This is a genomic window from Bacillus sp. BHET2 (genome assembly GCF_005938125.1).
Classification (GTDB): domain Bacteria; phylum Bacillota; class Bacilli; order Bacillales; family Bacillaceae_B; genus Rossellomorea.
This window is the reverse complement of the sequence record NZ_VCQN01000003.1, coordinates 1-57671: the sequence shown is the minus strand read 5'-3', so window position 1 is coordinate 57671 and position 57671 is coordinate 1. Positions and strand designations below refer to the sequence as shown.

The 57671-nt window shown below is 43.3% G+C and carries 53 protein-coding genes, 2 rRNA genes and 1 riboswitch (1 of these 56 running past the window's edge); of the genes, 6 read left to right on the top strand and 49 right to left on the bottom strand.

Annotation, left to right across the window (positions count from 1 at the left end; translation table 11 throughout):
* From rlmD to FGG79_RS12980, 3 genes are all read right to left on the bottom strand, one after another.
* Nucleotides 1-56, bottom strand: partial view of a 23S rRNA (uracil(1939)-C(5))-methyltransferase RlmD gene (rlmD, locus tag FGG79_RS12990; protein WP_138779000.1) — the 5' portion only. 1321 nt of this gene lie to the left of the window's left edge; only the first 56 of its 1377 coding nucleotides appear in the window; the start codon lies at nt 54-56; the stop codon falls past the left edge of the window.
* Between the two features lie 133 nt (nt 57-189).
* Nucleotides 190-558 (bottom strand): hypothetical protein, encoded by a 369-nt coding sequence (locus tag FGG79_RS12985; RefSeq protein ID WP_138778998.1) that lies wholly within the window; start codon nt 556-558, stop codon nt 190-192.
* Nucleotides 558-863 carry an antibiotic biosynthesis monooxygenase family protein gene (locus FGG79_RS12980; RefSeq protein ID WP_138778996.1) on the bottom strand — a complete coding sequence of 102 codons (306 nt, stop codon included), beginning with the start codon at nt 861-863 and terminating at the stop codon, nt 558-560. Before FGG79_RS12980 ends, FGG79_RS12985 begins: the two co-directional genes overlap by 1 nt.
* 197 nt (nt 864-1060) lie before the next feature.
* On the opposite strand from FGG79_RS12980, the gene FGG79_RS12975 reads away from it, so the two are divergent.
* The gene (locus FGG79_RS12975; protein WP_138778994.1) at nt 1061-1411 is read left to right on the top strand and encodes a hypothetical protein; all 351 of its coding nucleotides are present in this window, start codon (nt 1061-1063) and stop codon (nt 1409-1411) included.
* A gap of 279 nt (nt 1412-1690) precedes the next feature.
* Here FGG79_RS12975 and FGG79_RS12970 read toward each other — a convergent pair whose 3' ends face one another.
* Nucleotides 1691-2605 carry a diacylglycerol kinase gene (locus FGG79_RS12970; protein WP_138778992.1) on the bottom strand — a complete coding sequence of 305 codons (915 nt, stop codon included), beginning with the start codon at nt 2603-2605 and terminating at the stop codon, nt 1691-1693.
* 285 nt (nt 2606-2890) lie between these two features.
* On the opposite strand from FGG79_RS12970, the gene FGG79_RS12965 reads away from it, so the two are divergent.
* A complete protein-coding gene (locus FGG79_RS12965) occupies nt 2891-3346 on the top strand; it encodes a DUF2269 family protein (protein WP_138778990.1) in 456 nt (151 codons plus the stop codon).
* 190 nt (nt 3347-3536) lie between these two features.
* On the opposite strand, the gene FGG79_RS12960 is transcribed toward FGG79_RS12965, so the two are convergent.
* The 6 genes from FGG79_RS12960 to FGG79_RS12940 form a co-directional block, all read right to left on the bottom strand.
* On the bottom strand, nt 3537-4337 hold the full coding sequence (locus FGG79_RS12960; RefSeq protein ID WP_240794273.1) for an arylamine N-acetyltransferase: 801 nt from the start codon (nt 4335-4337) through the stop codon (nt 3537-3539).
* Nucleotides 4338-4351: 14 nt separating this feature from the next.
* On the bottom strand, nt 4352-5131 hold the full coding sequence (locus tag FGG79_RS12955; RefSeq protein ID WP_138778988.1) for a class I SAM-dependent methyltransferase: 780 nt from the start codon (nt 5129-5131) through the stop codon (nt 4352-4354).
* Between the two features lie 362 nt (nt 5132-5493).
* Nucleotides 5494-5874 carry a helix-turn-helix domain-containing protein gene (locus FGG79_RS12950; protein ID WP_138778986.1) on the bottom strand — a complete coding sequence of 127 codons (381 nt, stop codon included), beginning with the start codon at nt 5872-5874 and terminating at the stop codon, nt 5494-5496.
* 188 nt (nt 5875-6062) lie between these two features.
* Nucleotides 6063-6629 (bottom strand): thioredoxin family protein, encoded by a 567-nt coding sequence (locus FGG79_RS12945; protein WP_138778984.1) that lies wholly within the window; start codon nt 6627-6629, stop codon nt 6063-6065.
* Nucleotides 6630-7045: 416 nt separating this feature from the next.
* The gene (locus FGG79_RS21805) at nt 7046-7210 is read right to left on the bottom strand and encodes a hypothetical protein (protein ID WP_171050920.1); all 165 of its coding nucleotides are present in this window, start codon (nt 7208-7210) and stop codon (nt 7046-7048) included.
* Complete coding sequence (locus FGG79_RS12940; protein ID WP_138778982.1) at nt 7176-7604, bottom strand: DUF4257 domain-containing protein; 429 nt, start codon at nt 7602-7604, stop codon at nt 7176-7178. The genes FGG79_RS21805 and FGG79_RS12940 overlap by 35 nt, the downstream gene beginning before the upstream one ends.
* Nucleotides 7605-7705: 101 nt before the next feature.
* Between FGG79_RS12940 and FGG79_RS21800 the strand changes: the two genes are divergently transcribed.
* Nucleotides 7706-7861, top strand: a complete 156-nt coding sequence (locus FGG79_RS21800) for a hypothetical protein (RefSeq protein ID WP_171050919.1) — start codon at nt 7706-7708, stop codon at nt 7859-7861.
* A gap of 114 nt (nt 7862-7975) precedes the next feature.
* Here the strand turns inward: FGG79_RS21800 and FGG79_RS12935 are convergent, their stop codons facing one another.
* The 4 genes from FGG79_RS12935 to gatC all read right to left on the bottom strand — a co-directional run bounded on the left by FGG79_RS12935 (nt 7976) and on the right by gatC (nt 13120).
* Nucleotides 7976-9616 (bottom strand): M4 family metallopeptidase, encoded by a 1641-nt coding sequence (locus FGG79_RS12935; protein ID WP_138779765.1) that lies wholly within the window; start codon nt 9614-9616, stop codon nt 7976-7978.
* Nucleotides 9617-9913: 297 nt separating this feature from the next.
* Nucleotides 9914-11344, bottom strand: coding sequence for an Asp-tRNA(Asn)/Glu-tRNA(Gln) amidotransferase subunit GatB (gatB, locus tag FGG79_RS12930; RefSeq protein WP_138778980.1), 1431 nt, complete (start codon nt 11342-11344; stop codon nt 9914-9916).
* Nucleotides 11345-11356: 12 nt separating this feature from the next.
* Nucleotides 11357-12817 (bottom strand): Asp-tRNA(Asn)/Glu-tRNA(Gln) amidotransferase subunit GatA, encoded by a 1461-nt coding sequence (gene gatA, locus FGG79_RS12925; RefSeq protein WP_138778978.1) that lies wholly within the window; start codon nt 12815-12817, stop codon nt 11357-11359.
* 12 nt (nt 12818-12829) lie between these two features.
* Nucleotides 12830-13120: an Asp-tRNA(Asn)/Glu-tRNA(Gln) amidotransferase subunit GatC gene (gene gatC, locus FGG79_RS12920; RefSeq protein WP_138778976.1), complete on the bottom strand. Its 291-nt coding sequence runs from the start codon at nt 13118-13120 to the stop codon at nt 12830-12832.
* Between the two features lie 669 nt (nt 13121-13789).
* Here gatC and FGG79_RS12910 point away from each other — a divergent pair.
* Nucleotides 13790-14854 carry an AbrB family transcriptional regulator gene (locus tag FGG79_RS12910; protein WP_138778972.1) on the top strand — a complete coding sequence of 355 codons (1065 nt, stop codon included), beginning with the start codon at nt 13790-13792 and terminating at the stop codon, nt 14852-14854.
* Here the strand turns inward: FGG79_RS12910 and FGG79_RS12905 are convergent.
* From FGG79_RS12905 to FGG79_RS12820, 18 genes are all read right to left on the bottom strand, one after another.
* Nucleotides 14851-15294, bottom strand: coding sequence for a YueI family protein (locus FGG79_RS12905; protein ID WP_138778970.1), 444 nt, complete (start codon nt 15292-15294; stop codon nt 14851-14853). The two genes, FGG79_RS12910 and FGG79_RS12905, sit on opposite strands and share 4 nt — an antisense overlap.
* A 214-nt stretch (nt 15295-15508) precedes the next feature.
* Entirely contained in the window at nt 15509-16462 is a 954-nt protein-coding gene (gene argF, locus FGG79_RS12900) for an ornithine carbamoyltransferase (RefSeq protein WP_138778968.1), read from the bottom strand.
* Nucleotides 16459-19536, bottom strand: a complete 3078-nt coding sequence (locus FGG79_RS12895; RefSeq protein WP_138778965.1) for a carbamoyl phosphate synthase large subunit — start codon at nt 19534-19536, stop codon at nt 16459-16461. Before FGG79_RS12895 ends, argF begins: the two co-directional genes overlap by 4 nt.
* Nucleotides 19529-20593, bottom strand: coding sequence for a carbamoyl phosphate synthase small subunit (locus FGG79_RS12890; RefSeq protein ID WP_138778963.1), 1065 nt, complete (start codon nt 20591-20593; stop codon nt 19529-19531). Before FGG79_RS12890 ends, FGG79_RS12895 begins: the two co-directional genes overlap by 8 nt.
* 72 nt (nt 20594-20665) lie before the next feature.
* Nucleotides 20666-21826: an acetylornithine transaminase gene (locus FGG79_RS12885; protein WP_138778961.1), complete on the bottom strand. Its 1161-nt coding sequence runs from the start codon at nt 21824-21826 to the stop codon at nt 20666-20668.
* Nucleotides 21823-22632 carry an acetylglutamate kinase gene (argB, locus tag FGG79_RS12880; RefSeq protein ID WP_240794271.1) on the bottom strand — a complete coding sequence of 270 codons (810 nt, stop codon included), beginning with the start codon at nt 22630-22632 and terminating at the stop codon, nt 21823-21825. The genes FGG79_RS12885 and argB overlap by 4 nt, the downstream gene beginning before the upstream one ends.
* A complete protein-coding gene (gene argJ / locus FGG79_RS12875; protein ID WP_138778959.1) occupies nt 22595-23824 on the bottom strand; it encodes a bifunctional ornithine acetyltransferase/N-acetylglutamate synthase in 1230 nt (409 codons plus the stop codon). The genes argB and argJ overlap by 38 nt, the downstream gene beginning before the upstream one ends.
* A gap of 14 nt (nt 23825-23838) precedes the next feature.
* Nucleotides 23839-24873, bottom strand: a complete 1035-nt coding sequence (argC, locus tag FGG79_RS12870; RefSeq protein ID WP_138778957.1) for an N-acetyl-gamma-glutamyl-phosphate reductase — start codon at nt 24871-24873, stop codon at nt 23839-23841.
* Between the two features lie 221 nt (nt 24874-25094).
* Nucleotides 25095-26375: an isocitrate lyase gene (gene aceA / locus FGG79_RS12865; RefSeq protein ID WP_138778955.1), complete on the bottom strand. Its 1281-nt coding sequence runs from the start codon at nt 26373-26375 to the stop codon at nt 25095-25097.
* Between the two features lie 159 nt (nt 26376-26534).
* A complete protein-coding gene (gene aceB, locus FGG79_RS12860; RefSeq protein WP_138778953.1) occupies nt 26535-28124 on the bottom strand; it encodes a malate synthase A in 1590 nt (529 codons plus the stop codon).
* A gap of 279 nt (nt 28125-28403) precedes the next feature.
* A complete protein-coding gene (gene putP / locus FGG79_RS12855; protein ID WP_138778952.1) occupies nt 28404-29912 on the bottom strand; it encodes a sodium/proline symporter PutP in 1509 nt (502 codons plus the stop codon).
* An 849-nt stretch (nt 29913-30761) separates the two neighbouring features.
* Complete coding sequence (locus FGG79_RS12850) at nt 30762-31913, bottom strand: CamS family sex pheromone protein (RefSeq protein ID WP_138778950.1); 1152 nt, start codon at nt 31911-31913, stop codon at nt 30762-30764.
* Nucleotides 31914-31928: 15 nt separating this feature from the next.
* Nucleotides 31929-33935, bottom strand: a complete 2007-nt coding sequence (ligA, locus tag FGG79_RS12845) for an NAD-dependent DNA ligase LigA (protein ID WP_138778948.1) — start codon at nt 33933-33935, stop codon at nt 31929-31931.
* 73 nt (nt 33936-34008) lie between these two features.
* Nucleotides 34009-36234, bottom strand: a complete 2226-nt coding sequence (pcrA, locus tag FGG79_RS12840) for a DNA helicase PcrA (protein ID WP_138778946.1) — start codon at nt 36232-36234, stop codon at nt 34009-34011.
* A gap of 85 nt (nt 36235-36319) precedes the next feature.
* Nucleotides 36320-37006: a heptaprenylglyceryl phosphate synthase gene (gene pcrB / locus FGG79_RS12835; protein WP_138778944.1), complete on the bottom strand. Its 687-nt coding sequence runs from the start codon at nt 37004-37006 to the stop codon at nt 36320-36322.
* A 368-nt stretch (nt 37007-37374) separates the two neighbouring features.
* Nucleotides 37375-37674, bottom strand: a complete 300-nt coding sequence (locus FGG79_RS12830; RefSeq protein WP_138778942.1) for a YerC/YecD family TrpR-related protein — start codon at nt 37672-37674, stop codon at nt 37375-37377.
* A gap of 23 nt (nt 37675-37697) precedes the next feature.
* Complete coding sequence (locus FGG79_RS12825) at nt 37698-38732, bottom strand: DUF3048 domain-containing protein (protein WP_138778941.1); 1035 nt, start codon at nt 38730-38732, stop codon at nt 37698-37700.
* 40 nt (nt 38733-38772) lie between these two features.
* Nucleotides 38773-40512, bottom strand: coding sequence for an adenine deaminase C-terminal domain-containing protein (locus tag FGG79_RS12820; protein WP_138778938.1), 1740 nt, complete (start codon nt 40510-40512; stop codon nt 38773-38775).
* A gap of 124 nt (nt 40513-40636) precedes the next feature.
* On the opposite strand from FGG79_RS12820, the gene FGG79_RS22440 reads away from it, so the two are divergent.
* Together FGG79_RS22440 and FGG79_RS22350 are read left to right on the top strand one after the other, a co-directional pair.
* The gene (locus tag FGG79_RS22440; RefSeq protein ID WP_138778936.1) at nt 40637-41089 is read left to right on the top strand and encodes a YgaP family membrane protein; all 453 of its coding nucleotides are present in this window, start codon (nt 40637-40639) and stop codon (nt 41087-41089) included.
* A 157-nt stretch (nt 41090-41246) separates the two neighbouring features.
* The gene (locus FGG79_RS22350) at nt 41247-41360 is read left to right on the top strand and encodes an EYxxD motif small membrane protein (RefSeq protein WP_346764061.1); all 114 of its coding nucleotides are present in this window, start codon (nt 41247-41249) and stop codon (nt 41358-41360) included.
* Here FGG79_RS22350 and purD read toward each other — a convergent pair.
* The 17 genes from purD to FGG79_RS12730 all read right to left on the bottom strand — a co-directional run.
* Nucleotides 41338-42612: a phosphoribosylamine--glycine ligase gene (gene purD, locus FGG79_RS12810; protein WP_138778934.1), complete on the bottom strand. Its 1275-nt coding sequence runs from the start codon at nt 42610-42612 to the stop codon at nt 41338-41340. The genes FGG79_RS22350 and purD overlap by 23 nt on opposite strands.
* 220 nt (nt 42613-42832) lie before the next feature.
* A complete protein-coding gene (gene purH / locus FGG79_RS12805; protein WP_138778932.1) occupies nt 42833-44368 on the bottom strand; it encodes a bifunctional phosphoribosylaminoimidazolecarboxamide formyltransferase/IMP cyclohydrolase in 1536 nt (511 codons plus the stop codon).
* Nucleotides 44369-44846: 478 nt separating this feature from the next.
* Nucleotides 44847-45422, bottom strand: coding sequence for a phosphoribosylglycinamide formyltransferase (gene purN / locus FGG79_RS12800; protein ID WP_138778930.1), 576 nt, complete (start codon nt 45420-45422; stop codon nt 44847-44849).
* Between the two features lie 36 nt (nt 45423-45458).
* Nucleotides 45459-46487 (bottom strand): phosphoribosylformylglycinamidine cyclo-ligase, encoded by a 1029-nt coding sequence (purM, locus tag FGG79_RS12795; RefSeq protein WP_138778928.1) that lies wholly within the window; start codon nt 46485-46487, stop codon nt 45459-45461.
* An 11-nt stretch (nt 46488-46498) separates the two neighbouring features.
* On the bottom strand, nt 46499-47920 hold the full coding sequence (gene purF / locus FGG79_RS12790; protein WP_138778926.1) for an amidophosphoribosyltransferase: 1422 nt from the start codon (nt 47918-47920) through the stop codon (nt 46499-46501).
* Nucleotides 47896-50127 (bottom strand): phosphoribosylformylglycinamidine synthase subunit PurL, encoded by a 2232-nt coding sequence (gene purL, locus FGG79_RS12785; RefSeq protein WP_138778924.1) that lies wholly within the window; start codon nt 50125-50127, stop codon nt 47896-47898. The genes purF and purL overlap by 25 nt, the downstream gene beginning before the upstream one ends.
* Nucleotides 50111-50797 carry a phosphoribosylformylglycinamidine synthase subunit PurQ gene (purQ, locus tag FGG79_RS12780; RefSeq protein WP_138778922.1) on the bottom strand — a complete coding sequence of 229 codons (687 nt, stop codon included), beginning with the start codon at nt 50795-50797 and terminating at the stop codon, nt 50111-50113. Before purQ ends, purL begins: the two co-directional genes overlap by 17 nt.
* Complete coding sequence (gene purS, locus FGG79_RS12775; RefSeq protein ID WP_138778920.1) at nt 50794-51048, bottom strand: phosphoribosylformylglycinamidine synthase subunit PurS; 255 nt, start codon at nt 51046-51048, stop codon at nt 50794-50796. Before purS ends, purQ begins: the two co-directional genes overlap by 4 nt.
* Nucleotides 51036-51761, bottom strand: a complete 726-nt coding sequence (gene purC, locus FGG79_RS12770) for a phosphoribosylaminoimidazolesuccinocarboxamide synthase (RefSeq protein WP_138778918.1) — start codon at nt 51759-51761, stop codon at nt 51036-51038. The genes purS and purC overlap by 13 nt, the downstream gene beginning before the upstream one ends.
* A 107-nt stretch (nt 51762-51868) precedes the next feature.
* Nucleotides 51869-53167, bottom strand: a complete 1299-nt coding sequence (gene purB / locus FGG79_RS12765) for an adenylosuccinate lyase (protein WP_138778916.1) — start codon at nt 53165-53167, stop codon at nt 51869-51871.
* A complete protein-coding gene (purK, locus tag FGG79_RS12760) occupies nt 53164-54324 on the bottom strand; it encodes a 5-(carboxyamino)imidazole ribonucleotide synthase (RefSeq protein WP_171050960.1) in 1161 nt (386 codons plus the stop codon). The genes purB and purK overlap by 4 nt, the downstream gene beginning before the upstream one ends.
* On the bottom strand, nt 54311-54790 hold the full coding sequence (purE, locus tag FGG79_RS12755) for a 5-(carboxyamino)imidazole ribonucleotide mutase (protein WP_138778911.1): 480 nt from the start codon (nt 54788-54790) through the stop codon (nt 54311-54313). The genes purK and purE overlap by 14 nt, the downstream gene beginning before the upstream one ends.
* Nucleotides 54791-54949: 159 nt before the next feature.
* A riboswitch (purine riboswitch) is annotated at nt 54950-55051 on the bottom strand.
* A gap of 86 nt (nt 55052-55137) precedes the next feature.
* Nucleotides 55138-55338, bottom strand: coding sequence for an NETI motif-containing protein (locus FGG79_RS12750; RefSeq protein WP_138778909.1), 201 nt, complete (start codon nt 55336-55338; stop codon nt 55138-55140).
* Nucleotides 55335-55886: a DUF2179 domain-containing protein gene (locus FGG79_RS12745; protein ID WP_138778907.1), complete on the bottom strand. Its 552-nt coding sequence runs from the start codon at nt 55884-55886 to the stop codon at nt 55335-55337. Before FGG79_RS12745 ends, FGG79_RS12750 begins: the two co-directional genes overlap by 4 nt.
* Nucleotides 55887-56123: 237 nt before the next feature.
* Nucleotides 56124-56771 carry a peroxiredoxin-like family protein gene (locus FGG79_RS12740; RefSeq protein WP_171050958.1) on the bottom strand — a complete coding sequence of 216 codons (648 nt, stop codon included), beginning with the start codon at nt 56769-56771 and terminating at the stop codon, nt 56124-56126.
* Between the two features lie 582 nt (nt 56772-57353).
* Nucleotides 57354-57470 (bottom strand): 5S ribosomal RNA (gene rrf, locus FGG79_RS12735).
* Between the two features lie 85 nt (nt 57471-57555).
* Nucleotides 57556-57671, bottom strand: a 23S ribosomal RNA gene (locus FGG79_RS12730); the annotation flags it as partial.

Genomic DNA, 57671 nt, shown 5'->3' with positions numbered 1-57671 from the left:
TCGAATACCGCTTCATCTATATAATCATTTTTCTGAACTGGTGCTTTTTTACTCACGTATATCTTCCTTTACGAATTCCTTTTTAAGACTCTACTGATTGTACCATAAATGATAAGGGAGAATGAAATGGATGGAGGTCCGTCCCTTGTAAATAAAAAAGCATCGAACGTGGCTCGATGCTCTTCCGGTTTAGGAGGATATGTTTTCGCTATCTGTTCTTCGAATCGACTCGATGGCTTGATTCAGGTGAGATTTGAAGTCTTCAGTCTTATCAATCTCACTTTCTTCGAGTGATTCGATGATACAAATGAAATTATCAATAAGATGATCCGACTTCATCCCTCTACTGACGAGCACGCTGTTCAACCAGAGGGCATAATCAGAGAAAACCTTCGATTCACCTAGATCGGCAGCAGATTGCAGATAGTTAAAATGATGAATATTATCTTCATAGCATTTCTTTCGTCCGGCATCACCAAATTTTTCATTCAATTCGGGATATCGTTCATACAATTTTACAATGGCTGAATCGATGACACTTTTATACTTATGTTCCATCAGTAAGCCACCACCTTGAAGCGATCGATGGATGGGACGATGGATGCAAGCTCCTGATCCGGGTATTTCTTCTCTAATTCATGAATCCTCTTATAGTCTTCACTTTGCACCCACGTCATAAAGTACTCCTTCGCTTCCCATTCCATGTGAACTGTGATTTCTCCGGGTTTTTTCTCATTTTGCAAAAGAAGGAATCGTTGAAACCCTTCTGCCTCATCTACTAAACCTGACCGGGAATGATAGATTGAAATGACTTCATCCGCCTTTTCATCAGGCACTACAAATGTTGAATGTACGATATACATAAAATTCACCCTCCCAGTGACACTTGTCCGACATACTTTTTATTTACTTTACCACAGCTTTTGAAGCTAAAGGAACACAAAATTTAACAGATTTTTCACTTTTCTTGATCGCTTGTCAAAACTTACCGCGTTTTAGTCGATGAACAAAGGGTAAAATGGTATGTGCAATAATTCTAGAAAAGAGAAGGTAGATAAACATGAACCCAGACTTCTTAGTAAACCTTATCCTGGTAGGAAATGTGTTTCTTGGTGTGTTATTTGCTCTCAAGTCAAGAAGGTGGTGGCTACCCTACATTTTCATTGCTCTCACTTTTTTAACCTTGACCTTTGGATTTGGGATATCCCTCTTATTAAATAAAGAATCCATCCTTGCTTATCTATTTGTATTCGTGGTTGGGCAATTAATTTGGGTTTTTGCCTTTGTAATCGTTGCCCACCTATTGTCGTGGTTTGTCAGGAAGGTTCCTTTCCGTCATAAGCAACAGATTGGCTGGGGATTTTTGATTGGATTCCCCTTGACGTTTAGTGTGTTTCTGCTTGTTCACTGAGTATGATTATTTTTGTGGAATGATGCATAGATTAGATTTTGACTGATATAGTCTGAGAGTGACGCATAAACGGAGATTTTGACGCATATATCCGGGATGTGACGCATAAATTAATATTCTGACGCATATATCCTGAGAGTGACGCATAAACCATTATTCTGACGCATATAACCTGAATGTGACGCATAAACCATTATTCTGACGCATATATCTCTGACTAACCCCTATATAAAAGTCCAAAAAAGGAATGCCATCATCTAGACGGCATTCCTTTTTTCATTATTCAGCTTTATCTTCCGGACGAATCTTATCAAGTGGGACAAAGACTTGAAGATGACGGTAAAGATTTTCGAATTCAGCCGGAAGGACTCCTCCGAGCTCACCGTCTACATTTAGCTGTACCTTCTCTTTTGCTTTGATTTTGATTCGATTGGCTTGAGTATAGATGACGTTTGGATCATTTACGTGCTCGCCACGAACGGCCAATGAGGCAATGCGGATGAATTCAGCCAAATTCGTTTTCTTCAAAATCAATAGGGAAAATAATCCATCATTGATTGAGGCATCAGGAGCCAGTCTCTCAAAGCCTCCTACCGAGTTGGTTAGTCCAATGAGGAAGAGCATGGCTTCCCCTTCAAATAACTTTCCATCGTATTCGATCGATACATCGGTTGGTTTAATGGAAGGAAGCATCTCAATGCCTTTTAAATAATAGGCCAACTGTCCGATCATGGTCTTAAGCTTACTTGGTACCTCATAGGTTAATTCGGTGATTCTACCTCCACCGGCGATGTTAATGAAGTATCGTTCATTCATGCGTCCAATATCGACAGGCAGGGTTTCACCTTTTGTGATCACATTAATGGCCGAGCTGATATCCCTTGGAATGTGAAGAGCCCGGGCGAAGTCGTTCGTGGTCCCCATAGGAACAATGCCAAGTTTCGGTCTGTAGTCCTGCTCGGCTAATCCGTTGACTACTTCATTTAACGTGCCGTCGCCACCTGCAGCGACAACGATATCATACTTACGTTCAACTGCAATTCGTGCAGCCTCAGTCGCATCCCCTTCGCAAATCGTTGCGTGAACAGAGGTTTCATACCCTGCCTTTTCTAACTTGATTAATACTTCCGCAAGATGCTTTTTGAACAGCTCTCGTCCTGAAGTAGGATTGTATATAATTCGTGCTCGTTTCATACCCATCATCCTAACCTGTATTAATTCAAAAAACTCGTCCATATATATTCCATCTTTTAACATCATATACTAATTCATTTTATTCATGCAAAAATCGTTTGGCAGGCTGAGTATTCTAAAGCATCTACCGGTCAATATCATAACTCTTTTCGCTGGAAAAATCTAATGAAATATAAAAATTTGTCAGGTTAACATTCCGCCCTCCCCGCTCTTCGCCATAAAATAAACATAATTAGGCATAAACTTTCGTACTGTTTAAAGATTACTCTACGCGGAGGTGCTCAGATGGATGTATTACTTTTGGTTCATGTACTATCTGCCATCATCGGTATCGGCCCTACATTCTTCGCCCATGTTCTGACCCGCCCCAACATGAGCGTTGAACAATTGAAAGTCATCACGGGTTTATATAAGCGGCTAGAACTATTCCCAAAAATAGGGGGAAGCATAGCCGTTTTAACGGGATTCCTGCTTTTCTATTTAGGGGACTATGGCTCCATTACCCAAGTGTGGATTTTTGGATCGATCACTTTGTATGTTCTCATTCAGTTTATTTTCCTAGGCTTCATTACCCCTGTTTACAAGAATATCAGCGCTTGGATCGCCTTGCCTGAGAATGAATTTCTAACAGGGGCACCCCCTGAAGAAATCCAGCGTCACATGATCATCTTCAATCGCTATTTCTATTTGGTTTCATCACTTGGGGTACTTTTATTCATTTTTATGATAATGAAGCCTTAAATAGAGCAGGACCTTGGGATTAACGGTTGGCGAATAGATGGGAGTCCTGATATGACAATACTATTACGCCGTTATATCGGGACAGGGGACTTCGTGCCATTTGGGGATAAACGAGGAAGGATCTCTAGTATATTAGAAAATTAGCACAACAAAAAAACCATCCAGAATATCAAACCGATATTCTGGATGGTTATGGAAACAACTTAATATTTCGCTGCTGCAGGAATTGAATGGATTCTTCAAGGGATTTCATATCAAAGTGGTAGACTTCCCCAATAATATCTTTCCATTTTTCAAAGTCCTTCATTTGATATTCCCGGATATTCCGATACGTCATGACTTTCAATGTTTGGTTGCGAAGGAAGTAGCACTGGTTGCCCTGGAAGCGTACAGCAGTGATCCTCCTCATCGTGATGTTGTCATCGGAATCCTGATAGGACGCTTCGATATCATCCTCTAACTCTTCTTCCTCCAAAGGAACCCATTCGATTGTTTTTTTCACAAAGGATTTTCCATTCGAACGTCGGTCGACCTCAAATTCCCGGATATCTTTCTGGATAAAGGTGATTTCTTCCCCAAACCCGTGAAGAAGATGCTTCTTTCTAGCCTCAAGCTCAACTGGCTTCATAATTGGAGAGCCATATCCAACATCCACATACAGTTTACGTTTATCAATAGATATCATTAATCCAAGATGGCCAGGGTTCACTCTGACAAATTGGCAGTGGAAACCTAATTCTTTCAATAGTCTCCCAAAGTTAATATTTAATGTAAAGCAAGTCCCTCCCCACCCTTTCAAGTGGAGATTTTCTGCGAAGGTGTGTAACGATGGCACGAACGATTCGCCTTGAGAAAAATAATAAAATTTACTGAATGTCTCATAAGGAATCCTGATTAAGTGTTGCTGAATAAGTCTTTGCAAATAATTTAACGTAGGAGGCTCTATGTTCATATTTAAATAGTTTACATATCTCTTAACTGCTGCTTCCAATCCGATCACTCTTTCTACTTTTTCATCAGGCAGACTGTAAACTGGTGTTGAAGTGAAAACTGGTGGAGAGAATCGTGCCGTTTAGACAGGAAGGTATATAAGGATTGAAGTAATCCTTCTTTCTCTGTATCCTCTATGTGAGCGAGCCATGATAAGGCCCCCACCTGTTCACACCAAGTCTGCAAGCTAAAATCGACCGTATAATTAAATGAATAAAAATCTTTAATCATAAAGTCAGCTTTCTGCCATTCTAACAACCATTCCACCGGAAATCCATTGACTTGATTTTCTGAAGCAGAAGTTGATTCTGCTAGGGTAATCTCTATATTTTCATCTAAAAACGTCATCGTATCCTTGACTACTTCGTGATGCTGAAGGAAGCTAGAATCACTTACGATGAACGTGCCATTTTCCTTTAATATTCGCTTCATTTCACTTATCGCTTTCGGGCGGTCGAATAAATGCCAGCTTCTATGGATCATCGTCACGTCATAGTAATGATCTGGTAGATTCGTTGATTCCGCCGTCCCCGTCAGATACGGAATTTCCAGGTATTGCTTACTCTCCAATGCCTTGGCTGTCTTTCTCAGCTCAATGGAAGGCTCGACACCAATCACCTCAGCTCCACGTTTATGAAGCTTCCTCGTCATAGCACCAGTACCTGAACCGATTTCAGCCACTTTTCTTCCTTCCCACACAATTCCCCGCACCTTTAACGTGTCAAAAAACTGATGTGGAATATCATCACAAGACGCAGCATAACGGGAGGTCTTATTACGAAAATTCACTTCCATTCACTCTCTACCCCTATCATAATGGATTTTCACTCTACTGAACGTTACGATTTCTTGTCTTTTAAACCACAAACCTTCCCATACCTCAAGCCGCTCCTACCTACTACATTCGGTACCCAAAGGCGAATCTCCTTTAGAGGGACGGACCTCAATGTTTATTATATCGTCATAGTTCATTTTCTATTGAATTACAGGTTACTTTAAGAAATTATCCTAATTTGCTTGCTGATAAACCTTGGGGAATATTATATATCTATCATTTTATGAGGGAATTGGAGTAAGAATTGGAGGTCCGTCCCTCACAACAAGACAAAAAAAAAAAAAACGGTCATCAGAGATGACCGTTTGGGCGTGTGGTGTTCTTAGTTGTTTGCTCCAGTTGCGATTCGCTTTACGTTTTGTTCAGCGGTTTTTGCCAAGTCTGGAGTGAATCCGTTTTTCATTCGTTGATTTTCTTCATTAAAGTAGTCTTGAACTTCTTGATCAAATTCTATTTCAATGAGATCACGAATATCCGTGATTCTAAGGGCAATCATAATAGATACAAGATGGGCAACCGTCAACGATTTCTTCTTGAAATTCACGAGTTCATTAATCGTAGCCACTCTTAATCCAGTTAAGCGATGAAGATCGCCTTGTGTCAATCCTCGTTCACGCAAGATCTCTCCCAATTTAATGTGAATTTTATGGGGAAATTTATTTAGCGCCTCTATTACGATAATATTTGTCTTTTGGTGAATCATGATGCTTCAACTCCTCATCCTATACCATATTAACGTGATTTCACCCATTCGTGAACCGGCAAAAAATACCATCATGTAGGGTATTTTTTACCATTCTAATTTCAGCATGGGAATGAGGGCATCATAAAGAGAACAAAAGAAAAAGACTGGGGAATAATTCCCCCAATCCTCCCTTCACGTCTATCAATTTACATCAATATATTTTGAACCAAACTCGTTTTTAAGCTGTCATATACTTCTTGCCATACGACGACGTCTTTCGAATATTGAGAAGTTAAGCGTTGAACCATTTCTTTCTGCCTTTCCGGGAAGAGCTCATGATCCTTAGGGGGGAGCTTGGCACGCTCATCATCGACAATCTTCTTTACCATAGGTGCCCTCGGACCCCAAACCAGCTTTTCATTCCCTTCACGATCAATGAAAATAAAAATCGGAATAGCTCTCGACGTACCGTTTGTTAAATATTGATCCATCAACTCAAGGTTTTCGTCCCGCAATATCATGCGAACGTCCATCCCCGCGGCATCTGCCACTTTCAGCAGGATGGGAATATTCAGCATGGCGTCCCCACACCAATCTTCTGTAATGGCAATCACGCGTAAAGAATGTTCCCCAAGCTTATTCAATACTTCTACGTCTTCTTCAGGAATCATAAAGCCATTCCGGATCGTTTCAGTATTTTCTTTATGGACCTTCATATATTCTATGTATTCTTTAGATGTCATTCCTTTATCAAACCATTGTTCTAAATTCATTATTTCCTCCTCCAGTCATTCACACGGTCAGTGAACACTGCACACTTTACTCGGGAATTCTCTCTCTAGCATATTCATGTTTCCCTCATTCCACAAGTGAAATCTTCTTTCCAATCTATTCAAAAATTTCAATTGTACGATTATGCCTGTAGGAATATAATATAAGAAAAGCATCTTGATGAACAGGTTCTAATGAACTGTAACAGGCGATTCCCGTCCATTAAAAAAAGGAATAGCGCAGCGCTACTCCTCCACCATTTTTCCAGAGGGGGATGGAAACAGGCCAATAAAGAAAGAGATATATTTCTTATACATCTTTCTTTAACAGAAAAAAAGCTGACTCAATTGTCAGTTTCATCCTCGTATTTTTTGGTTATAGTAATTGAATATAGGACGACCCTTTTTATTGAACCACCTTATACATCCTGTGATTTCTCTATTATTTTTGCCACTTTATTATAGTAGTAGTTCAGCTCGACTAGGCTATCTGCCTCCTTCAGTCTCTTTAAGTAGTGATTCGCTTTTTCATAGTCTTCTGGTGGCAGTTCAACCTTGATTCTTTTGTTCTTCCACTTCGCCAACAGGTTTCACCTCATTATGGTTTGGTGATCCTCCCTTAGAGGTCGGTTCGAGCTGATAATGAGATAGCTCTTGAATATAGGATGCTTTGGTGCTTGCTAAATTTTGTTCGATTTTTCGAGTGATAACGGAACTTCCCCCGATTCCTGATAATAAACTAATATAGATCACATACCAGATGGGGACTGTATCAACAACCGGTAATACTGACAAATACCCTGCTAGAATGCCTATGATAATATCCTTTGTTGAACCAAAAAGATAGTGCTTCTCACCTCGATCATCGATAAATTTTCTCGGAAAAGTGAAATGACCATTTTTGAAAACCAGAATATGTCCTAAGCCTCCAATACCACCCATTAACATTGGCAACAAGATCACTTCGAATAAGGACATTCTATCCACCCTCTGGAATCATTTACTATTATTATATATTATTTACAGAAAATTCAGAATAGATAATTGGACACAATTTTGTCCACTAAAGGAGCCCCATTATGAGAAAAATTGTGATGAAAGTCTCGTCAGTCGACAAACTTCGATTCCAAAACTATATGATGCAGTTAAAAAAAGCTGAATCGAAAGTCGAAGCGGATACCTACTATCGTTTAGCCAAACAGATTCTGGAGAAGGCAAAAAGAAAGCAATTGTAAATATATTCAAGACTGAACACACATTCATCCACCGAGACCAAAAAATTCCACACAACGATAAAAAAAAACTGCAAAAAAGAAGAGCCGTTTCAGCCCTTCTCTTCCATTCCTTATTTAGTTGACTCCTACTGCATTATACGCAGCGTTTACACTTGCCACTTCAGAGCTTCCTGCACCATATAAATCTGATGCCGCCTGGACTGCCGCTGAACGAAGCTGACTATAGTTTGAAGAAGGTGTTAAGTATTGTGTCAGCGCACGGTAATAAATCTTCCCGGTCTTAGCATTTCCAATACCCGATACGTTCACTCCATAGTGTGTACCACCTTGACTTAAAAGGTACGCCGCCTTATTTCCGATTCCACTATTGATGTGAACCCCACCGTTGTCCTGTGTTCCTGTGTATCTGACAGAATAGTGATCGGGATCACCGTATTTTGCCGGATTGGACATGGAGCGAAGTGAATCTCCACTCTTATTCGGTGTGTAAATGTCTTCTCCTATTTCCCAATCTGGATTATTATTAGCATCAAACTCTACTAAAGTTCCAAAGATATCTGACATGGATTCATTGATGGCACCTGATTCATTTTGATAAATGAGGTCGGCTGTTGTATCCGTTACGGCGTGTGTCAACTCATGTGCTACAACGTCCAATCCACCTGAAAGGGAAGTGAATGTCGAGCCGTCCCCATCACCGTATACCATTTGCTGACCGTTCCAAAATGCATTATTATAGTTTTTGCCATAATGAACAGTCGATTTAAGTGCACCACCACTTCCATCATAGCTGTTTCGATTATGAGTATTCTTATAATAATCATACGTTTTTCCTGCATAGTAATGAGCATCTACAGCCGCCGCATCATAGCTTGCATTAAATACATTGTCAGTATCTGTCCACAGTGAGCCAGGCAGACGGGTACGATTCTTTCCATCATAAGTGAACACTCCTGCTCCCCTCGTAAGATCCTGAAGATAATAAGTAGAAGAAGAAAGATACGTATTCAATGTTTTCGTATCTCCCAGAACACCCTTACCTGAGCCAACGGCATTCGTTCCTCCTGTTGCCGTGCCACCACCGCCAGGTTTTCCACCTGCTTCATGAATTTCATTTACTTTTCCGAGTATGTCCCCTGTAACAGCATCCACGAAATAATTCCAGTTTCCTGGTTCTGGTGCAAGGAAATTATAGTTTACGAGATACGCATAATGGGATTTCCCATCTTTCACATAAATCACTGAATCTGATTTATGTGCATATTCATAATCCGGCTGACTTCCAATCTGACTGACTAGATCTGTCTCCCCTTTTGCAATGGCCGCTTTTTTCGATATTTTCTTCGATTGTTTCAAGGCTTTGTTGCTATCTAAGTTGGCTACAGGTGCACCGGACAACGCTGTCAGGACACCATCCTTATTCACGTGTGCTGTCAGAACCGCTCCGTAAACAGGTGTCCCCTTATAAACCTGCTGAATACGAAGGTATGTAAATCCTAAATCATCTTTCTGCTTTTCTTTTACTTGGAATGATAGTGTTGCGTCTCCTTTGAACTTGAATGCCTTTTGTTTTTCCATTAAATAATCAAATACGATTGTTTCCGGAGCCTTAGATGATGCCTTTGTTAATTGTCCAGAAATAAATTGCGGCGTCCCCATGTTCGAATTATAATTCACTTTTTCACTCACATTTGATGCTCCAAATGCTTCCGGAGCCAATACCGGACTCATCATTAATCCAGCTGTTAATCCCATTGCAACGACTTTTTTCTTCAATTACAACACCTCTTCGTTATAATTTTCAAATTATTCTAAACATTAAATATACTATAATGCAACTACCAATCATGGGGAACGAGCCTAAAGACCTATATTTCTCATTTTTCTACCTCGGGTTAAATGACCTATACAAAACGAATAAAATTCACTTTATTCAGGAAAACTTGAACTAAAAAGAGGGACGGACCTTGAAATAATTCAAGGTCCGTCCCTCTTTTTTTACAAAAACACCCCTGGAAACAAGTCGTTTCCAGGGGTTATGATGATCGTTTATTAGCGTTTTTTAATTTCTTGAAGCAGTAGTTTGTTTACCAGCGGCGGATTGGCCTGGCCTTTAGTGGCTTTCATGATTTGACCTACAAGGAAGCCTATGGCGCGGTCTTTTCCGTTCTTGAAGTCTTCGATGGATTGTGGATTCGCATCTAGCGTTTCTGTCACAATCTTCAACAAGGCACCTTCATCAGAGATTTGAACAAGACCCTTATCTTTCACGATTTGTTCTGGATCCCCACCGTTTTCCACTAATTCTTTGAACACTTTCTTCGCAATCTTGGAAGAAATCGTTCCTTTTTCGATTAACTGAATCATGCCTGCAAGTCCTTCGGGCGTCAACTTAACATCTTCAAGCTCTTTCTGCTGTGCATTTAAGTAAGCTGAAACCTCACCCATCAGCCAGTTAGACGCAAGCTTCACGTCTGCTCCTGCATCAACCGTTTCCTGGAAGAAATCAGACATTTCCTTCGTCAATGTCAGAACCATGGCATCATATGCAGGCAATCCTAACTCTTCTACATATCGTTTTTTACGCTCATCCGGAAGCTCAGGAATCTCAGCACGGATGCGGTCCATCCACTCTTGATCGATGTGAAGATGTAATAGATCTGGTTCAGGGAAGTAACGGTAATCATCCGATCCTTCTTTTATACGCATAAGGATCGTTTTACCTGTTGATTCATCGAAACGAAGCGTCTCCTGTTGAATCAACCCTCCGGATAATAGAACCTTCTCCTGGCGGACGATTTCATAATCCAATCCTTTTTTAACAAAGTTAAAGGAGTTCAGATTCTTAAGCTCAGCTTTCGTACCGAACTTCTCCTGGCCAATCGGACGAAGGGAAATATTGGCGTCACAACGAAGTGATCCTTCTTCCATCTTACAGTCGGAAACACCTGTGTATTGGATGATGGATTTCAGTTTCTCAAGGTACGCATACGCTTCTTCCGGTGTTCGGATATCCGGCTCAGATACGATTTCAATCAGTGGAGTTCCCTGACGGTTATAGTCGACAAGAGAATAGCCGTCGCCTGAGTGTGTAAGCTTCCCTGCATCTTCTTCAAGGTGAAGACGGGTGATCCCGATACGTTTCTTCTCACCATTTACTTCGATTTCAATCCAGCCATTTTCACCAATCGGCTTATCAAATTGAGAAATTTGGTATGCTTTCGGGTTATCCGGGTAGAAATAGTTTTTACGATCAAACTTCGTATCTGTTGCGATTTCACAATTCAATGCGATTGCTGCTTTCATTCCGAACTCAATGGCACGTTTGTTAACGACTGGAAGTACACCAGGATATCCGAGGTCGATCACGTTCGTATTTGTATTCGGCTCAGCTCCGAAATGGTTTGGTGCCGGAGAGAACATCTTACTGTCCGTTTTTAATTCTACGTGGACTTCTAGTCCGATTACTGGTTCAAAGTTCATTGATTTCACCCCTTACAGTTGTGGTCTTTTTGTATGGAAATCTGTAGCTTGCTCAAATGCATGGGCTACGCGATAAATTGTGCTTTCATCAAAATGCTTTCCGATGATTTGCAGTCCTAGTGGCAATCCAGTTGAAGAGAATCCACAAGGAACAGAAATTCCTGGTACCCCTGCAAGGTTTACTGGAATGGTTAAAATATCATTTGCGTACATCGTTAATGGATCGTCGATTTTTTCTCCAATTTTGAAGGCTGGGGTCGGTGTCGTTGGTCCGATGATAACGTCATATTTCGCAAATACATCTTCAAAGTCTTTCTTAATCAGTGTACGGGCTTGTTGTGCTTTCTTATAATAAGCTTCATAATAACCAGAACTTAAGGCAAACGTTCCGAGCATAATACGACGCTTCACTTCGTCACCAAAGCCTTCTGCACGTGTGTTCTTGTAGAGATCAAGAAGATTCTCTGCATTCTGTGTACGGTAACCGTAACGAACACCATCAAAACGGGCAAGATTGGCAGATGCTTCAGAAGATGATAATAAGTAGTACGTTGAAACGCCGAATTTAGAATGAGGCAGTGAGACCTCTTCCCATGTCGCGCCCATGCCTTCCAGCACTTTCAGTGAAGCAAGCACAGCTTGACGGGCTTCTTCCCCGACACCCTCACCCAAGTATTCTTTCGGCACAGCAATTTTCAAGCCTTTTACATCACCAGTCAGAGCCTCCGCGTAATTCGGAACCTCTACATTTGCTGAAGTAGAATCATTTGGATCAAGTCCAGCGATTGCTTGTAATAAGTAAGCATTGTCTTCAACGTTACGAGTGATCGGTCCGATTTGATCAAGTGATGAAGCAAATGCCACAAGACCGAAACGGGATACGCGTCCGTAAGTTGGTTTTAAACCGACTGTACCTGTGAATGCTGCCGGTTGACGGATCGATCCACCTGTATCAGAACCTAGTGAGAAAGGTACTTCTCCTGCTGCTACTGATGCTGCCGATCCACCTGAAGAGCCACCTGGAACTGTTTCAAGATTCCATGGGTTGCTTGTCTTCTGGAAACCTGAGTTTTCAGTAGATGAACCCATAGCAAACTCATCCATATTCAATTTACCGATCGTAATCGTATCGGCGCTATGTAATTTATTAATAACCGTCGCATTATAAATCGGATTGAAGTCTTCAAGGATTTTACTTGCACAAGTGGTACGAAGTCCTTTTGTGACGATATTATCCTTAATCCCGATCGGCATTCCGAATAACAGCCCTTTGCTTTCATCGGTACCAAGCTTTGAATCCATTTCTTTCGCTTTACTACGGGCATTTTCTTCATCCAGTGTTAAAAATGCTTTTACCTTACCTTCAACCGAATCAATGCGTTTGTATGATTCGTCTACTAGATCTGTAACAGATACTTCTTTCTTATGTAAAAGCTCATGAAGCTCTGATAATTTATGATCAAATAATGACATGAGGTCCCCTCCTTAGTCCAAGATCGATGGAACGCGAACTTGTCCATCTTGTTTGTCTGGTGCGTTCTTCAATACTTCTTCACGTGGTAATCCTTCAACGGATTTATCTTCACGCATAACGTTCTTCATATCCAATACATGACTTGTCGCTTCCACATTTGAAGTATCCAATTCATTCAGCTGCTCGGCAAATCCGATAATCGCATCAAGCTGAGTTGTGAACTTTTTCGCTTCATCCTCTGTGATGGCTAATCGTGCAAGGTGTGCTACATGCTTCACTTGCTCTTCAGAAATTCTAGACATCTTCTTCACCTCCGTATATGTTCGAACACTTACAATACTATTGATAATACCAAAATTCGCTTCATTAAAGCAACTATGATACGTGATAACAATGGTTGTTCACACTTCCATTTATTCTATCACGAAAAAGGTTGCCGGTGTTATTTTGTGAGGGACGGACCTTGGGTGGAGATGAGGATTAAGGAAAGTTGAACGGGAATGGTGAAGTTCTTGAAGCTTTAGACCTGGATCATCAGATTTTTAGTTGAAATTAGATGTTTCCGGACGAAATCCAGCCTTCCGGAGTAGTGTTCTGATTGATTTTGAGATGGTTGAGTGATTTTCAGTGCGAAAAGGGGAGTTTAGCGAAGGGGGGATGGGTTTATGCGTCGGTTTCGGGGGTGATTGCGTCATTTTTTGATTTTATGCGTCATTTCCACCCGTTATTGCGTCACTTTTTCCGTTTATGCGTCATTCTCACACGTTTATGCGTCATTCCCTTTAACAATCGAGAATAAAGGGGAAATGCACGAATCCAGATCCAACCAAGGGATGACAGCGATTGTCGCCGAAGGAAGTAATCTCGATCCGAAGCGCTACCTCAACATTCAATAGTAGCATTCCATTTGCTTCCTCTCTTCCAATTGATTACCTTTAAAGGGAGTACATATATTTGAGAGGATTTTCAATATGCATCGTTTTTTACTCACTTTTGTCGTCGGGGTTATAGGTGGCGGTGTGTTCACCTTCCTTCATCTGCCCCTTTCCTGGCTGCTCGGTTCTATGATTTCCGTCTTTCTTATGAATAAGTGGACGAGGCTCGAGTTAGCATGGCCGGTTTATTTCAGGGACCTCGGCTTAATCATCGTTGGCTATGCCATCGGTCAGTCGTTCAGTCAGAAAACCATGATAGAAATTTTCACTCAGCTGCCCTCAATGCTGACGATGTCGATCACAATCATCGTGTTCAGTATGGTTCTTGCTTATATCACGTCTAAGATGACGGGGGTCGGTCTATCCTCAACCATTACCGGAAGCATACCCGGAGGACTTTCACAGATGGTGGCTCTGGGGGAAGAGATGAAGAATATCGATTTGACAGTTGTGACGATCCTTCAAGTCATACGATTGCTTTCTGTCATCTTTGTTGTACCTTTCCTTGTCTTCAGTCCCTTATTGGCTGGAGGCGGATCCGGCGCAGGTGGTGTCACATCTTCTATACATACCCCATCATTTCAGTGGAGCTTTGTCCTATTTTTCATCATAGCTATCGGATCCGGCATCATGGCTAAGAAAATCCACCTGCCTACCCCGTCATTACTTGGACCGATTCTGGTCATTGGTGGGTTCATGGTGGCTGAATTCCCAATTCCCCATATGCCGGTCCTATTCATTATTCTGGCTCAATTATCCTTGGGCATCTACTTCAGCTTCATGATGAATTTCTCGTCATCCAAACACTTGACGAAATTTATACTGTGGTCTTTATTTACTTCCTTCTGCCTGTTGTTATGTTGCATAGGGCTTAGTTTTCTATTAAGTCGCTGGCATGACATCTCATTTCTTACTGCCTTTATAAGCCTGGCTCCTGGAGGAATGGCCGAAATGGCTTTGGTCGGACAAGCCGTCAACGCAGACCTTTCCATCATTACAGGGTATCATCTGTTCCGGATCTTATTTATTCTGTTTGTCATCCCAGCGATTTTGAAGGGGTTATTTAAACTCTCTTTCTTCCAAAAGGGAAAGCACAATTAGAAAAGCTTATTTTTAATCGACGAAAACAGGCTTTTCTTTTGCTTCGGTTTAAATTCAGAGGTTTTTTCACTTTTTTTCTTAACATAGATTTCTTCTTGATCTATGGCATGATCATATGCGAGAACGAGTCCGACCTCTGTCTCAGTGTCTTTATTCGTTACCATTGAAAATGAGACATGGAACGTATCGGCAAGCTTGATATATTTAGATAAAAAGGTGTAGCTCATATTCCCATTTAATAAAAGCTTTGCATTCGGGTGCTTCTTTAAGCTTTCCTGAACTTCCTTATACACGCCTTTTTCCCTTACCTGACTTTGAGTCAAGGCAATAACGATCCGCTCTCTCAGCGTTCCGAGAAACTTTCTTCTTTCATCAGGTTTTGTTTGTTTCTGCCCGTACATACCATTTTCCAAGTAATCATCAATTGTTGGTCTGTTCAAAAACACTGCACCTCCAAAACGTCTATTCACAGTTTCTCCTATACTATATGTTTACATGTGTTCATTTGGGTCTGTCTCATTTTCTCTTATAGGGTGGCCCTCAAGCAACTAAAAGGGTTCGCTCCGTATTTGAGCGAACCCTTCTGCTTTATAACAAATCAGCTTCCCAGATGGTTCAGAGAACCCATATGAAAGCGACCGCCTTCGTACACGTTTATAAAAATACCAATTGCAAAATCGCCTTTTGAACATGTAATCGGTTTTCTGCTTGCTGAAACACAGCTGAGCACGGACCGTCAATGACGGCTGCTGTCACTTCTTCTTCCCTGTGGGCCGGAAGACAGTGGAGAAATTTCACGTCAGGTGCTGCATGTTCAAGGAGCTGGTCATTCACTTGATATCCATTGAAATCTTCAAGCCGTTTCGCCGCTTCTTCCTCCTGCCCCATGCTTGCCCATACATCGGTATAGACAACGTCAGCACCACTTACCGCTTTAATAGGATTGTAAGTAATGCTAAAGCTACCGCCGCTTACCCCAGCAAGCTCCACGGTCTTTTCAACAAGTTCTTCTGCCGGCTCATAACCTTCTGGACACGCAACAACAACATCCATCCCAAGCTTTGCACAAAGGATCATGAAGGAGTGGGCGACATTGTTTCCGTCACCGATATAGACAACCTTCTCCCCTTTAAACTTTCCTTTCAGTTCAAGGATCGTCAGGACATCCGCCAATGCCTGGCAAGGGTGATACGTATCGCAGAGGCCATTGATTACGGGAACACTGGCGTATTGGGCCAACTGTGTCACCTTCTCAGTCTCGAAGGTGCGGATCATAATCCCATCCACGTAAGAAGAAAGGACCCGTGCCGTATCCGCTATCGATTCTCCTCTTCCCAGTTGAATATCACGGGAATTCAAATAAATGGCGTGTCCTCCCAACTGGAGCATACCCGCTTCAAAAGAGACCCTTGTTCTGGTCGACGACTTTTCAAAAATCATGGCAAGGGTCTTTCCCTCCAGCGCTTTTGAATAAGGGTATTTCTTCAAGTCCTGTGCCAGTGATAAGAGATCATGTATTTCCTCCGTCGTGTAATCTAACCACGTGACAAGATCTCTCCCCTTTAAAGAAACCTTTACCGGTGATGGTGCCGCATGTGAATTGGTCATACTCTGCTCACTCCCTGCATAGATTTTGTTGGGGCTAATGGAATCGGCTGGACATTCTTTGCATCCTTACTTCGAATAAACGCATATAGCGTTTCTGCTTCGGTCAATACCGTAACCCCTGCTTCTAATGCCGTCATTCTTCTTTTCTTCATTTCGTACGATTCTTCGTTGCTGAAATATACACTGGCATTGTTTGTTTCAATCCAATCATGAAACGATGATTCATTGGACGTTTGATATTGCTTTAATTCGTTCCACTCACTATCCACATAGAGAGTACCACCTCTTCCTACTCCCTCATGAACTTCTTCGAACACTTTAAACAAGGCTTCTTCGACGGATGCTCCGAGACATAATCCCTCTCCAGTGGATTTCATGTTGGCGCCGAGTATTTGATCGATTTCCGGCAGGGCATGGGAAGAAAACACAGGGTACTTCACACCGACCACGTCTATTTCTGATGGAGGGGTAAAGAAATCGATGGCTAGCTCCTCGTCACACATGAGATCGGTGGCCATGTCGATCAATGAGAAGGCAAGAATCTTGCTGATGACCGGAACCGTTCTACTTGCTCGCGGATTTACCTCCAATACAAATACATCTTGATCCTGTAACAAGAATTGGATGTTCATGATCCCTCTGTACTGAAGACCCGATACAATCTTCCGGGCATAGTCTTCGATTGTCTTCTTGATGACGTCCGGTAAGGATTCAGAAGGGAAAATGGACATACTGTCACCAGAATGGACTCCTGCTCGTTCAATATGCTCCATCACCCCCGGGACGTACACCTCAATTCCGTCTCCCACAAGATCGATTTCAACTTCCTTCCCTTCTTTAAATTCATCTATTAAGATGGGAAAGTACTCTTCATCCGCTCCCTGTATAAAGGCTTGCATCTCCTCTAACGTTTGTACTTTCACCATCCCTTTGCCACCAATGACATAGGATGGACGGCAGAGGAGAGGAAAGGCTAAGTGGCCTGCCACCTGCAACGCCTCTTCTTTACTGTGACAAATATCTCCTTTCACACGTGGGATCTTTACGTCATCCAGAAATTGATAAAAACGTTCCCGATCTTCTACTCGATCAATGATGTCTGAAGACGTCCCAAGTAATCGGACTCCCCTTTCTTCTAGAACACCAGCCAGATTCAATGCGGTTTGTCCACCAAATTGAACGAGGACCGATTCAATGTTCTCGTGCCCGATAATCGAAAGAACCGACTCTTCCGTAATCGGTTCAAAATACAACCGATCTGCCGTTTCATAATCTGTACTCACGGTTTCAGGGTTATTATTCACCATGATTGTCGTGTATCCGTGCTCCTTCAAGCGTTGAATCGCCTTGACGGCACTGTAGTCAAATTCGACGCCCTGTCCGATTCGAATCGGCCCCGCCCCAATGATTAGAACCTTCTTCTTACCCTGTAGCGGTTGAATTTCATTGTTTCCATAATAAGTGGAATACGCATAGTTGGTGATTGCTTCGAACTCGCCGGCACATGTGTCCACCATTTTATAGGCGGGTTGGATGCCATGATCCGCTCTCATCTTTTGTACGGTTTTTACTGAGTTCCCAGTGAATGCGGCGATGGTATGATCTTCAAATCGACATTCCTTCGCTTCTTTTAACACCAGAGGAGTGAGTGGTGATTCCATAAGCTTTTCTTCCATGGACACAACGTTCTGTAAGATCGATAAGAACAGCCGATCGATCCCTGTTTTTTCGTGAAGATCGTGAATTGAATGTCCCCGTCTTAACAACTCCACCAGTTCAAAGAAGCGGAGATCTGTCGGTGTAGCAATCCTTTTCCCCAGCTCTTCTGTAGCTCCCCCGGCCACCTCACTCTTAATTGTTTCCAGGGGCAGATCCAACGATTGAAGAGCTTTCTGGAATGCCGCCTCTAACGAGCGCTCAATCGCCATCACTTCCCCGGTCGCTTTCATCTTCGTTCCGAGCACCCGGTTCGCTTCAGGGAATTTATCAAACGGCCACCTCGGGAACTTGACGACGACATAATCAAGTGCCGGTTCAAAGCTTGCAAACGTAGTTCGGGTCAATGGGTTGATGATTTCATCCAGGGTTTGACCAACCGCAAGCTTTACGGCAATCTTGGCGATTGGATAACCGGTGGCCTTCGATGCCAAGGCGGAAGATCTGCTCACCCGGGGGTTCACTTCAATCACATAGTACTGGTTACTGTCAGGGTCTAAAGCAAATTGTATATTGCATCCCCCCACTACCTCTAACGCACTGATAATATTAAACGCAGCTGTTCGGAGCATATGAAACTCCTGATCGGTCAACGTTTGGGACGGTGCGACAACAATCGAATCACCCGTATGGACTCCTACAGGGTCGAAATTCTCCATATTACAAACGGAGATACAATTTCCTTTCGAATCTCTCATCACTTCATACTCAATTTCTTTGAACCCGGCGATGCTTTTCTCTACAAGTACTTGATGAATCGGGCTAGCCTTTAGACCAGTTTGAACAAGCTTATTGTATTCCTCCTTGGTAGAGGCAATCCCGCCACCTCTTCCTCCTAGCGTATAGGCGGGACGGACGATAATGGGTAAGGCAATCGTTTCAGAAAAAACGAGCGCTTCCTGAAGATTATGAACGATTGCACTTTCAGCTGTCGGATGGCCTAATGTGTTCATCAAGGTTCGAAATTTCTCTCGATCCTCGCCCTTTTGAATCGAATCCACCGAGGTCCCGAGTAACGTGACCCCATACTTCGTCAGTACCCCTTTTTCATCCAGCCCGACTGCCAAGTTAAGGGCGGTTTGACCACCAAGATTGGCTACCAATCCATGGGGGCGTTCTTTTTCAATAATTGCGGTCAGGGTTTTGATCGTAAGAGGTTCACTATACACTTTGTCAGCATAAGTGGTATCCGTCATGATTGTGGCCGGATTATGATTCACGAGAATCACCTCATACCCTTCTTCCTTCAGGGCCAGGCACCCTTGCGTTCCGGAGTAATCAAATTCAGCCGCCTGCCCGATGATGATGGGTCCTGATCCGATAATCATGATTTTTTGAATACTAGAATTTTTAGGCATACATCTTCTCTCTCCCTGGTTGTGTAATCGTTTGATAGAATTGTTCGAATATCCACGAAGCATCCTCCGGGCCAGGACGGGCTTCTGGGTGGAATTGCACCGATAGGATCGGTTTGTTCCTATGCTGGAGTCCTTCCAGGGAACCGTCATTGACGTTTATAAATCGCGGCTCCAATCCGGTTCCTGCCAAACTATTTCCATCCACAACGTAATTATGATTTTGCGAAGTGATGAATACCTCACCGGATTGTTTATCAATGACGGGGTGGTTCGCTCCTCTATGACCGAATAACAATCGCTCCGTATCTCCGCCGAATGCCAGGGCGATTAATTGATGCCCTAAGCAAATGCCAAGTGTCGGAAGCTTCATCATATTCTCCTTCAGCACTGGTAAGAAATCCACCATGTCTTTCGGATCTCCGGGACCGTTTGAGAGCACAAGTCCATCAACCTTCAACTGATCGAGCACCTCCAATTGGTTATACGGTATGACCGTAACTAGACAACCCATGTTGACCAAACTTGATACGATCGATTTCTTCACTCCGAAATCAACGACCCCTATATGCTTATTCCCACCCCCTAGCTCCCGAATGTGAGAAAGGGCAACCTTTTCAATTTGTCCTGTTCGTTTCATTTGATCGGGGTGAATTTCCGTATGAGCTATACATGCATTTTGGCTACCTGCGTCACGGATCTCCTTCACTACCTCTCTCGTATCCACTCCTGTCATGAGTGGAATCTTCCACTTTTGAAGATAGTCCTTAAGGGAAGACGTGGCATGATAATGGGAGTACAACTCAGGTGAACGAAGCATGATGACCCCTTTTACCTGAGGCTTTTCACTTTCGAAATCGTCTTCATTCACCCCGTACTGACCAATGAGCGGATACGTAAAGACGACGATTTGATCCTTGTAGGATGGGTCGGTCAGGACCTCCTGGTAACCTGTCATTCCCGTGAAAAATACAATTTCACCCTGAACGGGATCGTCTTCCTCCAATGTGACATCACCTATAAAGGTGCTACCATTTTCTAAGCATAAGTAACCGGTCATGAGTTTACCTCCTATAATTGAATATTTAATTGGAACTAAGTATTTTTATACATTTCAAACTAAAAAAATAGATTAATAGAAACTAGCCGATTTCTGTTTCTTCACTGTGCTCACCAATATTTGAAGCGACTTATCGAGTTCGTCGTAAGTGACTGTTAACGGTGGCAATAGACGGATCACATGCACTCCTGCTGGAATAGTTAATAAACCATTGTGTCGCAGCTCATTAATAATTTCATTAACTTCGCAATCGAATTGGATGCCAATCATGAAGCCGGTCCCTTTTATCTCTTTTACAGTCTGACATTCCTGAAGGTGATTCTGCAGCTCTTTGATAAAGTACTTGGCTTTACTCTGAACTTCCTGTAGGAAAGACTCATCGAAAATCGTTTCCAGCGTCGCCTTGGCAGCTGCCATCGCCAATGGGTTCCCCCCGAATGTCGAGCCATGTGTTCCAGGTGAAAACGATGGAATGAGTTCTTCTTTCCCAATCATGGCTCCTACCGGGAAGCCACTTCCCAATCCTTTCGCCGCTGTTACGATATCAGGATCCAGGGAATAATGCTGATAGGCAAACGGAGCTCCTGTACGTCCGATGCCCGTTTGCACTTCATCGATAATGAGTAAAGCACCTAACTCCCTGCACTTCTCCTCCACTGTTTGTAAAAAGGAGATAGTCCCTGGGTTGACCCCACCTTCTCCTTGGATCACCTCCACCATGATTGCTGCAACGTCTTTTTCTTTCACGTTTAAAAGAGCAGATTCATCGTTATAAGGGAAATATTCAAAAGTTGGTAGTAAGGGACCGAATCCACTATGGACCTTTTCTTGTCCAGTCGCGCTCATCGTGGCAAAGGTCCGTCCGTGAAAAGATTGCTTAAAGGTCAGGATCCTTGTTTTCCCCGTATGCTTTTTCGCTAATTTAATCGCCGCTTCATTTGCTTCAGCCCCACTGTTACAGAAGAAAACTGCATCCAAGTTACTTGCAGAAGCGAGAAGGGAAGCCGCTTCTTCCTGCTTGGTAATGGGAAACAGATTGGACACATGCCAAAGCTTCTCCAGCTGTTGTTCAACAGCCTCCTTTACGACTGAAGGAGCGTGACCTAAATTACAAACGGCAATTCCTGAAATGAAATCCAAATATATTTGCCCATTAGAATCTTGTACCTCCGTGCCTTTTCCTGAAACTAATTCAATGTCTAACCGATTATACGTTGGGAATACGTGACTCATATCGCCTGAACCTCTTTTCCTTCTGTTATTCGCGTGCCAATCATTTTACCATCCTGAATGATATCATCCTGACATCCAACGATCATGACTTCATTCATATTAAGGTTCAGAGCTGATAGGGCTGCCTGCACCTTCGGGATCATCCCGCCGTGGATCACACCGGATTCTATATATTGAAGGATCACGTCAATTGTTACACGTGAAACAAGCTCACCGTCTTTTAAAATTCCAGGTACGTCTGTGACAAATACCAACTTCTCAGCCTGTAAGGATTCAGCTATGGCCGATGCAGCCAGATCGGCGTTCACATTCAACTTTTGCCCTTCCTTCGTCATGGCAAGTGGCGCGATAACCGGCAGGTAGTTTAACGAAAGAAGGTTGTCTAGCAGCGTAAGGTTTACCTCCTCAATTTTGCCGACAAAACCCAAAGACTTCTCATCTATGAAAGTTGCCTTTAATAACCCTGCATCGTACCCGCAAAGTCCAACCGCGTTCAATCCGGATAAACTGAGCCGGTGAGTTAACTCACCATTCACCTTCCCCTTTAATACTTGTTCAGCAACTTCTAACACAGCTCCGGTTGTTTTTCTTTGTCCGTTTGTAAAGGTGGATTCAATTCCCAGGTTATTCAGCATTTCCGAGATATGCGGCCCTCCTCCGTGAACGAGTATTATATGGTAATGATGCTGAAGCTCCTTGATGTTTCTGGAAAAGGAGGTGCTCAGTTTAGAAAGGATGCTTCCTCCCAATTTGACGACAATCACAGGCTTATGTTCGATAACTTGCATTGATTTTGACGTAGTCATACGTAAGATCGCACCCCCAAGCTTTCCCTTTTCCTTCACCATTGTTCAACAGGATCTTAATGTTCACATGTTCTGCTTGCATGTCATGACTTACACTCTCTTCAGCGAAGGATTGTGGGGTGCCCTTAGAGAATACAAGCGTCTCTCCAATATAAATGTCACATAGATTGGGTGTGATCGTTACATCACTGTGTCCCATGGCACCTACGATCCTTCCCCAGTTCGGATCGCCTCCAAAGAGGGCTGTTTTCACTAAATTGGAGCCAACAATTTTTTTGGCCAGTATATTCGCTTCCTGATGAGTGTGGGCACCAGTAACATTCACTTCCACTAGCTTGGTTGCCCCTTCACCGTCACGGGCAATTTGTTTAGCGAGGTCCTCACAGACAAGATTCAACCCCTGTTGAAAGTGCATCCAATCCGGGTGATTCTCATGCAATGAATCGTTTTCCGCCATTCCATTTGCCATGGCTATGACCATATCGTTGGTGGACGTTTCTCCATCTACGGTGATTTGGTTGAAGGATTGATTGATGGAAGTATTAAGTGCTGTTTGAAGAATGGACGACTCAATATTCGCATCGGTTGTAATAAAGCCGAGCATCGTCGCCATATTCGGATGGATCATGCCCGATCCTTTCGCACATCCTCCGATTGTGACGGTTTCTCCACCTACTTCTACTTGATAGCATGAAGATTTTTCAATCGTATCCGTCGTCAGGATGGCTTGCTGAAAAGCGTGGGCAGCTTGTTGATTGGAATCAATCTCGATTTCGTTACAGCCCTGTTCCACCTTTTCCATCGGAAGCCACTCACCGATGACCCCGGTGGATGCAACGGCTACATGTTCTTCCAGAATCTGATATCGTTCCGCTATCCACTCCCTTGTCTGATACGCATCTTTCAAGCCTTGTTCGCCTGTACATGCGTTCGCAATTGCACTATTAACAACGATCGCTTGTAGCTGTCCTGATGCAGAGATGCTTTCTTGCGTGACTTTGAGGGGAGCAGCTTGAAAATGACTTTGAGTATAAACGGCTCCGCATTGTGCAGGCTTCTCACTGTAGATGACTCCGAAATCCTTGTTTTTGTATCTTAGACCGGCGTGCATCCCACCTGCCTTGTAACCGAGAGGCGAAAGAATCGTTCCTCCCTTGATTTTTTGTACTACCTTCTCTTTAGCTAGTTTCATTGATTCTCCCCCTCTTACGGATAAATTGGATTGTGATGGAGTCCACTCGTCTCGTCCAAGCCCATCATCACATTCATATTTTGAACCGCTTGCCCCGCAGCCCCTTTCACCAAATTATCGATCACGGATACGATTGTGACACGGTTGGTTCGTGGATCATACTTTATGGAAAGATCACAGAAGTTTGTGCCGGATACCTCTTTTGTGCTCGGAAACTGACCCATCGGACGAATTCTTATAAAGGACTGTTTACCATAGAAGTTTTGATAGATGGTATGTAACTCCTCAGTGGAGCTACCATTCATTAATTCTGCATATATCGTCGCCATGATTCCACGGGTCATCGGAATGAGGTGTGTCGTAAACGTAATCGGGCCCGCTTCCATGTTCCATTGCTTCAATTGCTGTTCAATTTCTGGAATATGTTGATGTTCATGAACTTTATAGATTCGTAGATTTTCCTGGGTTTCAGAAAAATGACTAGATAGAGTAGCCCTCCTTCCCGCTCCCGATAGCCCCGTTTTCGCATCAATAATAATGGAATGGGGATTGATCAGTTCATGATGAAAAAGAGGGGCCAAGCCAAGGAGAGTCGCAGTCGGAAAGCAGCCTGGATTGGCGATCAATTTCGCCTCCCCGATTGCGTTTCGATTCATCTCGGTTAAACCGTATACAGCTTCATTCAAGATTTCAGTCGGTGCAGATTCTCCTTTGTACCACTCTTCATACTCAGTTGGATTCTTTAACCGAAGGTCGCCGGAAAGATCAATCACCTTTGCCTTCTTTCCAAGGAGCCTTTGAGATAATTCCTTGGATACGCCTGATGGCACAGCCAAAAAGACGAAATCCAGCTGTTGCAATTCCTCGATCATAATCGGTTTCACTACTTCCTGTGACAGGCCGGCGAGATGAGGATACTGTTCCACATAACGGGATCCTTCCAGCGAAGATGAATACAAAATACATTCATCGACATAAGGATGCGTCGATAATAACCGATACAACTCCACCCCACTATAACCAGTACTCCCAACAATACCAACATTCATTACCATTCACCACACATAATAAATTTAAATTAGGTCTTATTATATGGATGTATATTAATAAAATCAATAGTATATTTATAAATAATTTCATAATGTTACTCTTTTCACAAAATTGCTCCGATAGTACTACAAGGAACGACCACAAAGAAAGGTCCGTCCCTCGGAGCTTGAACCCCCGAGGGACGGACCTTCTATTTTTATTCATCGCATATACGGAGCTATTAGAATTGGGCAGCTTCCGTTGAACCTTTCAGAGCTGTTGTCGATGATGTTCCACCTGAGATTACCATCGATACTTCGTCAAAGTAGCCAGTTCCGACTTCACGCTGATGCCTTGTTGCGGAATATCCATGCTTCTCGCTTGCAAACTCTGCTTCTTGAAGCTGAGAATATGCAGCCATTCCACGCTCTTTGTAGCCCCTTGCAAGCTCGAACATACTGTGATTCAGTGCATGGAAACCGGCAAGCGTGACGAACTGGAATTTATACCCCATCTTCCCTAGCTCCACCTGGAACTTAGCGATTGTCTCATCATCCAACTTCTTTTTCCAATTAAAGGAAGGGGAGCAGTTATACGCCAATAGTTTCCCTGGATGCTCAGCATGAATTGCCTCGGCAAATTGGCGAGCTTCCTCCAGACTCGGTTCCGACGTTTCACACCAAACCAGATCGGCGTAAGGAGCATAAGCAAGCCCCCTTGCAATCGCCTGGTCAAGACCCGCATTTGTACGGAAGAAGCCTTCCGGAGTTCTGTCTCCTGAAATGAACGGAGCATCGTACGGATCTACATCACTCGTGATGAGATCGGCTGCATTTGCATCTGTACGGGCAACAATCAAGGTCGAAACACCCATCACATCAGCAGCAAGACGGGCAGAAATGAGATTCTTCACGGATGTTTGCGTAGGGAGAAGCACCTTGCCCCCTAAATGTCCGCACTTCTTCTCAGAGGAAAGCTGGTCTTCAAAGTGGACAGCAGAAGCTCCTGCCTCAATCATCCCCTTCATTAATTCGAAGACATTCAACTGGCCACCAAATCCCGCTTCCGCATCGGCCACAATCGGCACAAACCAATCAATCGATTCGTCCCCTTCCACATAGTGAACCTGATCAGCACGCTGCAGTGCTTGGTTGATCCTTTTCACAACTGAAGGTACCGAGTTCGCCGGGTAAAGACTTTGATCAGGATACATCTGGCCTGCTAAATTGGCATCGGCTGCAACTTGCCATCCGCTTAAATAAATCGCCTTCAGTCCCGCTCTTACTTGTTGGACAGCTTGATTACCAGTCAGGGCACCAAGGGCATTAATATAATCTTCTTCGTGAAGAAGGTTCCACAGCTTCTCAGAGCCGCGCTTGGCAAGGGTATGCTCGATGTCGATCGATCCTCTTAAGCGAATCACATCTTCAGCAGAATATGGTCGCGTGATACCTTTCCATCTTGAGTCCATTTCCCATTTTTCTTGAAGTGCCAATACACGTTCGTTATTTTCTTTTACCATTTAGAATCTCTCCCTTTTGTTTTTTAGTGAATGCTTTTTTAGATTCGCTTCAGGTGGGAGGTCCGTCCCTCACTCTGCTGAAGCGGTAATTTACTAAAGAATTTATGCCTGATTCTGCAACCTTTTGACGGCTGCGATTTTCGTTCCAGGTCCGTCCCTCTATAGGATTTGGTAGCCTGGGGTGGTGAGGAAGTCTGTGAATTGGTCGTTATGAATAAGTTGGTCGAATAGGTGGACAGCTTCTTGGAATCGCCGTTCTTTGTACTGATCGTCTCCTAATTGGCTTTTGAGTTTGGTCAGTTCTTCTTGCTTTAATTGTTCATATAAGTCGATGGTGATTTCCCGGCCATCACCCATGACTCCCTTTGGATGGCGGATCCATTGCCATAGCTGAGCACGGGAGATTTCAGCTGTTGCCACATCTTCCATCAGGTCGTGGATCGGAGCCGCCCCCTGTCCGCTCAGCCAGGAAGAGATGTATTGAATGCCGACGTTAATATTTAATCGGACACCCTCTTCTGTTATCTTTCCTTGAGGAACTTCAAGAAGATCTTGCTCTGACACTTCCAGATCCTGTAGCGTTTTTTCTTCGATTTGATTCGGTTTCTTCATTTCCAGATTAAATACTTCCATGGCAACCGGTACAAGGCCGGGATGAGCTACCCACGTTCCATCATGACCATCACGGGCTTCCCTTTCTTTATCCGTTTTCACTTTGTTAAATGCTTCTTGGTTCTTCACGGGATCATTCTTTACAGGAATTTGTGCTGCCATTCCTCCTATAGCAGGCGCTCCCCTTCTATGACAAGTCTTAATCGTAAGCAGGGAATACGATCTCATGAATGGAGACGTCATCGTGACCAATGAGCGATCCGGTAGAATCACATTTTCTTGTTCCCGAAGCTTTTTAATATAGCTGAAAATATAATCCCATCTTCCACAGTTCAACCCTGCTGAATGCTCCTTTAACTCGTAAAGGATTTCATCCATTTCAAATGCCGCCGTGATGGTCTCAATCAGGACCGTTGCTTTAATCGTCCCTTGGGGGATTCCAACATTTTTTTGAGCGAATTCAAATACATCATTCCAAAATCTCGCTTCCAAGTGACTTTCTAATTTAGGTAAGTAAAAATAAGGGCCTTTGTTCAGTGAGGTTAAATACGTCGCGTTATGAAAAAAGAATAAGCCAAAATCCACCAAGCTCGCAGATATAGATTTCCCATCCAGTTCAATATGCTTCTCTTCCAGATGCAATCCTCTCGGTCGAACGATTAATACCGCATGCTCTTTGTTCAGTTCATATCGCTTTCCGTTTGTTTCGAAGTCTATTGTTTGATGCACAGCATCTCTGAGGTTGATTTGTCCTTCTAAGAGGTTGGTCCATGTAGGTGAAGTGGCATCTTCAAAACATGCCATAAAACATTTCGCGCCTGAATTCAACGCATTGATGACCATTTTCCGATCGACAGGTCCGGTAATTTCGACCCTTCGATCCTGAAGAGCTTGAGGAATCGGGCTGACTCTCCACTCACTTTGTCGAATCGATTCCGTTTCAGGTAGAAAGTGAGGAAGCTCTCCTCCATTAATCCGTTCCTGCTGTTTCTCTCTGTTGTGTAACAGATCTCTACGTCTATCTCCGAAACGTCGCTCCAATTGTTCTAAAAACTGTAGTGCCTGCGGGGATAAAATATCATCAAATCCAGGTTTCATCTCCCCTGTTACCTTGATCCCAACCATTTTGGTAGACATGGAATACCATCACTCCTTAAACGTATCAAACAAGTCTATTGTTATAATACAGATTATTTAACATGTTTGTATTATATAACAGACTTTTTTAATTTGGAACACCTTTTTTAACTTTTCTTTCGACAAAATTCGCGAACTATCAAAAGGAGGGGAGAGGAAGAAGAATTCGAAGGCCTGCTCATACAGACATCCCAGAAAGAGAATGCAACAAACAAAAAAGAGGTCCGTCCCTCAGTCACCTTTCGTGACGAGGAACGGACCTCTTTGGTTATTGTTGAATTATTTTACGATGTCGTTTGCAACGGCTTCGTCGAATTCAGCTTGGATCTCAGCGCTTGGCTGTGGTCCAACCTTACTGAAGATGATAATCGCAAGTACGGCCAGGACGAAACCTGGAACTAACTCATACAGTTCGAATGGAATGATCTCAGCTACAGTCAGCTGTTTCCAAACTACGACTGTTACAGCACCAGTGATCATACCTGCCAGTGCACCGTTTCGTGTCATACCTTTCCAGTATAGAGACAGTAGGATAATTGGTCCGAATGCTGAACCGAATCCACCCCACGCATAACTTACCAGATCAAGGATCTTCGTTCCGCCGCCATTTGCAGGATTACCCTGCATTGCAAGCATGATTGCGATGAAAGCGATAAGAAGTACTCCGATACGGCCGACCCATACCAATTCATTATCAGAAGCATTTTTGCGGAGGATGGCTTTGTAGAAATCTTCCGCCAATGCACTTGAAGAAACAAGTAATTGAGAATCGATCGTACTCATGATAGCAGAAAGGATCGCTGCGAGCAGGATACCGGATACCCATGGGTTGAATAATACATCTGTAAAGAAGATAAATACTTTCTCAGAGTTATCAACATCGCCCGTAATCAGTGGCATGTCTGCGAAATAAGCAAGACCTGAGAAACCAACCAATACAGCACCAATCATTGATAGTGTCATCCAGCTCATACCAATCCAACGTGCTTTTGGTACATCTTTCGTGGATTTAAGTGCCATAAATCGAGTGATGATATGTGGTTGACCGAAGTAACCAAGTCCCCAAGCAAGAAGTGAAACAACTCCAATGCCTGTCATCGTGTTCATAGTATCCAGATTAGCTGGATCAACAGCGCGAACGGCGTCAACTGTTGCATTCCATCCACCAAGTTCTGAAATGGCAACAATTGGTGTAATAACCAATGCAAGGAACATTAGAATCCCTTGTACAAAGTCAGTCCAACTTACTGCCAAGAATCCTCCAAGGAAAGTGTAAGAAATAATTACAATCGCACCAATCCAAAGGGACTGATTGTAAGACATATCGAACGTTTCCTGGAATAATAACGCTCCGCCTACAAGACCTGAAGATGTGTAGAAGGTAAAGAATACTAAAATAATCACTGCTGAAATCACACGAAGAAGACGGGAACTATCTCTAAAACGATTTTCAAAGAAATCTGGAACCGTAATCGAGTCGTTTGCGACCTCCGTGTATGAACGTAATCTTGAAGCAACGAACCTCCAGTTTAAATAAGCACCAATAATTAAGCCAATACTTAACCAAATTGAACCTAAACCAATTGCATAAGCAAGACCAGGTAGTCCGAGTAACAACCATGAACTCATGTCAGACGCTCCGGCACTAAGTGCCGCAACCCCCGGTCCTAAACTACGTCCTCCAAGAACGTAATCCGATAAGTTGCTTGTTAACTTGTAAGAAATAATACCGATTGCTAGCATTCCGATTAAATAAACGATAAATGTGACTAAAGTAGCTATATCCATTGTGTAGTTAGCATTCTCCTTTCAGTGAATTTGTATTGCATATTCGTTAGGTGCTTAATCTAACTTTTGAACCATGCCTTAAGACCTTATTAAACATCATTCCAACAGTCCTTTACCCCATGCATACGGGTTGTAAACTTATTCACTCATAAATGTTTGAAAAAGTTTTTTCTGCGAAGCGACTTTCCGTAACAAGTTCACAACGTTATTAATACTAACATACATTCCCATGTATAACAGACTGAATTTTCTGATTACATTTACCTATGTGGATAAATATACAGTTAAATTGTATATATTTTTATGAAAGCGCTTTTTTAGCTATATCTATTCATAAAAATTTATAAAATTAAGTTACCTTTTGTTCACAATTCTGTTTCAATTTCAGTTTTCCACTAACGTTAGCTACTTTATTTTGCTACAAAATGTTGATTTATATACACATGATTTTTCGCAAAAATGGATATGATTGAGGGTATTTTTTGCTGATTTTCATAAAAAAAAGCATGAGGAAATTCTATTCATGCTTTTCAGTATTTTATTATTTTCTCTCTAGCTCTTTCACTCTTTTTTCTAATTTCTTATTTTGCTCAAGAACAACCATCACGATTGAAAATGATCCGCCAGCTAGTACAAGTGCAATGAATTCCATTAACCTTTTCTCCTTCCCTCTTGCCTCACTCGATAAATAATATGGGCGATAATGTTTGCGGGGAGAAATAAGTCCAATCAAAAGCTAGAACCAGCTAAATAACAAAAAAATCCGAACGAATTCGATTCTAATTTAAGAATTTCGAATGGTCGATCGGATTTCCTTTTGCTAAGACACCTTGGCCCAGCCTCTTTTCTCTATTCGTAAATGTGTAAATAGGTTTCTTTACTACCTGGTTTTTTCACAATCAGTGCTTCCGGTCCATAGGACGATGAAACAAGGAGTTCTACATTCCAGTTGTCAGGAGTCTGTTTGCCTACCAGATTGGAAAGATGTTGGGCGAATCCGATGGTTTCTGCCTTTCCCTCGAAGGAAAGGGCAACCTCGAATTTCATGGTGGACAGCTTCTGATTTTGATACAGTGCTTGTCCTGTCAGACCCGTATAGACAGGAAAATACTTTTCGATATCGGTTTTCAGTTCATTAAATACTTTGTAATCGTTCGGATGATTCTCTTGGGCTTCCGGGGAGGGGAATAAATAATAATCTTCATTGATTCCTTCCCAATTTTGAACGCCATTTTCATTTGGTTCCACGGTTGTGGAGGCAAAGAAGTGTCCAGGGACGACCTGATCTTTTGGTGCCTGTTTGTAAAGTGAGATCATGATTGGAACCTTTTGGAGTTCTTTTTGCTGACGAAGGCGATTAAGGACTTCGTCTGCGATTTTAGCGCCTTGTGCTTTTAAGTCTTCGTTGCTTATGTTTTTTACGGTTCTTGTACCATTAGAAAGATTGGTTTCGTACTGCACTGAATTCAACGAAAGGGCGATTGCCACTCCACCGAGCCGTACCTTGTTGTCTTCCTTTTTCATTAAGTAATTGTGTTCAATCACATGAGCCAGATAGATGGGAGCGTTCTCTCCGCTTGATTGTACAGGGTTTAGTCCCACATTCTCAGACTCCTGCATCCCTTTCTCCTTCAGCTGTTCACTGGTATACTTTCTTTGAAGCCAGCTATCAACTGTATTCTTTGTGAGAAATTGACCTTCTTTAAAAAAGTATTCGTCTGTCGAGAAACGATTTTGGGCAATCCGGAGTAAGCCCGTTTCGATCTCATTAATATCATATCTCGATCCTAAATCATTGACGACGACCCCACGGGCTTTACTCGTTTCATAGGGAAGCATCGTTTTGTAATATTCCTTAGAGATCTGGAAACTTGGTATGATGGCTTTCTTCGCCTCTTTATCCTGATTTTCCTGAACGACCTGATCCTGTTTTTCAAATGTCGGAGCACAGCCTCCTACTAATAAGAGTGCGGAGAGAGCGACCGAAATCCTTTTTTTCATTACTCGTTACACCTCTTATCGGTTAAGTTCTTCCATCAGCTTGTCCTCATCCCAGACTTCAATGTTTAGTTCATTGGCTTTCGAAAGCTTGGATCCCGCTTCTTCCCCTGCGATGACAAGATCGGTTTTCTTACTTACACTGCCGGTTATTTTCCCACCGAGCATTTCGATCTTTTCTTTTGCTTCATTCCTGCTTAATTGTTCAATCTTCCCCGTTAAAACAATGGTTTTACCAGCGAAATATGAATCGACTTCACTTGCTGCAACCGGCTTTGGCCCTTTGTATTCCATGTTCACACCGGCACCTTTTAGTTCCTGGATGAGTTCTTTTACTTCATCATTTTCGAAATAGGCAACAATGGCTTCAGCCATTTTATCCCCGATTTCATTTATGTTTGTCAGCTCTTCTTTGCCTCTTCCCATGAGTTGATCCATGGTGCCGAACTCCTGAGACAATGTTTTCGCCGCTTTGGCTCCTACATGACGGATTCCAAGTCCAAATAACAGTTTCTCCAAGGAATTCCCTTTAGATGTCTGAATAGCCTCCAATAAATTATCAACGGATTTCACGCCCATTCGCTCAAGCTGAAGGAGTTGTTCTCGCTCTAATCGATATAAGTCTGCGACATCTTCAATCAATTTTTCCCTGAATAACTGACTGATCACTTTTTCTCCGAGACCATCGATGTTCATAGCGTTTCGTGAAACGAAGTGAATCAGTCCTTCACGAATTTGTGCGGGACATTTTGGATTGATACAGCGCAAAGCCACTTCTCCCTCAAGTCTCACGAGTTCACTTTCGCACTCTGGACAATGAGTCGGCATCTTGAATTCCTCTTCTTCTCCGGTTCTTTTGTCTTCTAATACATTGACCACTTCAGGGATGATGTCTCCCGCTTTTTTAATGACAACATGATCGCCGATTTTAATATCTTTTTCTCTGATTAGATCTTCATTATGAAGAGAGGCCCTTTGAACCGTCGTTCCAGCAACTCGTACAGGTTCGAGTATGGCCGTTGGTGTAACCACACCGGTACGACCGACGCTTAATTCAATGTCCTTTAACACTGTGACAACTTCCTCTGCAGGGAACTTGAAAGCAATCGACCATCTTGGACTTTTCGCTGTCGTTCCGAGCTGTTCCTGTTGTTCAAGAGAGTCAACTTTAATGACGATTCCATCAATGTCATACGAAAGATTCGGACGTTGATCTGTCCATTTCGCTACATAATCAAGGACCTCTTCGATTGTCGCACATTTCTTCCGTTCCGGATTGGTTTTAAAGCCGAGCTGCGCTAACGTGTCAAGCCCCTCACTATGGGAGTCGATTCCTGTATCCCCTGTATCTGCTAACGCGTATAAGAAGATATCAAGATTTCTTGATGCTGCGATTTTCGGATCCAGCTGTCGAAGGGAACCTGCCGCAGCATTCCGAGGGTTGGCAAAAGGCTCTTCCTCTTTTTCTTCTTTTATTTTATTTAATGCTTCGAATGAACCTTTAGGCATAAAGGCTTCCCCACGTACCTCGAAAGACATTGGTTTAGAAATCTTTAAAGGAATCGAGCGAATCGTCTTCAGATTTGATGTGATATCTTCTCCTATGGATCCGTCCCCTCTTGTTGCTCCTTGAACAAAGACACCATCCTCATATCGAAGGGACACAGCCAAGCCATCGATTTTCAGTTCACATACGTAAGAGAAGTCCTCGCCAACAGCTTGACGGACTCGACGATCAAAGTCACGCAGATCTTCTTCGTTGAAGGCATTCCCAAGGCTTAACATCTGGGTTCTATGTTCCACTTTTTTAAACGAATCCAGAATGGCTCCACCCACGCGCTCTGAAGGTGAATCAGATGTTTTCAAATCAGGGAACTCATCTTCTAGTCCAATCAGTTCCCTAAGAAGTTGATCATACTCTGAATCGGGCACAGAAGGCTTATCTATGACATGGTATTCATAATTATATTGATTTAACAGTTCATGTAACTCATTTATACGCTTTTCGGCTGATTGTCGATCCATTTCCACAACCCTTTCTTGCTTATATGTTCAATTATTCAAACATAGTCGAAAGGAGGATCCCCCCTCCGACATGTTACGCTTTCTCAATTGGAGCAAATTTGGCAAGGAGACGCTTGACTCCCATCGGGCTTGGGAAAGCAATATCGAGCTCGACACTGTCTCCAGACCCTTTCACGCTGACAACTGTTCCTGTACCCCACTTTTTATGCTGGGCCTTATCCCCCACTTGCCATGCAACAGATTCTCCACCGGTTGTCGTTTGGACCGGTCGGGAAACAGGCTTTCTGGGGGCAGGGCGTGCAGGTGATTTAGACGTTGATTTCCCGAATGGCGTGAAGGCACTTTTCTTTTCTGCCATGACGTCATCTAACAGGTCAACGGGAATTTCACTAATGAAACGGGAAACAGGATTCATTTTCGTTTGCCCGAATAGCGTTCTCATCTGGGCATTGGTCATGAATAGCTGCTCTTCGGCCCGTGTAATTCCAACGTAAGCTAAGCGGCGTTCTTCCTCCATTTCATCCTCTTCCATAAGGGAACGACTGTGAGGGAATACCCCTTCCTCCATTCCCATAAGGAATACAACAGGAAATTCCAGACCTTTTGCCGCATGAAGGGTCATTAAGATGACGGAATCCTTCGGCTGATCATCTTCATCAAGTTTATCGATATCAGCTACCAGCGCAAGATCTGTTAAAAATGCCACGAGACTCTTATCATCATTGGATCCTTCAAAGCTCTTCGTTACAGACAAGAACTCGTCCAAGTTCTCGAGTCGGGATTGAGACTCAATCGATTTTTCCGCTTTTAACATATCCGTATAACCGGATTTCTCAAGTATTTCTTCTACCAGTTCTGTGACTGATAGATATTCCTGCATGCTTGTGTAACCTTTCACCATCTCCATGAATTCAATCACGGCTTTCGTAATCTTAGGGCTCAGTCCAATGAAATCAGCTTCTGCCAACGCCTTGAACATGGAAATATCATGATCCTCTGCATAACGGGCGATTTTATCGATAGAAGTTGCCCCTACGCCTCTTTTTGGAACGTTAATAACACGTTGAAGGCTGATGTCATCATCAGGATTAGAAATAAGCCTTAGGTAAGCAAGTATGTCCTTGATCTCTTTCCGATCGTAGAACTTGATGCCGCCGACGATGGAGTATTCTATATTCGATTTAAGTAGAACTTCCTCCATGACACGGGACTGGGCATTTGTACGATAAAGAATCGCGAAATCTGAGTACTTTCGCTTACCGCTTTCCATCATTTCTTTGATTTTACCAGTGACGAATTGAGCCTCAGTCTGCTCGGTATCCGCCCTGAAATAGGAAATCTTCTCACCGTCATGATTTTCCGTCCACAAGTTCTTCGGTTTACGATTCGAATTCTTCTGGATCACTTCATTCGCTGCCTGAAGTATTCTCTTCGTTGAACGATAGTTCTGTTCCAGGAAGATGACGGTTGCTCTCGGATAATCCTTCTCAAAGGAAAGGATGTTGGCGATGTCTGCACCGCGCCAGCGATAGATCGATTGATCAGAATCCCCTACTACACAAAGGTTCTGAAAACGGGAAGCCAGTAACTTAACGAGCATATACTGCGCTCTGTTCGTATCCTGGTACTCATCTACGTGGATGTATTGAAATTTACGTTGATAAAATTCCAATACTTCCGGTACGCGTTGAAACAATTGAATCGTCGTCATGATTAAGTCATCAAAATCCAACGCCTGGTTCTTCCGTAACCGCTTCTGATATTCTGTGTACACATCAGACACAACCTGGTCGTAATATCCCCCTACCTGCTTGGATAATTCTTCAGGAGTCGTCAGCTCATTTTTCGCCGAGCTGATCGATCCCAATAGAGAGCGGGGATCGAATTTTTTCGGATCAATGTTCTTTGCTTTTAAAATCGCTTTAATGACCGATTGCTGATCCGTGGAATCGAGAATCGTAAAGTTACGGTTCATCCCGATACGGTCTATATCCCTTCGAAGTATCCGTACACACATACTGTGGAAGGTTGAGATCCAAATATTCTCAGAAGCCCCGCCCAGGATGTTTTCAATACGATCCCTCATCTCTCTTGATGCTTTATTAGTAAAGGTAATCGCTAAAATATTATATGGGTTAACCCCTTTTTCCACCATCAAATACGCAATTCGATGCGTCAAAACTCTCGTCTTCCCCGAGCCTGCCCCTGCCATGATCAGTAACGGTCCTTCTGTCGCTTTCACAGCTTCCGCCTGCTCGGGATTCATTCCATTCAACAATCGATCAGTCAAAAATTGCATACTCTCACACCACCATAACGAACGTACGTTCTATATTTTTGTTTCTATTATATCTTATTTAGGGACGGACCTCCAGTTCTAATCCTTACCCCTTTACCGCTTTTACGGTTTTCAATGCTTCTTTCACGTTCTCATATACAGCATTTCCTACAACGACAACGTCTGATACAGCAGCCATCTCTTTCGCCTGCTGTACCGTTTTTATGCCGCCACCATAGAATAATGTCGTGTTTTCCAGTGAATCCCTTACCTCTTTCACGGTTTCAACATCCCCATATGTACCACTATACTCCAGATAAAAGATCGGCAGGTTGAACATTCTTTCTGCCATCATGGCGTAGGCAGCCGCATCTTCACTTGAAATATCTGTATTGGCTTCGGTCACCTGTGCCGCCTTACAGTCACGGTTCAATATACAATATCCTTCTACGAGGATTTCATCCCAATTCATGATTTCTCCATATTCTTTCACTGCCTGGTGATGCAACCCCGTGACCCAGTTCATGTTCTGACTGTTCATCACCATAGGAATGAAATATAAATCGAAGCCGGGAGTAATTGACTCCAGATTCGATACTTCCAGAATACAAGGAACCGTATATCGTCTCACTCGCGCCATCAAATCAAGAACCTTTTCAAGGGTTACACCGTCCGTTCCCCCTACCATAATGGCATCTGTTCCTGATTCACATACTGCCTCTAAATCTCCATCATCGATTGTCTTATTCGGATCTAGTTTAAATACATGGCTCCATTTTTGGACATCATACATGCTTTGTTCCTCCATTCTTACATCCATCTAACGTATTATATCATGTGTAGAAGGGAGTCGCATTACATCAAAAGCGGAGGCGGCTCGCCCAGAGGCGACAAGCATAAGATGAACCTGACGGAAAGGCGCTCTTTGCCTTTTTGGCAGGTTTAGCTTATGACCTCGAGCCTCTAGCCGCCGGAGCTGGATGACACCAAAAGCGGAGGCGGCTTGCTCAGACCCGACAAGCATAAGGCGAACTGGCCGGAAAGGCGCTTTTTGCCTTTTTGGACAGGTTGACTTATGACCTCGAGGGGCTAGCCGCCGGAGCTGGATGACATCAGGACAAAAAACAAAGACCGCTCATCATGACGACAGCGGTCCTACGATTATTTTTCTTCCTGGTGTACACGATCCAATACAAGCTGATAGGTATCGTTTCCATAATTCAAGCAACGCTTCACGCGGGAAATGGTTGCCGTGCTTGCTCCCGTTTCTGTTTCAATCTTATGATACGTCTTCCCACTCTGAAGCATGCGAGCTACTTCCAGACGTTGGGCAAGCGATTGTATTTCGTTAATTGTGCAAAGATCATCGAAGAAGCGATAGCATTCTTCAAGATCTTGTAGAGAAAGAACAGCGTTGAATAACTGATCCAGCTCCTTGCCTCTTAATTTATTTATTTGCATTAAAAAGACTCCTTTTCCATCTATTATTGATATGAAACAGATCCCGCTAATCCAGGGGAACTTGGAATGATGTTGATCCATGTAGATCCTTTTTGCAGGCTTATAGGTTTATCATTGTCATATGGCAGAATCCGACCATCCATGTTCTTCCACTGTACTTCCCTTAGCTTCCCCTCTTGAATCAAGTAGGCATCCCCACCGGATTCAAGATCAATGTCCCGTCTTCCTGAATCGTCCACCACTGAATGTGGCGTTTCCACAATAAAGAGATTTTCTACTAAAACAGGGGATTTGGAATCGTAATCAATGGTCTGTTCACCATCTGAGTAACGTTCATATTTACCCTCTTCTTCATTGAAATCATACATGACGTTAAATAACTGATTCTGGCTGTACGAAATCATGATGGATTTCGCTGATTCTCCACTTGTACTCCCCTTATCACTGAAGTTCAATGATTTAGGCGGGCTCTCCATATCAAAGCCGTTCTTCTCTGCTCCCTCAACGATGTGCTTATATGAGATATAAGAATTATGAGGGGCTTTGCGAAAACTAGCCCGTTTAAATAACGTTCCATCGTATTGCATACCATTTAGATTATCGATAAATCCACCCGTCAGCATTTCCTTTGCCTCCGGACTATATCCGTGAGCAACATACAGACTGTTATACCCTTTAGCAAGCTCTATATAATAATCTCTCGCACTTCGGACAGGACCGATCTCTTCAGGCATTTGGCTTTGGAAAATCGCTAAGAAACGTGTGATATCCCCTTCAGCTAACACTTCATACACGATATCGGCTTTCGATAGGCCAGATTGCGGGCGGGCCTTTGGATGATTATTCACCATAACGGCTACCGACCGAGCAGAAGACTCTTCCTCCTGTGCAATCCCGGTTAGGGGGGATTGATTCATTTCTTCCGTTTCTACACCTGTATCTTCTTTTACAACGTGCGTTGCCGTTTCTTTATCAGATTCTTTCTTTATCTCTTTATCTGAACTACATGCGACAAGTGTCAACGAGCTTAACGCAATAATCAAAGCTCTTTTCAGCATGTTTATTAACACCCCTATTACTATCCTATACTTTATTATTTTAACGCATTATCGTTGGAAAGAGTACCGTTTTCTTCATTACATCATAGATTCCCTTCTGTGTCATCCGGATGTATGGCAGATGAGTGGACTGGAGAAACAACAATGTATAAATAGGATCCAGAAAGCGATAACCTCTTTCTTTCAATAAGTCTTTGAGTATTTTTTCCTCTTCAATAAGTTCCGGCATGTCCTTATGTGAAAGAAGGCCGCTTAATGGAAGTGGGATTTCGTGAATGACTTCACCGTTCTCTGTCAGAACGATTCCGCCGCCTATTTCCTTCATTCGACTGAACGCAGCAATCATATCCGGTTTACTCTTTCCAATCAAGATAATATCACCTGTATTTGAATAGGAAGACGCAAAGCCCATGACACCGTTCGAGAATCCTTTAATCAAGGTACTGATTCTCCATTTCCCTTTCCGGTCCAGGAGCATTAGGAATGATTGATCATGGTCTGGCTCAAGTATATCAGTAGATGGATTAATCGAAATGGAATATGGTTTGGTAATGACATCGTTCACCATTTCAATTCCAAACGGCATGGAGAATTGAAGGTCGTCGTAGCCTACTTCCCAATCGAGGTCCATAGGCTTGAATCCGTTTGTATTCCAATTGATTACAGTGGAATCCTCTACTTGTTCACTCTCTCTTCTTACCCAGGTTCCCTTCGAAAGAACGGAGACGGGGGTCGGGTCATCTTTTGCAGAAAGGAAATTAATATTTGCCACCCTTCCTGTAGCGATCATCCCGTGTAGATGAGTGATGTGATAGTAATTGGCGACATTATAGCTAGCCATATTATATGCTTCGATCGGAGGTATTCCCTTATCGATCGCCATTTTTATCATGAAATCCAATACACCTTTTTCGTAAAAGCCCGGTGTGGACCCATCTGTCGTGAACAGGAGGGAATCATATGAATCGATCCCTTTTTCTTTGAGTCCATCTAATAGTGCAGGCAGATCCGGTCTAATCGATGAATGGCGCAATGTGACAGTCAGACCTTGAATCAGGCGTTTATACACATCTTCCCCTGTCATCGCTTCATGATCGCCGTCTATTCCTAATACACGTAGCTTAGCAATCGTTTTGTCAGAAGCCCCTGGAAGGTGTCCTTCAACGATCTTCCCCATCCGCTTGGCTTCCTGCATCCAGTGAAGAATCAAGTCGTCCCCCTGGAGAAGTCTCGGCCAGGCAGTCAGCTCTCCCCCTTGCAGTACAGAATCATGCTCAAGCCATGATTTCACTTCACCATTTGAAAAGGTGACCTCTTCATTCATCATCTCTGTTTGAGAGTCAAATCGTGTCCACCAGTACATTGAGACAGGCAATTCATTGAACTCCCTCAATAAAGTAAACGCTTTCTTTTTTTCTAATTGCAAAAACATCATCAGGTTATCATTGACGAATGTCGTTGTACCAGTTTGGGATGCATACTTAGAAAAAGATTGGGGATTATAAAGCTGAAACGGATGTACATGCGGTTCTATATATCCGGGCACGAGGTACTGTGACTCACAGTCCATTATTTCACATTGTTCAATGTTATCCGGGAGTTGGTCACCTGTGTATACAATTCGATCTTGGTAAATCCAAATGTGGCCTTGCACCCATTTCTTCAAAGTCGAGTGAAGGTACGTTGCATTCTTCAACAGAAGGCTTGGAGATAATTCTCCATTCAGTACTTGTACATGTTCTCGTAGTTGTTTGTTCTTCCATCTGTAGCGCTGTTCCAAAGTGAACACTCCTCTAGTGGAATGGTATTAGTTTAAGTTTCATTTTATGTTAACATATTTTACTATTTAACGCATTAACGGTTTACAACAATTATGTGAATTTTCTATTAAGGAGGAGTTAAACATGAAAGTATCATCAAACATAGGGATTATCAATGCCCTCATCCGCATCACCATCGGTTTCACAATTCTCGCCTGGAGCACATCGAAGCTTGCAAGACGTCCTTGGAGGGATTCTTATCTCGTGATGGCCATGATCGGTGCCATGAAAGTGGGAGAAGGGATTCTTCGCTACTGCCCAGTTACAGCCCTGTTTGAAAAAACAGGAGACGAAAATGGAGGAAACAGCGGGTTCGCTGGCTTTAAAGCAAAAGATATGATGAACTTTAAAGACATGCTGAAATCCGACAAATCAACCCATCAGCCGGAGAACCATCAAGCAGACCAGCACAACCAAGACCCGATGAAAAACACAAAAAAAGAATCCAACTTCAACCCCGAACAACTCACCAACAAAGAAGTCCAAGAAGCACTAAACGGGGACAAAAGCGATAGAGGGACGGACCTCCCTTCTTAAGCAAATGAGGGACGGACCTCTCCCTCATTTCCCCAGTCCTAAGCGTTTTTATCGGGTTGGGGTTCTATTTAAACTATAAAGTGCCGAGGTCCGTCCCTAAGAAAGGACATGGCCCGGCACTCTTGATCGATCATTTATTGAAAAGGAGTTGCTTGTGATGTTTTGGGAGTACTTAACGGATATGTCTTATGTGTTGTTTTCGTTAATTGGCGGGATCATTGCCATTGCTTATGTGTACGTCCGTAAATCTAGGAAGAGACGCGTTCGATAGCTTTCTGCCCGATATCTCTTCTGTAGAACAAGCCTTCCCACTCTATCTTCGCTAATTCTGCATATACATCAGATTGAGCTTTAGCAACAGATGGTGCAGAGGACGCAACCAGCAATACCCTTCCACCATTGGAGACAAGGGTTCCTTCATCGTTCAGCTCTGTTCCAGCATGGTATACAAGGGTTTGTTCATTTAATGTTTCCTTCAGATGGGGCAGGGAAATCCCTTTCTCATATTTTTCTGGATAGCCATCCGCTGCCAGTACGACACCAAGAACCGCGTCTTCTGACCATTGCAATTGCACCGGCTTCCCTTCGATCATGTTCTTCACGACGAGACCGAAGTCAGAAGTCAAACGTGGCAGCACTACTTGCGTTTCCGGATCACCGAATCTTGCATTGAATTCGATGACCTTTGGCCCATCACTTGTCAGCATTAGACCTGCATAAAGAATGCCGGTAAAGGAACGATTCTCTTTTACCATCGCTTGAGCGGTTGGATAAAGGACCGTTGAAATCGCTTCTTCGACAACTTCGTCCGATATTTGAGGAACAGGAGAATAAGCACCCATCCCGCCAGTATTCGGTCCTTGATCTCCATCAAAGGCACGCTTATGGTCCTGTGCAATCACCATCGGATAGACCGATTCGCCATTCACAAAAGCCATGAGTGAAAATTCTTCCCCAAAAAGACACTCTTCCACTACGACTTTGGTTGACGCATCTCCAAATTTCTCTTGTAGGAGCATCGCTTCCAATGCGCTAATAGCTTCGGCCTCTGTTTCGGCAACCACGACACCCTTACCTGCAGCAAGTCCATCTGCTTTCACCACAATCGGGGCACCGACTTCTTTCACATAATCGATCGCCTTCTCACCACTTGTGAATACTTCATACTTAGCCGTTGGGATGTTGTATTTTTTCATTAATTCTTTAGAGAACGATTTGCTTCCTTCAATAATGGCTGCTTCTTTCGTTGGTCCAAATATCTTGAGACCCTCTTCCTGGAAACGATTGACGATGCCATCTAATAATGGGTTTTCAGGACCGACAAAGGTAAAGGCAATGTTTTCTTTATTGGCAAATGCTATCAGTTCATTCACATCGGACTCATTATACGGAAGATTTGTCGCGATGCTTGCAATCCCTGCGTTCCCAGGTGCACAAAATACCTCTTGCACACTTTCACTCTCCGCAAACTTCTTACAAATAGCATGTTCGCGACCACCACGACCGATTACAAGTACTTTCATCTTGAAAAGCCCCCTTTTTTAAGAAAACCTCTCCTTAGTGTGTTAGATGAGGAGAGGTTGGTATATGAAATGCATATAAGATATGGTTGGCTGGAGGGACGGACCTCTTATCAATCCCCCTGCAACCCAGATATCCACTGACGAATTCCTTTTCCTGCAAGGTCTGGATGTTTCATGACCTATAGATTTGCTCCGAATTTAGAGGTCCGTCCCTAAGAGATTAATGCTTAAAATGACGGATTCCGGTTAAGACCATGGTGATGCCGTATTCGTCGGCTTTTTTGATGGAGTCTTCGTCACGGATGGACCCTCCTGGTTGGATGATGGCTGTAATACCCGCTGTGGCAGCCGCTTCCACGGTGTCATCCATTGGGAAGAATGCATCGGATGCCATGGCGGCTCCTTTTGCTTTTGCTCCTGCCTGAAGAAGGGCAATGTTGGCAGCACCTACGCGGTTCATTTGTCCTGCGCCTACTCCAACCGTCATGTGTGCATCCGTTACAACGATGGCATTCGACTTCACATGTTTCACGACTTTCCAGCCAAGCTTCATGCTTGCCCACTCTGCTTCTGTAGGTTCCCGTTTCGTTACGACTCTCAGTTCTGCATCATCAAGAGTGAACGTGTCGTCCGCTTGAACCAACAAGCCACCTTCAACCGTCGTTAACTTACGCTCGATCTTATTAGTAGATTCAAATGGAACCGTTAATAATCGGATATTCTTCTTGCCTGAAAGGATGTCAAACGCCTCATCACTGAATGCAGGAGCGATGACGATCTCCAAGAAAATTTCATGAAGTTGCTTCGCCGTATCTTCATCGACCATTCGATTTAAGGCGACGATTCCACCAAAGATAGAAGTAGAGTCCGCTTCATAGGCTTTCGAGAAAGCTTCATTGATTGACGTCCCCACTCCGACACCACATGGATTCATATGCTTCACTGCAACTGCCGCCGGTTCCGTGAATTCCTTCACGATTTGAAGGGCCGCATTCGCATCATTGATATTGTTATAGGAAAGGTCTTTTCCGTGAAGCTGTCTTGCCATAGCTACTGAGAATTCAGAACCGAGTGGCGCACGGTAGAAAGAAGCCTGTTGATGAGGATTTTCCCCGTAGCGGAGCGTTTGCTTCAATTCATAAGTTCTTGTAAAACGCTCAGGATTTTCTTCACCGGAAATATCAGTCATATACTCAGCGATGAATGCATCGTAAGCAGCTGTATGGCGGAACACCTTGGCAGCAAGCTTTCGACGCTTCTCCAATGATACTTCGCCTTGAAGCTTTAACCCCGTAATCACTTCATCATAGTCTAATGCGTCCACAACCACCGTTACATATTGATGGTTTTTCGCTGCTGCACGGAGCATCGTCGGACCACCGATGTCTATATTTTCGATTGCTTCTTCTACACCGACGTTCGGCTTTGCAATCGTTTGTTGGAATGGATAAAGATTGACACATACCAGGTCGATGCCTTCGATCCCCTGTTCCTGAAGCTGTCTGCGATGGCTTTCTTCGCCACGTTTTGCAAGGAGTCCACCATGAATAGAAGGATGAAGGGTCTTTACACGCCCTTCAAGGATTTCCGGGAACCCCGTTACCTCTTCAACTCCCATTACGTCCACATCATTCTCTAGAAGGAGCTTCTTTGTTCCACCTGTCGATATGATTTCGTAACCTAGTGCCTTTAATTCTGTAGCGAATTCGATGACTCCGCTTTTATCTGAAACACTGATCAATGCTCTCTTTTTCAATGTCTGATCCTCCTCTGCCTTCTGTTATGCTGATTTTATTCCATTATTTTGTTGAATTGGAGATGGATTCGAAGGTTTTATTACTGCAAGAGGGAGAGTGTACCCTGCTGTTTGGCTGGTTGATTATGAGGTTGTGTATTTTTTTGTTGTTGGGCTGTTTTGATGCTTTTTTGCGCTACTTTTAATGTTTGTTGCGGTGATTTCTGCGTTTGTTTGGGCCACTTTTTGCATTTATTGGGCCACTTTCAACGTTTATTGGGCCACTTTTTGCATTTATCGGGCCACAATCACCATTTATTGGGCCACTTCCCCAATAACTGCGCCAAATTGTGAACCTACATAGAATCCTCATCACCAACAACACCAACCCACTCCACCACCACTCTACCCTTACACTAAACATCCCAATTCCAAGGTCCGTCCTTCATCACTTTATCACACTACCATGATAAAGCAACCTCTTTCCTCTAACCGGTTTTTAGTGTCCGGTGGTGAGGAAGAGGTGGTTCAGGGTAGTCGGGTATAGGTGGTGTTCGACGTGCTGAATTTTGTCCTGTAAGGATTGTTTGGTTTCGCCTGTTGTGATCCTGACGATTTCCTGCGCGATGATCTCGCCTGTATCCATCCCTGAGTCTACGTAGTGAATCGTGACCCCGCTGATTTTCACTCCGCCCTCAATTGCTTGTCCGATGGCATCTTTTCCTGGAAAGGAAGGGAGAAGGGAAGGATGAATATTGACAATCCGACCTCCGAAGCTTTCCAGTAAAGTAGGACCAATCAATCTCATATACCCTGCTAATACAATAAAATCAACACCCAAATGAGCCATCTCATTTAGGATTTCCTGTTCGAATGCCTGCTTGTTTTCGTAATCTTTTGCTCGGAAAACGAAAGTAGGAATCCCTGCCGATTGAGCGCGGTGAATAACAAATGCGCCCGGCTGGTCACAAACTAGTAGTTTAATGTTAGCTTTTAGTGTTCCTGCTTGAACAGCATCTACCAGTGCTTGAAAATTACTTCCGCTTCCTGATGCAAAAATGGCCATCTGTCTCATGACTCGCCCCCGTTATTGACATGCTCACCCTTCATTTCAACGAACGAAATGGACTCCGTTTCCAGCGGACACACGTCCGATGATAAAGGCTTTTTCACCCTGTTCGTTGAAGAATTGAAGAACGTCTTCTGCTTGACTCTCATCAACCGCTAACACAAATCCAATTCCCATGTTGAAAATATTGTACATTTCACTGCGGGAAATTCCCCCATAATGCTCAAGAGCCGTGAATATGCTTGGGATCTCCCAGCTGCCTTCTGTTATGTCTGCCTGTAAATCTTCCGGTAGCATCCGTGGGATATTCTCAATGAAGCCTCCACCTGTAATATGGGACATCCCCTGAATCGAGAATTGTTTCAGTGCGGCTAATACTGGTTTCACGTAAATTCTGGTTGGTGTAAGCAATGCCTCTTTTAGTGTGTTCTCGAGTTCAGGTAATGATTCTTCCAAAGAAAACGACTGATCTTCGAAGAATACTTTTCGAACTAACGAGTACCCATTACTGTGTATACCACTTGAACCCAGTCCGACTAACACATTTCCTTCAGAAATTTTTTCACCTGTGATAATCTCTTTTTTTTCACAGGCTCCTACAGCAAATCCGGCAATATCATATTCATCCTCCGAATACATACCTGGCATTTCAGCCGTTTCGCCACCGATCAGTGCACAGCCCGCCATTTCACATCCGTCCGCAATACCTTTTACAATACCTTCTATCTTCTCTGGAAGAGCTTTTCCAGTCGCTATATAATCTAAGAAATACAGTGGTTCCGCTCCCTGAACGACGATGTCATTCACACACATGGCCACACAGTCGATTCCGATCGTATCGTGTTTGTCAGCCATGAAGGCAAGCTTCAGCTTTGTTCCAACTCCATCTGTGCCCGAAACGAGGACGGGTTCTTTTAAGTTCAAAGAAGATAAATCGAACATGCCTCCAAAGCTGCCCAGTTGACCTAGAACTCCTTCACGTGCCGTTCTTTTTACATGCTTTTTAATCCGGTCGACTGATTCGTATCCTGCTTCGATATCTACTCCTGCTTGACGATACGCGTTTGCCATCATGATTCCCCCTATTTCACTAACTCTTTTTCATGTGGATGAAGTGTATCCGGGTAGATTTCCGTTGGATACTTTCCTGTGAAGCAAGCCATGCATTGACCGCGGTTTTCCGATGAATCATTCCGGTCAATCGCTTTTATCACACCGTCTGTACTCAAGAAAGTCAGAGAGTCTGCTCCGATGATCTGACGCATTTCTTCCACTGAGTTGGAAGAAGCGATCAATTCTTCATGTGTCGACGTATCAATGCCGTAGAAGCAAGGATTCTTGATGGGTGGTGAACTGATGCACACATGAACCTCTTTCGCTCCCGCTTCCTTTAGCATAGTGACGATCCGCTTGCTCGTTGTTCCTCTTACGATGGAATCGTCCACCATGACGACACGTTTGCCCTCAACCACTCCTCTTACAGGTGAAAGCTTCATCTTCACACCCTGCTCACGTAGAGATTGGGAAGGTTGTATAAACGTGCGTCCTACATAACGGTTCTTAATAAGACCCAATTCGTACGGAATTCCTGATGCTTCTGCATAACCGATTGCGCTTGAAATACTTGAATCGGGTACTCCCGTTACGACGTCCGCTTCAATCGGTGCTTCCTTAGCAAGTTCAATTCCCATCCTTTTTCTCGCGGAATGAACATTGATTCCTTGAATATTACTGTCAGGTCTTGAGAAGTATACGTATTCCATCGTGCACATGGCATTCCCACCTGAAAAACTAAACCGTTCTGAGGTCATTCCCTCATCATTGATGATCACAAGCTCCCCCGGTTCGATATCCCGTACAAATTCAGCTCCTACAATATCGAAGGCACATGTTTCAGACGCAACGCAGTAAGCATCCCCAATCTTACCGAGTGATAGTGGGCGCAGACCGTGGGGATCAAGTGCCACCATCATTTCTGTTTCTGTCATCACTACAAATGCATAAGCGCCTTTCAACATAGTCAGTGCATTTTTTACCCTGTCTTTCAAGTTAAGATAACCGCTTCTTTTAATCAAATGAGCAAGCACTTCTGTATCTGAACTTGTTTGAAAAATACTCCCCTGTCCTTCAAGCTGATGCTTCAACGCGTTCGCATTAACTAGATTTCCGTTGTGGGCAAGAGCAAGGCTTCCATTCTGTGAGTTGAAAAGGAGAGGCTGAACATTCTCATACCCTCCACCTCCAGCAGTGGCATAACGAACATGTCCGATGGCTGCATTCCCTTCCAACTTCTCAATCGTGCCTTCCTGGAACACTTCTGTTACAAGACCTTCCCCTTTTAAGCATTGTAACTTGTCACCGTCTGACACGACGATGCCTGTTCCCTCTTGACCTCTATGCTGCAAGCTATGAAGTCCGTAATACGTAATTTGTGCAGCATTGGGATGTCCCCAAATACTGAATACTCCACACTCTTCGTTTAAACCTTTGATTTCAGCAGGCATGGGATCGCTCCTTTCCAAGCTGACTCTAATTCTTCTGTTAAAGCTTCTAGGATGGTATCTTTTCCAGATGCCACATTAATTTTTCCGTGTTCTGCTACATTTCCTACTGCTTTCGCATCTGGAACAAGCTTCTCGAATTGATCCTTGTTTTCCGGTTTGACTGAAACGATGAATCTGGATTGTGTTTCACTGAATAGGTCAGTAACATGGTTGTCACCTGAAACCTGAACATTCGCTCCCAATCCTTTTGTTCCAAAAGTTGATTCTGCAAGAGCCACAGCGAATCCACCTTCAGCGATATCATGTGCAGATGCCACAAGCCCTTTTTGGATTGCTTCTAACAGCTGCATTTGACGGCGAAGCTCCGTTTTCAAATCGATTGTTGGTGCTTTGCCGAAGATCTTTCCTGCTGTCAGCTTTTGAAGCTCACTTCCACCAAACTCTTCATGGGTTTCACCAATCACATAAATATGATCTCCAGCTTCCTTAAAGCTTTGTGTCGTAATGTGATCGAGGTCTTCAATCAAACCAACCATTCCTACAACAGGCGTTGGATATATGGCAGTACCCATCGATTCGTTGTACAAGGAAACATTTCCACCGATGACCGGAGTGGACAGCTCACGGCAAGCTTCACTCATTCCGTCAACGGACTTTTCAATCTGCCAGAAGATTTCCGGCTTCTCAGGATTTCCGAAGTTTAAGCAGTCTGTAATCGCAAGTGGAATCGCTCCTGAACAAACAATATTACGCGCTGCCTCTGCTACTGCGATCTTTCCTCCGACTTCAGGGTCTAAGTAAAGGTAACGGGAATTACAATCCGTGGTCATAGCAAGGGCTTTTCGTGTACCACGTACGCGGACAACCGCTGCATCTGAACCTGGACTCACTACGGTACTTGTTCGTACTTGATGATCATATTGATCGTATACCCATTCTTTACTTGCGATCGTCGGCTGCTGCAATAAAGCTTTAAGTGTTTCTTTGTAATCCTCTACCTTAGGGGCAGGCGTCTCCATTGCTTGAAACTCTTTATAATACGCCGCTTCTTGAGAAGGCTTGTTATAAACAGGCGCTTCCTCAGCCAGTGCATCAACCGGCACATCCGACACAACCTCTCCGTTGTGAAGCAGACGAAGACGCTTATCATCTGTTACCTTACCAATTGAAACCGCTTCTAAGTCATATTTGGAAAATAAATCGACAATCTCTTGTTCCCTGCCTTTTTCAACGACGATCAGCATACGCTCTTGGGATTCTGAGAGCATCATTTCATAAGCAGTCATCCCTCTTTCACGCTGTGGTACAAGATCAAGATTCATTTCGATTCCAGATCCCGCTTTACTTGCCATTTCAGCAGATGAACTTGTAAGACCAGCCGCTCCCATATCCTGAATACCAACAAGAGCATCGTTCTGAACTAGTTCCAGACACGCTTCAAGAAGTAATTTTTCCATGAATGGATCTCCGACTTGAACTGCTGGACGCTTCTCTTCTGATCCTTCATTTAATTCCTCGGATGCGAAAGTAGCTCCGTGAATGCCGTCACGACCCGTTTTCGCTCCTACATACATGACTGTGTTTCCAACACCATGAGCCTGGCCCTTTTTAATATCTTTATGATCGATCAATCCAACACACATAGCATTGACAAGAGGGTTTCCTTCGTAAGAAGCATCAAACTGAACTTCCCCTCCGACCGTTGGAATTCCGATACAATTTCCGTATCCTGCGATTCCTGCTACGACTTCTTTAAATAGATACTGAACACGAGGAGAATCCAACTCTCCAAAGCGTAAAGAGTTGAGGAGTGCAACAGGTCTAGCCCCCATCGAGAATACGTCTCGTATAATACCCCCAACACCTGTTGCCGCTCCTTGATAGGGCTCGATCGCTGATGGATGATTGTGACTCTCGATTTTGAACACCACTGCTTGATCATCGCCAATGTCAACAATTCCAGCTCCTTCTCCAGGTCCTTGAAGAACCCGTTCACCTGTGGTTGGAAATTTCATCAGTACAGGCTTCGAATTTTTATAGCTGCAATGCTCTGACCACATAACAGAGAAAAGACCAGTCTCCGTATAGTTCGGTGTTCTTCCCAGAATGTTTTCCACCATTGAAAATTCTTCGTCTGTTAAACCCATCTCACGATAAAGCTTCTCTTCTTTCACTTTTGTTGAAGTTGGTTCAAGCATTAACGACATGTTTTTCCCTCCAGTGTTTCACAATCGATTGAAATAGTTTCTTCCCGTCTTCACTACCTAGTAAAGTGTCCATTGCCCGCTCAGGGTGAGGCATCATCCCGAGGACATTTCCTGCTTTATTTGTAATCCCTGCAATGTTTTCAACGCTTCCGTTCGGATTTTCATCGGTATATGTGAATACAATTTGATTGTTTTCACGTAAAGTGATCATGGTTTCTTCATCACAGAAGTAATTTCCTTCACCATGGGCGATCGGAATCTGAATCACGTCATTCTTTTCATAGCCATTTGTAAACATCGTTTCATTATTCTCAACCCTTAACGGCACCGTTTTGCAAATGAACTTCAAGCTATCATTCCGGCGCATGGCTCCCGGCAATAACCCTGTCTCGAGTAATACCTGAAATCCGTTGCATACGCCAAGAACCGGTTTTCCTTGCTCTGCCGCCTTCACAACCTCTTTCATGACGTTCGAGAAACGGGCAATCGCTCCTGAGCGAAGGTAATCCCCGTAAGAGAATCCCCCTGGTAATAGAATCCCATCATAGTTTTCCAGATTATCTGCATCGTGCCATACGTATTCAACTTCTTCACCGATTTCGTCTTTGATCGCATGGTACATATCGATGTCACAGTTAGAACCTGGGAATACAATCACTGCAAACTTCATTGAGCGACACTCTCCTCGATTTCATATCGGTAATCCTCGATAACAGGGTTGGCAAGTAGTCGATGACACATTTCTTCGACTGTCGCTTCAACGTTTTCAACAGTTGATGGAAGAGTAAGCTCCATATACTTTCCTACGCGCACATCTTCAACCGCTTTAAATTCCATTGAATGCAACGCTTGTTTCACAACACTACCTTGAGGGTCTAATACACTTTCTCTTAATGTGATATAAACTTTTACTTTGTACATAGCTTGTTTCCTCCTAAGCGTTCTAAAATAATAGAGTATACTTCTGTTAAACTACCTATATCTCTTCTGAAAACATCTTTATCAAGCTTTTGGTTCGTTGCCGCATCCCATAACCTGCAAGTGTCTGGTGAAATTTCATCCCCTAACAAAATGGCACCGTCACGATCTTTCCCAAACTCTAATTTAAAATCGACAAGTGTGACGCCCGCTTCTTGAAAAATCCCTTGAAGGACATCATTCACCTCAAGTGCCATATCTCTTATCTCGGCGCGCTCTTCCCGTGAAGCAATCTCCAGGAAATCAATATGATCATCCGTTATGAGCGGATCTCCAAGGTCATCGTCCTTATAGTAAAATTCGATGATCGGCTTTTGAAGAGGGGTTCCTTCTTCTTTCCCAAGTCGTTTTGATAGGCTGCCTGCGATCACGTTCCGAACCACGACTTCAATCGGAATGATTCCTACACGTTTGACCAGCTGCTCATCATCGGATAACTGTTTAATAAAATGACTCTTTATTCCTTTTTCAGCGAGCTTTGAAAATAGCAAGCTCGAAATCTTATTATTTAATACCCCTTTGCCGTCGATATCCGCTTTCTTCTCCCCATTGAAAGCAGTGGCAGAATTCTTATACTGAATCCAGACAACCTCTTCATCACTCGTTTCGAAGATTTGCTTCGCTTTCCCTTCATATAAAAGCGTTCCTTTTTCCATGTGAAATCCCCCTAGTTACTGAATATTGCTAATCTTCAGTCTATATTTTCATAAAAAAAGGAAGGGATTCTGCTAAAACCCCTGCCCTATTCTTTTATCAGAAGGGCTTATTCTACTAAGCCACAACGTTCAAAAATGGTATCTACATGTTTTAAGTGATAGTTGTAATCGAAACAATCATCAATGTCAGCCGGTGAAAGCTTGGACGTGATGGTTGCATCCTCTTCAATCAGAGAACGGAAGGCCACTTGCTTCTCCCACGCCTCCATTGCTTTCGGCTGAACCGTATCGTACGCTTCTTCACGGGTCATGCCTTTATCAATAAGGGCGAGAAGAACACGTTGGGAGTAGATCAAACCAAGTGTACGATCCATGTTGCGCTGCATATTCTCAGGGAATACCGTTAAGTTCTTGATGATATTTCCGAAACGATTCAGCATGTAGTTAAGCGCAATCGTTGCATCAGGCAGGATTACACGTTCTGCAGATGAGTGAGAGATATCACGCTCATGCCAAAGTGGCACATTCTCATACGCTGTCAGCATGTACCCTCTGATCACACGCGCCATCCCTGTCATGTTCTCAGAACCGATCGGATTACGCTTATGAGGCATAGCCGATGATCCTTTTTGACCTTTTGCAAAGAACTCTTCCACTTCACGTGTTTCACTCTTCTGCAAACCGCGGACCTCAACGGAAAACTTCTCGATAGAAGTCGCAATCAGTGCAAGTGTCCCCATATAATGAGCGTGACGATCACGTTGCAATGTTTGTGTTGAAACAGGAGCCGGCTTAATGCCTAGCCTTTCACACACATAGGACTCGACAAATGGATCAATATTCGCATACGTTCCAACAGCACCGGAAATTTTTCCGAATTCTACTCCATCAGCCGCTGCTTTGAATCGCTCTACGTTACGCTTCATCTCTTCATACCAAAGGGCAAGTTTCAAACCGAAAGTAGTCGGTTCAGCATGAACGCCGTGTGTACGACCCATCATGACCGTATGTTTGTGTTCAATCGCCTTGTTCTTTAAGATTTCTACGAATCGTTCCAAGTCTTTCAGAATGATGTCGTTGGCCTGCTTTAATTGATAAGAAAGGGCTGTATCCACAACGTCTGTTGAGGTCAGTCCGTAATGAACCCATTTTCTTTCATCTCCAAGGGTTTCAGATACTGCTCTTGTGAAGGCTACCACGTCGTGGCGCGTTTCTTCTTCGATTTCATTAATGCGTTCCACATTGAACCCTGCGTTCTCACGGATCTTCGCAACATCTTCTTTCGGAATATCCCCGATTTCAGCCCATGCTTCACAAGCCAAGATTTCTACTTCAAGCCAAGCTTGAAACCGATTTTCCTCTGTCCAAATAGCTCCCATTTCAGGGCGTGTATAACGTTCTATCATACTAGTCGTCCTCCGATCTTTTCTTGCACCTTCCAAATTCCAGCGCGAGCTATGCTAGTCAACGTCTCTTCCACATCGTTTGTTAAAAGAGTGACATGCCCCATCTTCCGTTTCGGCTTCGGTATATCCTTCCCGTATAGATGAATGAACCAGTCTGGATGCTTTGGAAGAGCCTTCATAATTGGCTCTATATGCTCTCCTAATAGATTAACCATCACAGCGTTCTTTAATAAGGTAGGTTGAACAAGTGGCCAGTTGCACACCGCTTTAACATGTTGGGCGAATTGAGAGAAGTCACATGCTTCGATTGAATAATGCCCGGAATTATGAGGCCTTGGAGCCAGTTCATTGATATAAATGTCTCCTTCCTCTGTAAGGAACATTTCAATTGCAAGCGTTCCAACAAGGTCAAGCGTCTCACTGATTCTCTTCGCCATCTCGATCGCTTTATCTGCTACTTCTTCACTCACTCTAGCCGGCGCAATCGTTTCATGTAAAATGTTGTCCACATGAATATTTTCCACTACTGGGAAGTTGGTATGCTGTCCATCAGGATTCCGCGTCACGATGACGGATAACTCTTTGTCAAAAGGAATCCATTTCTCTAACACACACGGGCCGTTCTCCAATAATTCAGTGGCTACTTCAATATCGCCCTCTTTACGGATCACATACTGCCCTTTCCCGTCATAACCGCCCCTTGATGTTTTCAAAACCACTGGATAGTCAAGCTTTTCTATATTATCACAGATATCCTGCTGTTGTTTAATCACAGCATATGGAGCGACTTTCACCCCTGCAAGCGTTAGGGCTTCTTTTTCCATAATCCGGTCCTGAGTAATGCGAATCAATTCCGCCCCTTGAGGTAAATAGGCTCGTTCAGACAACCATTTCAGCGCATCGTAATCGATATTTTCAAATTCATATGTAATCACGTCGCACTCTTCCGCCAGTCTGTATAAGGCGTCATACTGGTCAAAGCCAGCCGTGATTACAAGATCTGCTACTTGGGCACATGGTGAATCGGGCGAAGGATCCAAAACGGCCACCCGAAAGCCATTTTGTTTCGCAGAAAGGGCCATCATCCGACCTAGCTGACCTCCGCCAATGATCCCAATCATCTGTCCTGGTAAAATCGTCTTCCTATTCAAGGTCATCACTGCTTTCCATCACTTTTTCCCGTAGAGCTTCCCGTCTATACTCCAAAGCAGATGCCAACTCTGTATCTTCAATCGAAAGTATCTGTGCGGCAAGTAAACCAGCATTCGTCGCTCCTGCCTTCCCTATCGCCACTGTTGCAACTGGGACACCACCTGGCATCTGCACGATCGATAGCAACGAATCCATTCCGTTTAGAGCCTTAGACTGTACAGGAACTCCAATTACAGGCAGCGTCGTCTTCGCAGCCACCATTCCAGGTAAATGAGCAGCTCCGCCTGCACCTGCGATAATAACTTTCACTCCACGGCCTCTGGCACCTTCCGCAAATTCAAACATATAATCAGGCGTCCTGTGAGCCGATACAACACGTTTCTCAAACGGAATCTCTAACTCTTCCAATTCCTCACATGCATGCTTCATTGTTTCCCAGTCCGATGTACTTCCCATGATTACTGATATCATAATGGTGACAGGCACCTCCCGTAATTTATCCGAATCCCCGTTAACAAAAAATACCCAGATCAATTGTTCTCTACACTCGGAGAGAAAGCAATTGATCTGGGTATTTTACAGAGAATGGGCCTCTTTATCAGGTAAGGTATATAACCTGAAATCCGTATCCAGACATCTACTTTCCCTCATAGTCCGACCATTTACGGTAGTCAGGTAGAGACTCATGGGCCATATTCCCATTATTATATGAGGGTATTCGGTTTATTTGTCTCCATCATAACGTGATAAAGAGACTCTGTCAACGAATAATCGAACGATAATAAAAGTCTGAAAATTAATGTTCGGATTTGAAGCGTTTACTCTTCAATCTTTTTTCCTTCAAACACAATAGCTTGCCTAATAGGAACATATTCCGTTTTCTTTCCTTCTTTCTGCTCTTCAAAAACGGGCTTTTCCATCCGTCTGACCGGCGTATATCCCATTTCCTTCATACGATCCAAGCAGTCTGCAATCGTTTCTTTGTCTTGTACTTCAAATAATAATTTCTTTTTACTCATTCTTTTAATTTTCCTTTACGAATATTTCGGACAGTCTTCACCCAGAACCCTCCGTGAATCGCTTTCGGTTCATATGCAATGATGAAAGCTTTCGGATCAAGCTCTTTAATTGTATCATACAGCTTCATCTCATACTTTCTCGGAGTCAGGATCTGCAGGGCCATCCGGTTCCCTTCCAGTCCATTCGCCTCCCAGTTTGTCACCCCGTATCCCCGGGCACGTAGCTCATTCGGGAGAGCCTTATCATATTCCTTCGTAATCACGTTCACGGTGATATATCCAAGAGCCAGCTTCTCCTCGATTTTCATCCCGACAATGACACCAAGACCATACCCGACAGCATACGCAATCAAGTTCTGGATCTCATTCAAATTGTCCAGCACCAGCCCAAGACCAACAACATAAATGACGACCTCGAATGTACTCACAAAAGCCGCAATATATCGATAACCCTTTAACGTCAAAATCATTCTGATTGTAAAAAAGGACACGTATACAACATTGATCATCAATATAATCGCTACCATTACAAAACTATTGTCTAACACCAAGATGCTCCTCTCTCCACTACTCCTTGTAGTTTGCTCAAATTAAGTTCCTATTTTACTAGAAAAAAGGCATAATATGAACCACTTCAAGAAAAATGACTAATGAATTTCAGATGACAATTTTTAGAAAATCAGAAGCCTTACTATGTATCTTTCCTCTTTTAATTACATTAAAACACAAAACGGCTTTCTGATGGTAAAAATCCCAATCAGAAAGCCGTTTTCCTCTGTTCTGGATTATAGCGATTTTAGCTTGTCGACAACCTCAGAAGGCTCAACACGATCCTTATAATCTGCCTTCGTATATTCGTAAGCAATGGTCCCATCCTGCTTAATGATGTACGTCGCAGAAACAGGAAGCGTCCATGAATCACTATCATTCGCTTTCTCCAGATCCAGACCTTTTTCTTTGTAGATCTCCACTAAGTAAGGAGGAAGCTTATACACAAGATTGTATTCATCTGCTACTTTGTTTCCTTCATCACTTAGGACGAAATAATCCAGCTCATTCTTTTCTTGTGTTGAAAGAGAAGCATCGGGAGTTTGCGGACTGATTGCAATCAGTTTTGCACCTGCTTCTTTAATGTCGTCCATTAGCTGTTGATACGCACGCAGCTCCATATTGCAATATGGGCACCATCCGCCACGATAGAACGTCAGGATCACTGGACCTTCTTTCAACACATCCACCAGTTGAACTTCTTTCTCTGCCGCACCCGGTAAGGTGAAGTTTGGTGCCTTCTCACCGACACGAAGACCCTTACCCTCGTCTGAATTCTCCAGCTCATCAATGGCTTTCCCCATTTTATCCTGTACGTCCTGAGATGCATTCTGTTTAAATATAGCGATATATTCATTGTACTGTTCACGCATGTTGGTAGTTATCATTTGAATGACCTCCTTTTGATCTTGTGTATAGTATAAAAGGAATTCATTTGGAAGAAAAGCGATGTGCTTGGTTGGGTATGGTTTTGGGGTTGTGGTTGGTTGGTTGGATGGTTAGTTAGTTAGTTAGTTAGTTAGTTAGTTAGTTAGTTAGTTAGTTAGTTAGTTTTTGTGAAGTATTGAACATACTTATAGAACATTGATAAGTCATGACTTATCAGGCGAATTTATGTGTAAGTTTGATAGAATCAGTCTCGTTTCATCCTTTGATTGAACACTTGCGGCCAATTTTCATTGGATATCTGTATTGGAAGAAGGAAATTCATAAAAATGGCCTCCATATTCAGCTATTAAAACGGTCAATCTTAAATTATTGCGTCGTTTCGGAACCTATTTGCGTCGTTTTACGATTTATTGCGTCACTTTTAACATTTATGCGTCATTTTACGATTTATTGCGTCACTTTTAACCGTTTATGCGTCATTTTTTCATTTTATGCGTCATTCCCCAACACCGATCCGAAAAATCAAATATACAAAATCAAAAAAAGAGTAACCACAACGGGCTACTCTTTCACATATTGCCTGGCGACGTCCTACTCTCACAGGGGGAGATCCCCCAACTACCATTGGCGCTGAAGAGCTTAACTTCCGTGTTCGGCATGGGAACGGGTGTGACCTCTTCGCCATAATCACCAGACGAATATTCAATTGAAGGATTGTTCCTTCAAAACTAGATAAAGAATTGATGTCAAGAAAGCCGAATATCGACCAGTTGTTCATTTGTGGTTAAGTCCTCGATCGATTAGTATCAGTCAACTCCACATGTCGCCATGCTTCCATCTCTGACCTATCTACCTAGTCATCTTCTAGGGATCTTACTCACTTACGTGATGGGAAA

Excerpts from the sequence above, each read along its gene's own strand:
- FGG79_RS12985 (WP_138778998.1), bottom strand. The coding sequence starts at position 558 with ATGGAACATAAGTATAAAAGTGTCATCGATTCAGCCATTGTAAAATTG.
- FGG79_RS12980 (WP_138778996.1), bottom strand. The coding sequence starts at position 863 with ATGTATATCGTACATTCAACATTTGTAGTGCCTGATGAAAAGGCGGAT.
- FGG79_RS12975 (WP_138778994.1), top strand. The coding sequence starts at position 1,061 with ATGAACCCAGACTTCTTAGTAAACCTTATCCTGGTAGGAAATGTGTTT.
- FGG79_RS12970 (WP_138778992.1), bottom strand. The coding sequence starts at position 2,605 with ATGAAACGAGCACGAATTATATACAATCCTACTTCAGGACGAGAGCTG.
- FGG79_RS12965 (WP_138778990.1), top strand. The coding sequence starts at position 2,891 with ATGGATGTATTACTTTTGGTTCATGTACTATCTGCCATCATCGGTATC.
- FGG79_RS12955 (WP_138778988.1), bottom strand. The coding sequence starts at position 5,131 with ATGGAAGTGAATTTTCGTAATAAGACCTCCCGTTATGCTGCGTCTTGT.
- FGG79_RS12950 (WP_138778986.1), bottom strand. The coding sequence starts at position 5,874 with ATGATTCACCAAAAGACAAATATTATCGTAATAGAGGCGCTAAATAAA.
- FGG79_RS12945 (WP_138778984.1), bottom strand. The coding sequence starts at position 6,629 with ATGAATTTAGAACAATGGTTTGATAAAGGAATGACATCTAAAGAATAC.
- FGG79_RS12940 (WP_138778982.1), bottom strand. The coding sequence starts at position 7,604 with ATGTCCTTATTCGAAGTGATCTTGTTGCCAATGTTAATGGGTGGTATT.
- FGG79_RS21800 (WP_171050919.1), top strand. The coding sequence starts at position 7,706 with ATGAGAAAAATTGTGATGAAAGTCTCGTCAGTCGACAAACTTCGATTC.
- FGG79_RS12935 (WP_138779765.1), bottom strand. The coding sequence starts at position 9,616 with ATGGGATTAACAGCTGGATTAATGATGAGTCCGGTATTGGCTCCGGAA.
- gatB (WP_138778980.1), bottom strand. The coding sequence starts at position 11,344 with ATGAACTTTGAACCAGTAATCGGACTAGAAGTCCACGTAGAATTAAAA.
- gatA (WP_138778978.1), bottom strand. The coding sequence starts at position 12,817 with ATGTCATTATTTGATCATAAATTATCAGAGCTTCATGAGCTTTTACAT.
- gatC (WP_138778976.1), bottom strand. The coding sequence starts at position 13,120 with ATGTCTAGAATTTCTGAAGAGCAAGTGAAGCATGTAGCACACCTTGCA.
- FGG79_RS12910 (WP_138778972.1), top strand. The coding sequence starts at position 13,790 with ATGCATCGTTTTTTACTCACTTTTGTCGTCGGGGTTATAGGTGGCGGT.
- argF (WP_138778968.1), bottom strand. The coding sequence starts at position 16,462 with ATGACCAATTCACATGCGGCACCATCACCGGTAAAGGTTTCTTTAAAG.
- FGG79_RS12895 (WP_138778965.1), bottom strand. The coding sequence starts at position 19,536 with ATGCCTAAAAATTCTAGTATTCAAAAAATCATGATTATCGGATCAGGA.
- FGG79_RS12890 (WP_138778963.1), bottom strand. The coding sequence starts at position 20,593 with ATGACCGGTTACTTATGCTTAGAAAATGGTAGCACCTTTATAGGTGAT.
- FGG79_RS12885 (WP_138778961.1), bottom strand. The coding sequence starts at position 21,826 with ATGAGTCACGTATTCCCAACGTATAATCGGTTAGACATTGAATTAGTT.
- argB (WP_240794271.1), bottom strand. The coding sequence starts at position 22,632 with ATGACTACGTCAAAATCAATGCAAGTTATCGAACATAAGCCTGTGATT.
- argJ (WP_138778959.1), bottom strand. The coding sequence starts at position 23,824 with ATGAAACTAGCTAAAGAGAAGGTAGTACAAAAAATCAAGGGAGGAACG.
- argC (WP_138778957.1), bottom strand. The coding sequence starts at position 24,873 with ATGAATGTTGGTATTGTTGGGAGTACTGGTTATAGTGGGGTGGAGTTG.
- aceA (WP_138778955.1), bottom strand. The coding sequence starts at position 26,375 with ATGGTAAAAGAAAATAACGAACGTGTATTGGCACTTCAAGAAAAATGG.
- aceB (WP_138778953.1), bottom strand. The coding sequence starts at position 28,124 with ATGTCTACCAAAATGGTTGGGATCAAGGTAACAGGGGAGATGAAACCT.
- putP (WP_138778952.1), bottom strand. The coding sequence starts at position 29,912 with ATGGATATAGCTACTTTAGTCACATTTATCGTTTATTTAATCGGAATG.
- FGG79_RS12850 (WP_138778950.1), bottom strand. The coding sequence starts at position 31,913 with ATGAAAAAAAGGATTTCGGTCGCTCTCTCCGCACTCTTATTAGTAGGA.
- ligA (WP_138778948.1), bottom strand. The coding sequence starts at position 33,935 with ATGGATCGACAATCAGCCGAAAAGCGTATAAATGAGTTACATGAACTG.
- pcrA (WP_138778946.1), bottom strand. The coding sequence starts at position 36,234 with ATGCAATTTTTGACTGATCGATTGTTGAATGGAATGAATCCCGAGCAG.
- pcrB (WP_138778944.1), bottom strand. The coding sequence starts at position 37,006 with ATGTATGATGTCCAAAAATGGAGCCATGTATTTAAACTAGATCCGAAT.
- FGG79_RS12830 (WP_138778942.1), bottom strand. The coding sequence starts at position 37,674 with ATGCAAATAAATAAATTAAGAGGCAAGGAGCTGGATCAGTTATTCAAC.
- FGG79_RS12825 (WP_138778941.1), bottom strand. The coding sequence starts at position 38,732 with ATGCTGAAAAGAGCTTTGATTATTGCGTTAAGCTCGTTGACACTTGTC.
- FGG79_RS22440 (WP_138778936.1), top strand. The coding sequence starts at position 40,637 with ATGAAAGTATCATCAAACATAGGGATTATCAATGCCCTCATCCGCATC.
- FGG79_RS22350 (WP_346764061.1), top strand. The coding sequence starts at position 41,247 with ATGTTTTGGGAGTACTTAACGGATATGTCTTATGTGTTGTTTTCGTTA.
- purD (WP_138778934.1), bottom strand. The coding sequence starts at position 42,612 with ATGAAAGTACTTGTAATCGGTCGTGGTGGTCGCGAACATGCTATTTGT.
- purN (WP_138778930.1), bottom strand. The coding sequence starts at position 45,422 with ATGAGACAGATGGCCATTTTTGCATCAGGAAGCGGAAGTAATTTTCAA.
- purM (WP_138778928.1), bottom strand. The coding sequence starts at position 46,487 with ATGGCAAACGCGTATCGTCAAGCAGGAGTAGATATCGAAGCAGGATAC.
- purF (WP_138778926.1), bottom strand. The coding sequence starts at position 47,920 with ATGCCTGCTGAAATCAAAGGTTTAAACGAAGAGTGTGGAGTATTCAGT.
- purL (WP_138778924.1), bottom strand. The coding sequence starts at position 50,127 with ATGTCGTTAATGCTTGAACCAACTTCAACAAAAGTGAAAGAAGAGAAG.
- purQ (WP_138778922.1), bottom strand. The coding sequence starts at position 50,797 with ATGAAGTTTGCAGTGATTGTATTCCCAGGTTCTAACTGTGACATCGAT.
- purS (WP_138778920.1), bottom strand. The coding sequence starts at position 51,048 with ATGTACAAAGTAAAAGTTTATATCACATTAAGAGAAAGTGTATTAGAC.
- purC (WP_138778918.1), bottom strand. The coding sequence starts at position 51,761 with ATGGAAAAAGGAACGCTTTTATATGAAGGGAAAGCGAAGCAAATCTTC.
- purB (WP_138778916.1), bottom strand. The coding sequence starts at position 53,167 with ATGATAGAACGTTATACACGCCCTGAAATGGGAGCTATTTGGACAGAG.
- purK (WP_171050960.1), bottom strand. The coding sequence starts at position 54,324 with ATGACCTTGAATAGGAAGACGATTTTACCAGGACAGATGATTGGGATC.
- purE (WP_138778911.1), bottom strand. The coding sequence starts at position 54,790 with ATGATATCAGTAATCATGGGAAGTACATCGGACTGGGAAACAATGAAG.
- FGG79_RS12750 (WP_138778909.1), bottom strand. The coding sequence starts at position 55,338 with ATGAGTAAAAAGAAATTATTATTTGAAGTACAAGACAAAGAAACGATT.